This is a genomic window from Blastocatellia bacterium (genome assembly GCA_035573895.1).
Classification (GTDB): Bacteria; Acidobacteriota; Blastocatellia; order HR10; family HR10; genus DATLZR01.
Genome location: DATLZR010000044.1, coordinates 1 through 57671 on the forward strand (window position 1 = coordinate 1; position 57671 = coordinate 57671).

The 57671-nt window shown below is 60.2% G+C and carries 37 protein-coding genes (1 of these 37 running past the window's edge); 27 read left to right on the forward strand and 10 right to left on the reverse strand.

Translation table 11 applies throughout. From position 1 onward, the window contains the following. From ispE to malQ, 6 genes are all read right to left on the reverse strand, one after another. Nucleotides 1-625 (reverse strand): 4-(cytidine 5'-diphospho)-2-C-methyl-D-erythritol kinase (ispE, locus tag VNM72_04955; protein HXF04748.1); only part of this gene is annotated, 625 nt, incomplete at its 3' end. Nucleotides 626-657: 32 nt separating this feature from the next. Next, nucleotides 658-1188: a CAP domain-containing protein gene (locus VNM72_04960; protein HXF04749.1), complete on the reverse strand. Its 531-nt coding sequence runs from the start codon at nt 1186-1188 to the stop codon at nt 658-660. 18 nt (nt 1189-1206) lie between these two features. Continuing rightward, on the reverse strand, nt 1207-3315 hold the full coding sequence (locus VNM72_04965) for a tetratricopeptide repeat protein (protein ID HXF04750.1): 2109 nt from the start codon (nt 3313-3315) through the stop codon (nt 1207-1209). Then, entirely contained in the window at nt 3312-3806 is a 495-nt protein-coding gene (locus VNM72_04970; GenBank protein ID HXF04751.1) for a hypothetical protein, read from the reverse strand. The genes VNM72_04965 and VNM72_04970 overlap by 4 nt, the downstream gene beginning before the upstream one ends. After that, on the reverse strand, nt 3803-4444 hold the full coding sequence (locus VNM72_04975; GenBank protein ID HXF04752.1) for a type II secretion system protein GspG: 642 nt from the start codon (nt 4442-4444) through the stop codon (nt 3803-3805). Before VNM72_04975 ends, VNM72_04970 begins: the two co-directional genes overlap by 4 nt. 118 nt (nt 4445-4562) lie before the next feature. Further along, entirely contained in the window at nt 4563-6107 is a 1545-nt protein-coding gene (gene malQ / locus VNM72_04980; protein ID HXF04753.1) for a 4-alpha-glucanotransferase, read from the reverse strand. Between the two features lie 497 nt (nt 6108-6604). Here malQ and VNM72_04985 point away from each other — a divergent pair, with 497 nt between their 5' ends. The 11 genes from VNM72_04985 to VNM72_05035 all read left to right on the forward strand — a co-directional run bounded on the left by VNM72_04985 (nt 6605) and on the right by VNM72_05035 (nt 24248). Further along, nucleotides 6605-10444, forward strand: coding sequence for a carboxypeptidase-like regulatory domain-containing protein (locus tag VNM72_04985; protein ID HXF04754.1), 3840 nt, complete (start codon nt 6605-6607; stop codon nt 10442-10444). A gap of 377 nt (nt 10445-10821) precedes the next feature. Then, nucleotides 10822-11508: a hypothetical protein gene (locus VNM72_04990; protein HXF04755.1), complete on the forward strand. Its 687-nt coding sequence runs from the start codon at nt 10822-10824 to the stop codon at nt 11506-11508. After that, on the forward strand, nt 11508-12812 hold the full coding sequence (locus tag VNM72_04995) for a tetratricopeptide repeat protein (GenBank protein ID HXF04756.1): 1305 nt from the start codon (nt 11508-11510) through the stop codon (nt 12810-12812). Before VNM72_04990 ends, VNM72_04995 begins: the two co-directional genes overlap by 1 nt. Nucleotides 12813-12880: 68 nt before the next feature. Continuing rightward, nucleotides 12881-14329: an O-antigen ligase family protein gene (locus VNM72_05000; GenBank protein ID HXF04757.1), complete on the forward strand. Its 1449-nt coding sequence runs from the start codon at nt 12881-12883 to the stop codon at nt 14327-14329. 183 nt (nt 14330-14512) lie between these two features. Next, the gene (locus VNM72_05005) at nt 14513-15559 is read left to right on the forward strand and encodes a GNAT family N-acetyltransferase (GenBank protein HXF04758.1); all 1047 of its coding nucleotides are present in this window, start codon (nt 14513-14515) and stop codon (nt 15557-15559) included. A gap of 125 nt (nt 15560-15684) precedes the next feature. Further along, nucleotides 15685-16287 carry an acyltransferase gene (locus VNM72_05010; GenBank protein ID HXF04759.1) on the forward strand — a complete coding sequence of 201 codons (603 nt, stop codon included), beginning with the start codon at nt 15685-15687 and terminating at the stop codon, nt 16285-16287. Further along, on the forward strand, nt 16287-19010 hold the full coding sequence (locus VNM72_05015; GenBank protein HXF04760.1) for an MOP flippase family protein: 2724 nt from the start codon (nt 16287-16289) through the stop codon (nt 19008-19010). The genes VNM72_05010 and VNM72_05015 overlap by 1 nt, the downstream gene beginning before the upstream one ends. Continuing rightward, nucleotides 19007-20533: a glycosyltransferase gene (locus VNM72_05020; protein HXF04761.1), complete on the forward strand. Its 1527-nt coding sequence runs from the start codon at nt 19007-19009 to the stop codon at nt 20531-20533. The genes VNM72_05015 and VNM72_05020 overlap by 4 nt, the downstream gene beginning before the upstream one ends. Continuing rightward, nucleotides 20520-21710, forward strand: coding sequence for a glycosyltransferase family 4 protein (locus VNM72_05025; protein ID HXF04762.1), 1191 nt, complete (start codon nt 20520-20522; stop codon nt 21708-21710). Before VNM72_05020 ends, VNM72_05025 begins: the two co-directional genes overlap by 14 nt. 209 nt (nt 21711-21919) lie before the next feature. Then, entirely contained in the window at nt 21920-22912 is a 993-nt protein-coding gene (gene rsgA / locus VNM72_05030; GenBank protein HXF04763.1) for a ribosome small subunit-dependent GTPase A, read from the forward strand. Between the two features lie 142 nt (nt 22913-23054). Next, on the forward strand, nt 23055-24248 hold the full coding sequence (locus tag VNM72_05035; protein HXF04764.1) for a VWA domain-containing protein: 1194 nt from the start codon (nt 23055-23057) through the stop codon (nt 24246-24248). Between the two features lie 16 nt (nt 24249-24264). On the opposite strand, the gene VNM72_05040 is transcribed toward VNM72_05035, so the two are convergent. Beyond that, nucleotides 24265-25437 (reverse strand): hypothetical protein, encoded by a 1173-nt coding sequence (locus VNM72_05040; GenBank protein ID HXF04765.1) that lies wholly within the window; start codon nt 25435-25437, stop codon nt 24265-24267. A gap of 368 nt (nt 25438-25805) precedes the next feature. Between VNM72_05040 and VNM72_05045 the strand changes: the two genes are divergently transcribed. Then, entirely contained in the window at nt 25806-28214 is a 2409-nt protein-coding gene (locus VNM72_05045) for a sigma-54-dependent Fis family transcriptional regulator (protein ID HXF04766.1), read from the forward strand. On the opposite strand, the gene VNM72_05050 is transcribed toward VNM72_05045, so the two are convergent. The 3 genes from VNM72_05050 to VNM72_05060 all read right to left on the reverse strand — a co-directional run bounded on the left by VNM72_05050 (nt 28208) and on the right by VNM72_05060 (nt 33359). Beyond that, nucleotides 28208-28768, reverse strand: coding sequence for a CDP-alcohol phosphatidyltransferase family protein (locus tag VNM72_05050; protein HXF04767.1), 561 nt, complete (start codon nt 28766-28768; stop codon nt 28208-28210). The two genes, VNM72_05045 and VNM72_05050, sit on opposite strands and share 7 nt — an antisense overlap. Continuing rightward, complete coding sequence (locus VNM72_05055; GenBank protein ID HXF04768.1) at nt 28765-29670, reverse strand: metallophosphoesterase; 906 nt, start codon at nt 29668-29670, stop codon at nt 28765-28767. Before VNM72_05055 ends, VNM72_05050 begins: the two co-directional genes overlap by 4 nt. A gap of 281 nt (nt 29671-29951) precedes the next feature. Then, nucleotides 29952-33359, reverse strand: a complete 3408-nt coding sequence (locus VNM72_05060) for a fused MFS/spermidine synthase (protein HXF04769.1) — start codon at nt 33357-33359, stop codon at nt 29952-29954. Nucleotides 33360-33780: 421 nt separating this feature from the next. Between VNM72_05060 and VNM72_05065 the strand changes: the two genes are divergently transcribed. The 15 genes from VNM72_05065 to VNM72_05135 all read left to right on the forward strand — a co-directional run. Beyond that, nucleotides 33781-36588: a carboxypeptidase regulatory-like domain-containing protein gene (locus VNM72_05065; GenBank protein HXF04770.1), complete on the forward strand. Its 2808-nt coding sequence runs from the start codon at nt 33781-33783 to the stop codon at nt 36586-36588. 220 nt (nt 36589-36808) lie between these two features. Beyond that, entirely contained in the window at nt 36809-37810 is a 1002-nt protein-coding gene (locus VNM72_05070) for a DUF1028 domain-containing protein (protein ID HXF04771.1), read from the forward strand. Between the two features lie 220 nt (nt 37811-38030). Then, nucleotides 38031-41213, forward strand: coding sequence for a TonB-dependent receptor (locus VNM72_05075; GenBank protein HXF04772.1), 3183 nt, complete (start codon nt 38031-38033; stop codon nt 41211-41213). 107 nt (nt 41214-41320) lie between these two features. Next, the gene (locus VNM72_05080) at nt 41321-42874 is read left to right on the forward strand and encodes a M20/M25/M40 family metallo-hydrolase (GenBank protein ID HXF04773.1); all 1554 of its coding nucleotides are present in this window, start codon (nt 41321-41323) and stop codon (nt 42872-42874) included. 423 nt (nt 42875-43297) lie between these two features. After that, nucleotides 43298-46492, forward strand: a complete 3195-nt coding sequence (locus VNM72_05085; protein HXF04774.1) for a glycosyl hydrolase — start codon at nt 43298-43300, stop codon at nt 46490-46492. A gap of 476 nt (nt 46493-46968) precedes the next feature. Further along, nucleotides 46969-47850 (forward strand): NAD(+)/NADH kinase, encoded by an 882-nt coding sequence (locus VNM72_05090; protein HXF04775.1) that lies wholly within the window; start codon nt 46969-46971, stop codon nt 47848-47850. 334 nt (nt 47851-48184) lie between these two features. Continuing rightward, nucleotides 48185-50161: a glycosyltransferase family 39 protein gene (locus VNM72_05095; protein HXF04776.1), complete on the forward strand. Its 1977-nt coding sequence runs from the start codon at nt 48185-48187 to the stop codon at nt 50159-50161. 118 nt (nt 50162-50279) lie between these two features. Continuing rightward, nucleotides 50280-51566: a citrate synthase gene (locus VNM72_05100; GenBank protein ID HXF04777.1), complete on the forward strand. Its 1287-nt coding sequence runs from the start codon at nt 50280-50282 to the stop codon at nt 51564-51566. Nucleotides 51567-51856: 290 nt separating this feature from the next. Continuing rightward, nucleotides 51857-52975 carry a site-2 protease family protein gene (locus VNM72_05105; GenBank protein HXF04778.1) on the forward strand — a complete coding sequence of 373 codons (1119 nt, stop codon included), beginning with the start codon at nt 51857-51859 and terminating at the stop codon, nt 52973-52975. A gap of 20 nt (nt 52976-52995) precedes the next feature. Continuing rightward, the gene (locus VNM72_05110; GenBank protein HXF04779.1) at nt 52996-53658 is read left to right on the forward strand and encodes a thioredoxin family protein; all 663 of its coding nucleotides are present in this window, start codon (nt 52996-52998) and stop codon (nt 53656-53658) included. Nucleotides 53659-53697: 39 nt separating this feature from the next. Continuing rightward, complete coding sequence (locus VNM72_05115) at nt 53698-54114, forward strand: ferritin-like domain-containing protein (GenBank protein ID HXF04780.1); 417 nt, start codon at nt 53698-53700, stop codon at nt 54112-54114. Between the two features lie 310 nt (nt 54115-54424). Beyond that, entirely contained in the window at nt 54425-54736 is a 312-nt protein-coding gene (locus VNM72_05120; GenBank protein ID HXF04781.1) for a twin-arginine translocase TatA/TatE family subunit, read from the forward strand. Then, entirely contained in the window at nt 54726-55796 is a 1071-nt protein-coding gene (tatC, locus tag VNM72_05125) for a twin-arginine translocase subunit TatC (protein HXF04782.1), read from the forward strand. Before VNM72_05120 ends, tatC begins: the two co-directional genes overlap by 11 nt. Continuing rightward, nucleotides 55793-56818 (forward strand): zinc-dependent alcohol dehydrogenase, encoded by a 1026-nt coding sequence (locus VNM72_05130; protein ID HXF04783.1) that lies wholly within the window; start codon nt 55793-55795, stop codon nt 56816-56818. Before tatC ends, VNM72_05130 begins: the two co-directional genes overlap by 4 nt. Before the next feature lie 84 nt (nt 56819-56902). Continuing rightward, on the forward strand, nt 56903-57671 hold the 5' portion of the coding sequence (locus tag VNM72_05135) for an aminotransferase class V-fold PLP-dependent enzyme (protein ID HXF04784.1). 542 nt of this gene lie beyond the right edge of the window; only the first 769 of its 1311 coding nucleotides appear in the window; it begins with the start codon at nt 56903-56905; its stop codon lies beyond the right edge, outside the window.

A 57671-nucleotide genomic window follows, 5' to 3' on the forward strand; every position in this document is an offset into this window, starting at 1 on the left:
CAAGATCATTCCCGGCGGCACCCAGGAGCTTCGCCCCCGCCGCATCCCACTCTCTACTTGCACGAAAGACGGTCGCGCAGGAAACTGGAATGTTACTTTTCCCCGTCTTCTTTGTCAATTGGCTATAGGCCCATGCCGTTGACACTTCCACTTCCGGGACGACGACGAGCACGTGGGAAGCATCCACATCGGGGAGGGGATAGACTTCCTCTCCTCGACCCACGCCCAGAGCTGTTCCCCCGTAGAAGAAAAACGGCACATCCGACCCGATGCGCGCTCCCAGCTCCAGCAACTCGCCCTCGGTCACCGACAGCCCCCACAATCGCGTCAGAGCCAGAAACGTGACGGCGGCATTGCTGCTTCCACCTCCCAACCCCGCAGCCACGGGAATGCGCTTCTGGATCCGAATTCTCACCCCCCGGCGCGTGCCGGTGGCTTCGCGCAGAAGCACTGCCGCACGATGGACCAGATTTCGCTCATCCGTCGGAACCGAAGGATGATCGCACTCGACCGCGATGGTGGATTCCACCGGCGTGAACTCCAGCCGATCGGTCAGATCAATCGTTTGCAACACGGTGCGAATCTCTCGATAACCGTCGGGTCGAGGCCCAATCACTTCCAGCATCCAGTTGATCTTGGCGTAGGAGGGCAGGATCATCAGGGATCGAGGAAAATCTGAGTGAAGTAATACGCTCCGCGAGCCGATTGAGCGACTCCGATTCCCGTCTCCCGAAATCGGGGATCGAGGATATTCTGCCGGTGGTTCGGGCTCATCATCCAGCCGTGAATGACCACGAGCGAGGGGACGACTTCCTCATAACAGAGGGCGAGGTTCTCGGCCGCCCGCTTCCAGCGGGAAAATCCCGCACGAATGAGCCGCACTTCCAGTGACTCGCCCCGAGAGCTGATATGCGCCAGCCTATCGCGCTCGGCCATATCCCGGCTCTGTTGCTGGGCCAGGCTCCACAAAACCGGGTGCACCCGGAGCGGCGGCAGCCCGCGAATGATCCGCTCGGTATTGACATTGTCCAGCGTCCACCAGGCCACTTTCTCGCAGTAGAAGGGATCGGTCCAGCATGTGGTCGAGGACGCGCCTCCCGCGGAGCGCACGACCGCGGGCGCTCCGGACGGCGGGCTCACGGCCACAACCCCCAGGGCGATTGCCATGGCGAGCCTCACTCCCGTCATCGCCGCCGATGTGAGTCGTTACTTCCGACTCTTCTCCTCCCTCAGTTTCTGGAGTTTCTCCTCGATGCGCTTTTTCTCGCGGGACTCGCGGGCGAGCTTGTAGGCTCGCTCAAACAACTGCTCGGCTTTTTCCACCTTCCCCTTGCGGAGATAAAGATCACCGAGATGCTCATGGATGGTGGCATCGCGCGGCTGATAGATCAACGCCTGCTGCAGGTAATGCTCGGCTTCATCCAACTGCCCCAATTGAAAGTAAACCCAACCGAGACTATCGAGGTAAGCTCCGTTGGTCGGATCAATAGTGACGGCGCGGCGGATCAACTCCAGAGCCTCCTGCAATCGTTCACCGCGCTCGGCGAGATAGTAGCCGAGGTTATTGAGAGCAACGGCATTGTCGGGATCGCGATCGAGCAGCATGCGCAGAGTCGCTTCCGCTTCGGCAAAGCGATTCAACCGCTCCTGGGTGAGGCTCAGTTGGATGAGCAGCATATTGTTTCGGGGATCGCGGCGGAGGGCTTCCTGGATGGCGGCTTCGGCTTCTTTGTAGCGCTCGGCTTCGGAGAGGACCTGCGCTTTGGTGGAGAGAACTTCGATGTCCTCGGGGGAACCGGTCAGCAGACTGTCGAGCAAAGCCACCGCTTCATCGAGCCGACCCAGGCCACCGAGCGCCTGCGCCTGGAGCAGCTTGAACATCCGCTCCTGCGGATAGCGGCGCGCCGCCTGCTCCGCGTGTACGAGCATCTCGCGGTAGTTTTGCTCCTCCCGCAACGTATCAATGGCCAGCAGATCGGGCCGCGTGCTCGTGGGGCCGAGAATCTGGCGCATCCGCTCGAAGGTCTTGAACGCCTCCTCCCGACGACCGGCCTGACGATAAGCGAGTGCCAGACTCGTCAACACCTGTTCCACGGCGCGGCGAAACCGATCCGAGACCGATCCATCGGGATTGAGCAGGGCCTTGAGCATCCCCTCATAGGTGGCTACAGCATCATCCACCTGGCCCACTTCCTCATAGGTTTGCGCCAGGGTGAATTGCAGTTCGAGACTCTCGCTCGTCTCCAGCCCCCGAAGCGCAGTGCGCAACGTTTCGATCGCTTCGTTTCGCCGCCCGGCCCGACGATAGGCCTGGGCCGTCAGTCGCAACGCCTCTATATTACGGGGTTGATCGGCGAGAATCTTGCGCAGAATCTCGACCGCGTCGTCATATTTCCCGGCGAAGATGAGGGCCTCGGCGAAGTTGATGCGCAGCTCGCTATTGCTCGGATCGCGATCAAGGGCCTCACGATAGGTGCGCAGGGCTTCGGTCGTGTGCCCCTGATAGAGCAACGATTTGGCCAGCACCAGGGCATAATCCGAATCGGGACGAATCGTCAAAGCCCGCGCTGCATTCTCGGCGGCCCGACGGTAATCCCGCTTGTCAAAATAGATGAGGGCCAGACGATAGAATGCCTGATCCGCCGTCGGATCCCCGCTGGTCCATCGCTCCAGGGCTTCCTTTAACTTTTCCTCCTCTCCGAGCAGCGCGTACATCTGCGCCAGCGATTGCCAGGCTTCCAGGTCCAGCTCATCGTCCTCGACGACCTGGCGGAATTCCTCGACGGCCTTGCGCGCTTTCTCCCGATCATTGGCGCTCAGCGCCTCTTCTCGATAGATCAAGCCGAGCAGCCGATGGGCGTCGGCATTGCGAGGGTCGAGCGCGAGCGCCTGTTCCGCCTCACGTCGGGCATCGGCGGTATTGCGCAACCGATAATAGAGTTCGGCCAGCGCTACGTGAGGCTGAGGAGCCTGCGGATCCAGCTCGATCACCTTGCGGAACGTCTCCTCCGCTCGATTGAAATCGCCTTGCATGGCATAGCGCATCGCCTGCGCGTAGGTCAGCAGCGCCGTCGCACGTCGTCTGGTTTTCTCATCAAGGGGTGGTCGGCCGCCCTGATCGGTCGTCTCGGGCGGAGTCTTCTGCGTCACCGCGCGGGAGGAAATCTCCCGGTCAACCGGCATCCCCATGAGAATCAGCAGGCACGCGAAGCCCAAACGGATGCCCCTTCGAAGCGGGCTCGCGCTTGCCCGCTCACGCTCGGTCTGACGCACCACCCCGCGCATGGATTCGAGAGTATCGTGATGTCCCTTCACTCGGTCACTCCTGTTGCCGTTTGATAGGCTTCCACCAGATCAAACCACTTCGAGCGGCGAGGAAAATTGTAGAGGATCAACAACGCCCCCACTCCCCCCAGTCGCATCATATCCTCCATCATCCGGGAGAGCAAACTCATGACGAGCCCGACGATGGCCACCACTTCGCCGAGCACTGCCAGGAGGATCGTCATGGTGGAGAGATGATCAACCAGTCCGCGCACACCCCGCGTCATCACCACGCGAGCCAACCGATCACTGCCCAGCATTGCCCGCCGGAAAAGGATCAGGCCGATGCTGTAGACGAACGCGAAGCCATACGCCATGCGCCGCAGCTTCTGATACGCCAGGGCCGATTCGATGCTCACGCCTCCCATCTGACCAACAAGAAATGCGACCAGGAAGTAAACGACGACCGAAGCGAGCAGAGCGAAGACGACAACGAGCGTCATCTGGTGTCGGCGCATGATGTATTCGGTCAGCTCGGTCATGGTTCGCTCGCTCCTTTGCGCGGCTGCGCTCCCACCATCTGCCCGTTCTCGATGACGATCTCATCGCCGGTCGCCGGTTTTCCGTCAGGCCCCAGGGATTCGAGGCGATAACCGCGGGTTCGGACGGAGTAAACGTAGCTCCGGTGCCAGTAATCTTCGCGGATGACGCGGGGCAGATAGGCGGGCGTCAGATGATCAATGAGTCCGACGAAATCCGTCGCTGGAGGAAGAACGCCTCGTTCGCTGCGATAGGCCTCGATGGCACGGGCAATGGTACGAAGATCTTCGGCGGTGCGACGCGCTTTCTCCGCCTGCACGGCGGTCGTCCACAGCTCCACGTTCTCCCACTGTCGGTCCCCGATGCGCACGTCGGTGATCTCCCATCTTCCCTCCCGCCGGGTGAATTTGAAGGCCGTCAGGACGAAAGCTTCTACGATGGCGTCGCGCCCGAAAAAGGTCTCAATCCGGCGAATCTGAACGTTTTCTACGGGCAGATTGGCTCCGCCCAGCGTGGCGATAAGCCGACGCGCATGGCCCGGAGACAATTTCTCCTCGGCCAGCACACCGCAGAAAAATGCGGCGACCACCACGAGCAAATACGCAATCCGCTTCGCCTTCTCGCCCGCTCGTTTTATCACACCGCAATAGTAACAAACCGTTCAGGGGTTTGGCCAGCAGGCTGTGAGGGTGGGGTGCGGTGAGTGAGAATGTGCCGTCCTCCACCCGTCGCACCCCGCCAGCCGTGGGATCGCCGCTTCACGCCCGGTCATATCTTCCGGTGCCACTCCAGCGGCCATAGATCCAGGTAAGCTCGCCCAGCCGATCTCGCACCGCCTCCGTCAGCGCTGAGGGAAGAAACCGCCAGCGCCAGTTCCCGCTCGGACAGGCCGGGCGATTCATCCGCGCTTCACTGCCCAGGCCCAGAATATCCTGTAGAGGAATGATGGCCAGATCCGCCACCGACGCAAGAGCAGCCCGAATGAACGCCCAGTGAATCTCTCGACCGTCGGTGCCGAGGTAGCGGGCAGCGAACTCCCGCGATTGTTGCTCGGCTTCCCTCGAGCGCGTGCCCTGATCCAGGTTCCTCCACCAGCCCACGATCGTGTCGTTATCGTGTGTGCCGGTATAAACGCACAGATTCCGCTGATGATTGTGAGGCAAAAAGGGATGATGCGGATCACCGTCGAAGGCAAATTGCAGGACGGCCATTCCGGGAAAACCACAGGCTTCCCTCAACTGTTCCACTTCCGGCGTAATTATTCCGAGATTCTCGGCCACAAAGGGGAGCACGCCGAGTTCATTTCGCAACGCCTCAAACAAAGCGGCTCCCGGCCCCTTCACCCATCGCCCCCGAATGGCCGTCTCCTCACCTGCGGGAACTTCCCAGAAGGCCTCAAATCCACGAAAATGATCGAGCCGGACAATATCCACAAGCTGAAGCATCACCCGCACGCGCTCGATCCACCAGCGGTATCCGGTCTCGGCCAGGGCCTCCCACCGGTAGAGCGGATGACCCCACAACTGTCCCGTCGGGCTGAAATAATCAGGCGGGACACCGGCCACCACCACCGGCCGACCTTCTTCATCGAGCTGGAACCAGTCGCGATGAGCCCAGACATCAGCGCTATCGTAGGCGACAAATAAAGGCAAATCGCCCATCAACCGTATCCCGCGCGCGTGACAATACCGTCGGAGTTCTGCCCACTGCCGGAAAAAAAGATACTGGTAGTAGCGGTGTCGCGTGATCTCTTCTGCCGCCCGTCGCTGCCACCTGCTCACGGCTTCTGCCTGCCGGAGCGCAATTGCCCGCTCCCACCGATTCCAGGAAGCGCCACCATGCGCCTGCTTGACGGCCATAAATAGAGCAAAATCGTCGAGCCAATCGGCCTGTTGCTCGCAAAAGGCATGAAACTTGTCCTTTTCGGTCGCTGATGCCGAGGCCTGGAACCGCTCGTAGGAGCGCCGCAACAACTCGCCCTTGACCTCAATGACCCGACCATAGTCAACGGTGCCTTCCGGGAACACCGATGCCGCCTCGACCTCGGAGCGTTCAAGAGTGCCATCCTCCACCAGTCGGTCCAGGCTGATGAGCAACGGATTTCCGGCAAAAGCTGAGAGTGTTTGATAGGGCGAATCACCGTAGCCCGTCGGACCGAGAGGCAACACCTCCCAAATGCCCTGCCCGCTCGAGGCCAGAAAATCGGCAAACCGATAGGCCGACGGGCCGAGATCTCCTATGCCACACCCGCCCGGCAGCGACGTAACGTGCAGCAGAATTCCACTCGTTCGAGCAAATCTCATCCGGCGCGTTTCTCCCTTTACCAGGCGTCTGCTTTCTCGTCTGCACCAGCTCGGTAAGTCTGTCTCCAATTGCAGCCATCGTCAACATACAAGCCCCGTCGTCGAAAAGAGCCGGAGAGGGCACACATTCGCGCCGAGTTCTAAAGACATCGTCGAAATTGCCCGGGAAAGGCGCCGAATGAGGGGAAGGTCTCTCTGCCCCTGGACAAATCATCAGCGGGGGGCTTTTGATCTGCGGGCGATTCTATTCTGGAGCGATTGCCCTGAACGGTTAGCGAGATTTTGGAAAGAACGGAGGGCTTCCATTTTTTCGGATGTGATTTCCGAAAAAATGGAAAAAGGGTGGTCAAGCTATTCAGCTAACTGACTGTGTTTCTATTGCTTGAGCTTTAGACCTCTCGCGGCACATTAATTGCTACCCCTTTGGTGCCCCTGTTTGACAGAGGCGGATCAGATTTCCCCCTTCCGGGGGTATTTCACAAACTGAGGAGGTAACGATGAAGAGACATCATGGAAGGTACCTGGGAATCCTCGCAGGGCTTCTCCTGGTGAGCTGGTTCTCGGTTGTATCGGCTCAGGTACGTCCTGTGGGACAGATCGTTGGTGTCGTTCAAGACCCGACGGGAGCTGTTGTCCCCGGGGCCGAGGTGAAGCTCGAAGATGAGGCAACTGGCGATACCCAAATCAGGAAAACGGGTCCCGACGGAGGTTTTGTCTTTCTGAACCTCAACGTTGGGACCTACAAGGTGACGGTGACAATGTCGGGTTTTCGGACCGCCGTCTATTCGGGAATCAAAGTGGATGCCGCGCGTACGACCAACGTGACCGTCACGCTCCAAATCGGCGAGATCGCTGAAGCCGTCGAAGTGATTGGCGGACTTGAGGTGCTGGAGCGAACGACAACAACCATCGAGACGACCGTCCGAGGCGATATTGTCCGGCGACTGCCGTTGAACAATCGCGATACACTGGATTTCACGCTGTTGATGCCCGGAGCCCAGCAGGGCGGAACGGCCCGTCAGAGCACGTTCCTCGGCCTGCCCAAAGGGGCCATCAATATCACGATGGACGGCGTCAACATTCAGGATAATCTGCTCAAGAGCGCTTTTGGCGGTGGCATGTTCACCATCATCCGGCCGCGCTTGGATGCCGTCGAAGAGGTGACGGTTAAGACGGCAGGCGTGGGCGCGGAGGCAGCGGGAGAAGGAGCGGTCCAGATTCAGTTCGTCACCCGTCGAGGGACGAACACCTTCCGCGGGACGCTCTTCTGGGACCACCGCAATGACGCGCTCAATGCCAACACGTGGTTCAACAACGTCCTCGGACTGCGGCGGCCCAGGAACCTGCTCAATGTCTTCGGTGGCAATGTGGGCGGCCCGGTCTGGAAGGACAGGATCTTCTTCTTCTTCAACTACGAAGAGTTCAGATTGCCGGAGTCGCGTCCGCGAGAGAACCTGATCCTCACGACGGAAGCGGCCCAGGGCATCTTCCGGTATCGAGGAACCGATGGCACCGTGCGCACGGTGAATCTCCTGGAGGTGGCGAGGGCAGCCGGGTTCCCGGGCACAATTGATCCCACCATTGGAGACATGCTGCAGCAGATCAACGCGGCGCGATCGCGGGGAGCGATCAGCCCGTTCGACCTCTTCCGCGAGCGGTATCGGTTTGAAGCTCCCAGCATGCAGGTGCGACGCTTCCCCACGTTGCGCATGGACTATCACATCACGGACAAGCTGCGGTGGCATGGGGTGTGGCACTATAACTACTTCTCCTCGTTACCGGACACGTTGAATTCGATGGATCCCACATTCCCTGGCCTGGGGAAGCCGGCCGGCCAGTATTCCAATCGCTTTTCCGTGACAACGGCCCTTCAGTACACGATCACGTCGAACACGAACTATGAATTTCGCTTTGGAGTTCAGGGAGCGCCTGTGCAGTTCTTCCCCGAATCGGGACCGGAGATCTATCCGGCGGGCGTGCGCATCCTCTGGCCGCTTGGCTTGCAGAGTCTGCACGCGCGTCCGGGAGCCGCGGGAACCTCACTCGCACTTCCGTCGAGTCGAAACACCCCGGTCTACAATCTGCAGAACACCCTGGGTCTTGTGCGCGGAAAGCACTCGTGGGTTTTCGGTGGAACATTCACGCGCGTGGGCTTTATTGACAATTCCTTTGGTGGGGCAGGTATTCCCACGGTCTCCTTTGGTGTGGTGAGTGGAGATCCCGTCGCCTCGGTGATTCAGGCGGGATTGCCCAACATCAGCACGACGGATCTCGGGAATGCGCTGGCGCTCTATGCGCTGCTGACGGGCCGGATCTCCGGCGTCTCCGGGAGTCGCAACGTGGATGAGAGGACGAAGCGGTACGTTCATCTTGCTCCACTGGTGCAGCGGGCGCGGCAGGACGAATTCGGCCTCTACTTCATGGATTCCTGGCGCGTGACGCCGGCGCTGACGCTCAACTACGGCTTGCGCTGGGAGTTCCAGGGGGCAGCCGAGAACACCAATGACATCTACACGAGCCCGCGGGCGGAAGATCTCTGGGGCATCTCCGGCGTCGGCAACCTGTTCAAGCCGGGTCTCTTCCGTGGGATCGCCGATCCGCAAATCGAGCAGCGCTCGCGCAAGGTCTATAACCGCGACTTCATCAATCCGGCGCCGAGCTTTGGACTGGCCTGGAATCCGCGATTTGAGAACCCCTTCTTCCGCTTCCTGTTCGGAGACGAGCGCAAGTCGGTCTTTCGAGGAAGCTATTCCATCGCGTACACGCGCGAAGGGCTCAGCCACTTCACTCAATTCGCTGGCGGCAACCCGGGTCTGACGCAGTCCATCTCGCTGACGGCGGGCGTAGACTTTCCAATCGGCGGGCTGCTCCTGCGGGATCGGTTGCCGGCATTCAGCGAAGATCCGCCGAGCTTCAGCTTCCCCACACCGCTTTCGCGCTTCACCTTCATCGGAGGCAATTTCTTCGCCTTCGATCCCAACATCCGGACGCCGTATGTCCAGTCGTGGTCCTTCGGCTGGCAGCGCGAGCTGACGCGCGACATGGCGATTGAAATCCGCTATGTCGGCAATCGCGGGACGAAGCTCTGGCGCGGGTTCAACCTGAATGAGGTGAACATCTTCGAGAACGGGTTCCTGCAGGAGTTCCTCAATGCCCAGCGGAATCTGGCCATCAGCCGGGCCCAGGGACGCGGCAATCGCTTCGACAACCAGGGATTGCCGGGCCAGGTTCCCCTGCCGATCTTTGAGGCGGCCTTTGGCGCCCGTGGCCGTCAAGGGGCACTCCCGTTGGCCTCCGGGTTTGGAAGCGCTTCTTTCGTCGCCCTGCTGGATCAGGGTCAAGCGGGAGCCCTGGCCAATGCCCTGGCCTCTTCGGCAACATTCCTCTGCCGGGCGGTCGGAAGCGCCCTCCCGCGTTGTGCAGCTCTTGGCTTCGATGCACCGGGGGTCTTGCCGGTCAACTTCTTCCAGGCCAATCCCTATGCGGCCAACCGTGGCGTATGGCTGTTGACGAACGCCTCCTTCTCCACCTACAACGGGCTGCAGCTCATTTTCCGACGGCGCCTAGCGCAAGGGTGGCAGATGACGGCTCACTATACCTTCTCCAAGGCCCTCACGGACCTCTACGCCGATTCCGCTGTTTCGAGCATCTCCTTCAGCACGCTGCGCAATCGGCGGATGGACAAAGGGCTTTCACCCTGGGACCTCACCCACGTCTTCGTGAGCGACTTCCAGTACGAGCTGCCCTTCGGTCCCGGTCGGCGCTGGTCGTCCAGCTCGGGCGCCCTCAACCGGCTCATCGAAGGATGGTTGATCGGTGGAATCGTTCGCGTTCAGTCCGGCCGTATCTTCCGGCTCACGAGCGGGCGAGCCACGGTGAACCAGTTTGACTCCGGCGTCATCCTCAAGGGGATCACGATCAAGGAATTGCAAGAGAAGATCGGCGTTCGGAAGGTTCCCGGCGCTCGTGACATCTTCTTCGTGACTCCGGACCTGATCGGACCCGATGGCCGCTCCAATCGGGCGATCCTGGACGTGCCAACGACGCCCGGTCAGTTCGGCTCGCTCGTTTTCCTGCGTGGTCCTCGATTTGTCAAACCCGATCTCACGCTCCAGAAGCGCACGCGGGTGACCGAGCGGATCAACGTCGAATTCTGGGCCGAGTTCTTCAATGCCTTCAACTACCAGAATTTCCTGATCGGCGGCCCGAATGCGGCGGGCATCACGCATAGCATTGACTCGACGGCCTTCGGGCGCACGACCGAGTTCTTCAACGATCTGGGCAATCAGGATCCGGGTCCGCGCATGATCCAGTTCCGCATCCGGGTGAACTTCTAGGCAAGCCGAGGGAGTGCAAGGCACCCCTTGCACTCCGTCTCCGGACAAGGGGAGAGGCTTGAAGCGAGCTTCTCCCCTGCTTTGTGACGAGTTGCGGGGCTTCCACTCGCTTCTGGAACGAGTGGGCCTGGCCTGCCTGAAGAGACTACTCGTCCCCTCGTCTTCTCATTCATGATCCCTACTTCTTTGGGCTTCGGACCTTTTTTGGATGTCGCCGCCTTTCATCGAAAAAGTGCACATCGGGCCGATTCTTTTGGCCCATTCTTTCTGGCAAGCGCACAGGCCGACAGGATGCGGCTTGACTTTGGTTTGTCGTTCGTAATACTATGGCTGCCGCGTGCAAACGGCAGGGCGGCGACGACAGGAGGCGTAAGCGAATGAACCTGAGAACGGGTGTGACGCGGCTTGTTCTTATTCTTCTCCTCATCTCTCGAACTCCTCTACTGGTGGCGCAGGCTGCTTTGGGCGAAGTGATGGTCACGGGCCAGGTGATGGTCAACGATGTCGCGATCACCTCGGGCAGCACGGTGTTCAGCGGGAGTCGGGTGCGAACGCTGGCAGGTTCGCGGGCGATTGTTAATCTGCGTTCGGGAAGCGGACTGCTGGCTGTGGAAGCAGAGGGTGACTTGCGCCTGACCCGCATCGGCCAGGAGGTGGCCGTTGAGCTGACCAAAGGAGACATTATGCTCCGCCTTCAAGCGCCCTCGGTGGTGACTGTCTCAGATTTGACCGTTCGCTCCGCCGGCGGGAACGTCTACCGCGTCGCTGTGGATGGTCAGGGAATCATCGTCAACGCTCTGGACAAGCCGCTCACCATTCGGGTCCAGGGACGGGAAACCCTGTTGCCTTCGGGCCAGACCTATCTGAGCTGGGATGAGCGGGTCCAATCCGGGTCCGGGCAATCCTCTCCTCAACAACCGTCGCCTCAGCCGCAACCTCGACGTCAGCGCCGTGCCATCATCATCCCGGCCCTTATCATTGGCACCGTGGCCATTGCGCTCGGCCTGACGGTAGCGCACGGCGAGAGAACGAAAGTCGTCAGCCCGGTCGCTCCTCGCAGGTAATGCTGGCGATGTCTCCTCTTGTGGCCAGGCGAATTGTCCTGAAGCTGGATCACTCGTGGCAACGGGTGAGTTTTTTTCTCATCGGCTCCGGATTGATCGCTCTCGCGTGTCTGGCCGTATTCCGGGAATTTCACGGGCTGGCCTGGGCGGCTCTCTACAAGGATGTCGAGGGATTACAAAACGCTTTGCGTTACGTTCCCCGTGATCCGCAGGTGCACCAAGAACTGGGAACGATCTATCTGCTGGATCCGGCAGCGTTCGATCCGGCGAAAGCTCTCCATCATCTGAAGCAGGCGGTGGCTCTTTCGCCCTACGATGTTCGGGGATGGATCGGTCTGGGCCGGGCTTACGAGCAGCACGGGGACGATGCGCACGCTGATGCCGCCTATCGCCGGGCGATGGAGCTTGCACCGCATCACGTTCATCCGCACTGGATTTACGCCAATTTTCTCCTGCGCAGCGGTCAGCGCGAGCGCGCTCTGACCGAACTCCGTGCGCTCGCCGGACGGGCGGAATCGCTCGTAGGAAATATCTGTGATCTCCTGTGGAGTGCGACCGGCGGAGATGCCGGAGTTCTCGTGACCCTGGCCTCGACCCTGACGCCGCATGCCCGCGTTGTCGTCAGCCAGTTTCTCCTCACGCACGACCGCGATGCCGAAGGAATCGGTCTGTGGCGCTCGCTGCCCCGGAACGCGCTGAAGATGGAGAGCGGAGAGAGAATCGTCGCCGCCTTTATCCGTCAGCGCCGATGGGACCTCGCACACCAGGTCTGGCGGGAGATGATGAACATCACCGCTGGCGATGCTCCGGAGTCTGAGTTCGCCTTCTGGAACGGAGAGTTTCACCGTCCGGTCACCAACAGCGGTTTCGATTGGCATGTGCAATCAACCGCTGATGTGACAGCGACCATTGATACGACCAGCGGCTTTACCGACGATCGTTCCCTGCGACTGGACTTTCGCCGGCATGAGGGCGTCCGCTACGCCGGGACGCGCCATCTCGCTTTGGTGACCCCATCAACTCCTTACGTCCTGCGCTTCGTCTACAAGACCGAGGGCATGTTGAGAAAAAACGGTCTGGCCGTGGAAGTGGCGGATGCCGACGATCCCGCGCGCTGGCGGGTGCGAACCGAACCGCTGCAGGAGACCGGTCAATGGATCGAGAAACGAATATCGTTCGTCACGCCGCCCGAGGCGCGCGCTGTCGTCGTGACCATCGTGCGTGAACCGATCAGTCGCCTCTATGACTACATCGCCGGACGCATCTGGTTTGACTCTTTCGCCCTTGAATCAGAAAGTCGCTAACCAACGAGATGGAGATGATCAGAGAGGTCCCGGCCGGCACCAGGAGCATCTCCGGCAACGGAGAGCGCATGACTCGGATCCTGGACCGCGTGATCGTTATCGGCCTGCTGGGAGCGATCGTCGTAGCTCCCTGGCTTTTTGGCTCGGTCGAATTTTACGCCCGCCATCTGCTGACGGTCTGGTTGCTCGTTCTGCTCTTGCTCTGGAATGTGAAGGCGATGCGCGAGCGGCAGTGGATTCTTCAGCTCACACCGATTCACGGCGTGCTTGTGGCATTCGTCCTGGTGGCCGTGATGCAATCGCTCCCGCTGGGTCCTCTTTTGTCACGTCCGTCATTCCCTTCGATTCCGGACACCCGGTCGCTGGCGGAAGCGACCTCGCTCTCGCTCGATCCGGCGACGACGCGACGCACGGCCGTCACGCTGGCGACGCTCGTCGGTTATTTTTTCCTAGCCACCCACTTTCTGGCCACGCGGCGACGGTTGCTGGCTACGGTGATCGTCCTCATCCTGCTGGGATTCTCCATCGCTCTCGTGGGGGTGATCCACAAACTGACGTCCAACGGGAAGCTCCTCTGGTTCCGGGATGTGGAGGCCATTGAGATCGCCTTCGGACCGTTCGTCAATCGCAATCACTTCGCCGGATTCATCGAGATGATTCTGCCCTTGCCGCTGGCTTTGATTGTGGCTCAGGGGGTCGCCCGGGATAAGTGGATTCTCTACGGCTTTCTCACCGTTGCCCTGGGAACGGCGCTTGTGCTGTCGGCCTCACGGGGAGCACTCGTCGTGCTGGCAGCTCAATTGGTGGCCCTGCCGGTGCTCTCCCGCTGGATGTCGCAACAGCACGGGCAAAGGGCGGAAGATGCATCCTGCTCCGTCGCACCGAGGGGCCGCCGATTCCCCCGTCCGACAGTACGGGCAGCCGCAGGCGTTGTGATCCTCGTCGCCGGTATCTCGCTCGGCGTCGTTTGGATCGGAGCGGAACCCGTCATCAGCCGGTTCTCGTCGGCCAATCCTGACATGCGTTCTCAAAAGGACGAGGCCATGACCGCCGCAACGGACACGGGCGAATCTCTCAGTCGCCCGACCATCTGGCGGACAACGATGCGCATGATCCGCGATCACCCCTTTCTGGGGGTTGGACTCGGAGCCTATCCGGTCGCCTACACGCGCTATGATGAAGCGACGGGGTTTTATCGAGTCGAACAGGCCCATAACGATTATCTCCAAATCATCGCCGAGGCGGGAGTGATCGGCCTTCTCTTACTCATCGCCTTTATGATCGCCGTCGGTCGAGCGGCGGGGGCGGCGCTCGCTTCCCCGATGGTCGTGGAACGGTCGCTGGCGCTCGGTGCCGCGCTCGGCTGCTGGGGGATTGCCGTTCACAGTCTGTTCGACTTCAATCTTCAGGTGCCGGCCAATGCCCTCCTTTTTCTCCTGCTGGTTGCCATTTTGACGATCCTGGGAAGCGAGAAGTCGCCGGGGGTACTGACGCGATCGGAGAGCCGCTCGATCTGAGCAATCCGGGGAAATTTCGAGGCAGTTTGGACAGCGAGAAGCTGGCGCTCGGTTCGCCTCGAAGTTTCGCTCACTCGCCCAAGGCCACGCCCTCGGAGTCCGCAACACGGGAGCGCGAGTCCGTGAGGTGATCGGGAAGATGCAGGCCCTTCGGAGCGTCGGCACGAAGGTGCGCCTTTGCAGATGACTCAATCCCGTATGACGGTGCTTGATCCTGCCCCGCCCGAGTTGTGGGATCGCGTCTGCAATACCTGCAGCTACGCGACCTTCTTTCATACGCGCACCTGGGCGGAGCTTCTGGTCAAGGCGTTTCCCGAGTGCAAACCGGCCACCCGCGCTTACATCTTCGACAACGGGACCGTGGCCGTGCTGCCGCTTATCGAGCGGCAGGCGGGCCTCAAAGGATTCTTCCGCTCGTATGAATCGGTCGCTCCCGGCGTCTATGGCGGACTCATCGCTGATGGAGATCTCTCGCCCGCGCAGGTCGAGAGCGTCTACCGGAGTTTGCGTGATGGTCGCACGGCGCAGGTGACCGTCATCGGTAATCCCTATGCCCCCTGGACGCTGCCCGAGGCGTTTCGCACGTCGCTATTGTTCACTCAATCTCTCCGGCTCGATGGTGAATTCAAGGATGTCTGGCAGAATTTCTCCCGAGGCAATCGGAGCAACATCAGGAAAGCCCTCCGCAGCAATCTCGCCATTGACATTGCCCAGCGCGAGGAGGATTACTGGGAGTACTACAACGCCTATCAAGAGACGCTTCGTCGGTGGGGGCCTCGTGCTACCAGCCGCTATCCGGCGGAGTTGTTCCTCGCTCTGCGCACCTGCGATCCGGCCCAGGCGCGACTCTGGCTCGTGCGCAAATCGGGCGTGATTATCGGGGGGATCGTGGTCTTCTATCACCAGCGCCACGCCGTCTACTGGCACGGCGCCTTCATCGCCGCCTTCTTTGAATACCGCCCGAGCAATCTCGTTCACGCCGAAGCCATTCGTGATGCCTGCGCCCGGGGCTTCCAGTGGTACGATTTCAATCCGAGCGGCGGTCATGCCGGCGTCGTCCGTTTCAAACAATCGTTTCACCCACAGGTTCTCTATTTTCATGCCGTGACGATTCCCGGCAGCCGCTGGTATCACCTCTACGCGCGCTGGCGCAACCGGTTGCTCGGGACGTGGTCGAGAGCGAAGGCAACTTCGGGTCAGGATGATCCTTCCGCGCCCGATGCGCCATGAAAATCTCACCGCGGATGAACACGCCTGGGCCACAGATCATTTGCACGACCGCACAGCTTCCGGGTCTGCCCCCGAGGGAGCGCGGACGTCCTCATTGTGCGACTCCATTTTTTCTGAGGGATTCTATGACCGTCAGAGGTGTCGTCCTTTTTTGCCGCCGCTTGCTGGCTGAAGCTCGCCGGCTCTATTACGAGGAAATTGTCCTCGATCGCCTTCGGTCGAGCAGCCGCCAGGTGACCATTGATCGCAGCGCGCGAATCATCCGCCCGGACCGACTGACGCTTGGTGAGGGCGTTCTCATCCACGCCCACTCTTTGCTCTACTGTTCGGGCAGCGCGCCGGACGAACGCAGCCACGGACGGATCGTTCTGGGAAATCGTGTGGAACTTGGCTGGGGCTGCATTCTTCACGGAGGCGGGGCACAGATCATCATCCGGGATGATGCCATCATCGGAGCCGGCGCCGTGCTCGTGTCGGAGATGTACAGCTATGCCGATCCCACGCGCCCGGCGCGACAGCAACCCAAGATCATGGGCGATATTGTCATCGAAGAAAACGCCACCATCGGCGCCAACGCCGTCGTGCTTCCCGGAGTGACCGTTGGCCGCAGCGCCATCGTCGGAGCGGGCGCCGTCGTCACCACCGATGTGCCGCCGTTCTCCGTCGCCGTGGGGGTTCCCGCTCGCGTCGTGAAACAACGGCATGCGGACGAACACCTACGTCCGTGATGGCCCTCTCCCTTCGCCGAGATATGTCGCTCGCGGTCCGAACAACGACGGGGATTCTCTGGTCGGGAGGCGCTCAGTTTCTCCGTCAGATCCTGCAGATCGGGATCACGGCCGTTCTGGCGCGATTGCTCGCGCCCGCCGATTTCGGGCTCATCGGCATGGTCGTCGTTGTGACGGGATTTTTGAGCCTCTTCGGGGAGCTGGGACTGGGGCCGGCCCTCATCCAGAAGAAGGACCTGAGCGACGATCATCTCTGGACCGCCGTGACAGTCAGTCTCCTGAGCGGGTCGGCCCTCATGTTGCTGACGATGGCTGCCTCTCCGTTGATCGCCGGATTCTACCATGAGGCTCGCGTGGGTTCCGTCGCCCTGGCGCTGGCCTTCACGTTCCCCCTCACCGGTTTGGGCGTCGTCCCGCTCAATCTCTTACAGCGACGGATGGATTTCCGGAGTCTGGCGCTCATCGAGATCCTCTCGGTTGGCATCGCCGGAGGCGTTGCCGTCACACTGGCCCTTCAGGGAAAGGGGGTCTGGAGTCTGGTCGGACAGACTCTCACGGCGGTATTCACCAGCAGCGTGCTCGGCTGGCTCGTCGTGCGGCAGCGACCGACTCTCTCATTTCATCGCGCAGCCTTTGATGACCTCTTTCATTTCAGCGCACCGCTTGTCGGTTCCAATCTGCTCACCTATTGTGCCCGCAACGTTGACAATCTCCTCATCGGGCGATTCCTCGGCGCGACGGCTCTGGGATATTACGGGCTGGCCTATCGGCTCATGCTCTATCCGGTGCAAAACGTCTCGTGGGTTTTGAGTCGCGTTCTCTTCCCGGCTTTTTCTCACCTCCAGCAGGAGAGGGAGCGCGTCCGCCAGGGATACCTCCGCGCCCTCCGATTCATTTCACTGGTGACGTTTCCACTGATGGCCGGGATGGCCCTGGTCGCGCCGGAACTCGTGCGCGTTCTCTACGGCCCGCAGTGGGATCGCACGGTCGGACTTGTGCGCATTCTCAGCCTCGTGGGGGCGCTCCAGTCCATCGGGACGACCATCGGGCCGATCTGCCTGTCACAGGGTCGCTCGGATGTTCTTTTTCGCTGGAATCTGCTCTCGGTGCCGATTGTCTGCCTGGCCCTCGCCCTCGGTCTTCGCTGGGAGATCGAAGGCGTGGCCCTGGCCTATGCCTCGGCGAGTCTGGCCCTCTGGTACACATCGCATGCCATGACCAATCGCCTGATCAATCTCCCCATGTCCGAGTTCTTCCGCGCCCTCGCTCCAGCCGCTCTGGCCACAACGATCATGGCCGGAGTTGTTGGAGTGATGAAACAGGTCCTCGTGGTGCCGAGCCAGGTGACTGAAGCGAAAGCTCTGGCACTGTGCGTCGGGGTCGGAGCGATCGTCTACGGCCTCGTGCTCTTACTCGCCGGACCGCAGATTCTCCGCGACGCCATCGCCCTGGCACGACAGCTCGGCCGAGAGCAACGCTCTCTCTCCTCAGCCGAACCGCTTCCCTCGCCACACTCGTGCCGGGATGCCACCACTCCGATTGTCGCTCAGATCAAGCCCGAGTATCTGCCGTTGTCGGAAACCTTCATCTACGAATTCTTGCGCGAGCTGAAGGCGTTCACCCCCGTCGTTCTGGCCGAGGATGTGAAGAATCTCGATCAGTTCCCCATTCCCCATCTCGTTGGTGTGCGCACGCGCGAGCTGTCGCTGTGGGAAAGGACGTCGGACAAAGTAATGGGGACGCTTCTCGGCGTGAGATCGGTGCGGGCCTACAGGTACTATGAAGCGATGCGCTCCCTGCAGCCGACCGTGATCCACGCCCATTTTGGGCCGACGGGGGTGATGGCGATACCGATTGCCCGCACGCTCGGCCGTCCCCTGGTGACGAGTTTTTACGGCTACGATCTCTCGGCCCTCATGCGCCAGCCCGAATGGCAACGGGCCTATCAGGAACTCTTCCGGTGCGGCGATCGCTTTTTGGTCGAAGGACCGTTCATGCGACGGCGGCTCATCGGTTGGGGCTGCCCGGAAGAAAAAGTCCGAATTCAACGCATCGCCATTGACCTGGAGCTGTTTCCCTTTCGCCCGCGCCGGTGGAACCGGGAAGCGGTCATCCTGCTTCAGGTCGGACGGCTCGTCGAAAAGAAAGGATACGACGATGCGCTGGCGGCGTTTGCCGAAGTCCACCGCCGCTATCCCCGCACGGAATTTCACATCATCGGGGATGGCCCGGACCGCGAGAAACTCCGGAGGCGCATTCACCAACTGGGCCTGGGCGAGGCCGTGAAGCTCCTCGGTTCGATGAGCCGCCGGGACTACATCGCTCATGCCGAGCGATGTCACATTCTCATCCAGCCGAGCGTGACGGCGGATAACGGCGATGATGAGGGCGGTGCTCCCACCGTCCTTCTGGAGATGCAGGCCTCGGGAATGCCGATTGTGGCCACGCGGCACGCCGATATTCCCCACGTCGTCGTCGAGGGAGAAAGTGCACTGCTTGTGCCGGAACGCAACCCGACGGCGCTCGCGGAGGCGATCCTGACGTTGCTGGATGCCCCGGAGCGATGGGAGCAAATGGCCGAGGCGGGCCGGGAATTCGTCGCTCGCTATCACGACATACGGATCGAGGCGAGAAATCTGGAGAGGATTTACGCTGAACTGTGCGTGCCGGAAAGCGCGGCAATGTCTGCCCGCCGCACCAGTTCATCATGGCGCGATCTATGAGCGTGACGGGACGGGTGCTGTTCATCGCGCTGGCCTTCCCGCCGCACCCCGGCAGCGGAACGCTCCGATCCGCCAAGTTCGTCAAATACCTCGGCGCGTTCGGCTGGCAGCCAGTTGTGATCACGCTCGACTGGGAGAGAGTGCTTGAGCCGAGCGGGCTCGACGCATCCTTGCTCGAAGATGTTCCCGCTCACGTTCCCGTCTATCGGCTCGACCCGTTTCATCCCGTCCTTCACCTGAAGCAGATGATACGGCCGCCCTCGCCACCTCCGGCGGACCGACCGATCGTCACGGAGTCGGAAGTCCCTCTGGAGGAGCAGGCCCATTCGTGGTTGTATCGAGGATTGCGGAGCGTTTACCACGGATTGCTCGCTCCCGTCGGAGATGAACACTTTTACTGGGCCTGGCGAGCCGTGCCTGATAGCATCGAGATTGCTCTGCGTCATCGAGTGGACGCGATCTTCGTGAGCGTGAGTCCCTGGACATCGGGATTTCTCGGCCTCATGCTCAAGACGATTCTTGGCCTGCCCCTCGTTGTGGACTTTCGCGATTACTGGACGCTTTGGCCAATCAAGGCGCGACGACCCGTGCGCGACCGGCTGGATGCGCTGGCCGAACGTCTCCTCCTCCGGACGGCGGATCGGATCATCTGCGTTCACCAGGCGATGGCTGAGGATTTCGCCGGGTTGCACCCCCGGGCTTCTGCCAAATGCGTCGTCATCCCCAACGGTTACGATCCGGAGGATTTCCCCCACCTCGGGCCGATGACGCTCACCGGCCAACTGTCTCTGATGACGATGACCGATGCCCGCCACGATGAAGGAGGCGAGCGGGAGCGACCTTTTCCCTCCCCTTCTCCGACACGCGGGATGGCTCACGAGCCGCCCATGATGTCTTTGACTTCGGCGGGTTCGCCTCTGCCCTCTTCCTGGCCGCCCCGCACGTCGCTCGTTCACACGGGCATGGTCTGGGGCGATGCCGCCGGAGCCTTTCTCCGCGCTCTCGCTCAGCTCAAGCCGGAGGGCATCGAAGCGAGGCTGCACGTTCGTTTCGTCGGGGGATTGCCCCCCTCAAACATCCGCTTCCTTCGAGACCATCAGCTTGACTCACTGGTGACCGTGGAACCTCGAACGACACATCGCACGGCTCTCCAACGGATGAAGGCAGCAGATGTGCTGCTGCTTTTACTCACCAGCCACGAGGGCGGGCGCAAATGGTATCCGGGAAAGCTCTTCGAGTACCTGGTTGCAGGAAAACCGGTGCTCGCTATCGCTCCGCCGGGCATCGCCACGCAGCTCATCGAAGAGGCGGGGGTGGGAACGAGCGTTGACCACACAGATACCCGGCAACTGGTCGAGATGATTCGCTGGATCGCTCACCACCCCGACGAGTTTCGAGAAAGGTTTTACCACCCGCAGCCGTCGGTCATCGCTCGTTACGACCGGCGGCGGTTGACCGAACGGCTGGCCGAGACGCTCACGGAGGTGCGCTTCGGAATCGAACGATCCGATGTCTCGCGATGACCTGAGGAGACCACTGCGGGTTGTGCATCTCTCGCCGACGCTCTTTGGCGAGGAGTTCATCACCGGGGGCGGCGAACGGTTCGTCACCGAGCTGGCCCGCGCGATGTCCCGTCTTGTTCCCACGCGGCTCGTGAGCTTTTCCGAGAGCGCCGGAGAAAGAAGCCGTCTTCACGACTGTCCCGGCTCCGGTCCCGCGACGGGCTGGAGAGCGACGGCGGGGCTCGACGTTCAACTCTTCAAACCTCTCGCCTTCGTTCGTGGCCAGAAGACCAATCCATTGAGCTTCCGCTTCCTCCGCGCACTGGCCGATGCCGACGTCATCCATTGTCATCAGTTTCACGTCCTGGCCACGACGCTGGCACTCGCCTACGGTCGGCTGCGAGGCAAGCGCCTCTTTGTGACCGATCTCGGCGGCGGCGGATGGGACCTCTCCTACCACTTCGATCTGGGCCGATGGGTTGACGGATTCCTCCACATCTCCGAATTTTCCGCGCAGCAGGCGGACGCACGCTACCGACGGAAGAGTCACGTCATCTACGCGGGCGTCGCCGTTGAAAAGTTCCGCCCGACCGGTCACCCCAAGCGTCCAGTCGTTCTGTTTGTCGGACGACTGCTTCCCCACAAAGGGATCAACTATCTCATCGAGGCGATGGATCCCCAAACGGAACTGCGGATCATCGGTCGTCCCTGGGAACCTCACCTGGCAGCAACACGGTCGGAAGAATACCTCGCGCTTCTTCGTCGCCTGGCAACAGGAAAGAATGTGCGTTTCATCTTCGATGCCGATGACGATCAGTTGGTCGAGGAATACTCAACGGCCCTGGTGACGGTCTTACCGTCAGTCTATACCGATGTTTTCGGCCAAACGCGGCCAGCACCTGAGTTGCTCGGACTCACGCTCCTGGAATCACTGGCCTGTGGCACGCCGGTGATCGCCACTCGCGTGGGGGGAATGCCGGAGGTCGTCGAGGAGGGCGTGACGGGATTTCTCGTCCCCCCCAACAATGTTCGGGCGCTCGCCGAACGCATCGCGTGGATCAAGAATCATCCCGGCGAAGCTCAACGCATGGGTGAGCGCGGTCGCCGGCATGTCGAAGAAAAGTTCACCTGGGATCAGGTCGCCCGCCGCGCTCTCGAAATCTATCAGCACGCCCTGGCGGCAACGGGGTCACGGTGAAGCCATACGGGTTTTATAGCCTCTCCCGCTCATCGCGTCAGGAAACCTCATCTCACGGGCTGGAAGGGAGGCGAATCCTGCTCCCATACCATTCAGGACGGAGGACGCGGCCTGGGGACTGAAGGCCCTCATGTGTCCCTGCTTGACGGGCTCGGAAGTCGCTTGATAGGCTTTGGCCGTCAGGAGTCGGGCAATGTGAAGCGCGTTTTATGCGAGAAGGCGACCTGAGCGGAAGAGTGTTGAAGGCGATCCGTGGTCACTATTGGGTTGAGACTGACCGGGGGACCTTTCATTGTTATGCCCGCGAGAGCGTGATCAAGAATCTGAAGTCCTCACCCCCCATCGTCGTGGGCGATATCGTCACGCTGCAGGTGACGGATGAGCCGAAGAAAGAGGGCGTGATCGTTGATCTGCAGCCCCGTCGGACGAAGCTCTCGCGGAAAGTATTCACCGGGGCCCGCGAGGTAGAACAGATTGTGGCCGCCAATATTGACCATCTCGTGATCGTCACCTCGGTGGCTCAACCTCCGCTTAAACCGGGGTTGATTGACCGCTATCTCGTCGCAGCAGCCAAAGGCGATCTGGCTCCCATCATCTGCATCAACAAAATTGATCTTCTGCCTCCCCCGGAGGCGAGAACCGGCGACCGGGAATCGCTTCTCACTCAGACTGAGGACCAGGCGCTTCTCGAACAGGTCCTGGAGGTCAAAACCCTCTACGAGCAGTTGGGCTATCCCGTCGTTCTCACCAGCGCCAGGACGGGCGAAGGGATTGACACGCTCAGAGAGCTTCTCCGTGACTCGACGGCCATTTTCGCCGGTCATTCGGGGGTGGGGAAGTCCTCGGTGCTCAAGGCTCTCAATCCCGGCATGAAGGTGAAAGTATCCGAGGTCAATCCCCGGACAGGTCGAGGCCGTCACACCACGACGGCGGCTCAACTCGTTCCCCTGCCCGGTGGCGGATACGTCGTTGACACGCCCGGCATCCGCCAGCTCAGTTTGTGGGATGTCACTCCCGCCGATGTGCGCCGCGCCTTCGTCGAGATCGCCCGGTGGAGTCATCAGTGCCGATTCAACGATTGCTCGCACACGGTCGAGCCCGAATGTGCCGTCCGCGAGGCCGTCGCCTCCGGCCGCATCCACCCGCGTCGGTACGAAACGTTCCTCTCGCTGCAACAAGAAATCACAACCGAGGAGGAGTGAGTCCGCGCGGCGATGTGAGGGATTCGCGAGGGGACATCTCCCCTCGCTTCGTGGAATCGCCTTTTTCATCGCATCGCTTTTTCTTACTCTGGCTTGCTGAGGGGTAGGGGACGGTGATAGCATTGCTTTCACGGAGGAACCCATGAATCGAGTGACAACCAGCGTTCTGACCGTTATCCTCCTGCTCGGCTTTGTGGCGGCCACGGCCATGCCGGGATTTCGGGCCTCCGGTGATTCTCAAGCGGGACGGCGTCCGCCCCGGCGGGAGCGACCGGTTCCGCCGCCGAGTGAGGAGAAAACGCCGCCCGCCGCAGAGAAGAAGGAAGCGGAAAAAGAAGTTGCGGCTCCACAATCGGGCCAGGAACAAAAGCCCCCTCGAAAGGAGGACATCCGCATCGAAGGCGAGCCCATTACGCTCACCTCGGAGCTGGTGACCGTTCCGGTCGTCGTCTTCGATAAGAGGAACGGGCGCGTCTACACGGGATTGAAGAAGGACAACTTCACCGTCCTCGAAGATAACGTGAAGCAAAACATCGTGACCTTTGACGGGGAAGAATCACCGATCACGCTCGTCCTGCTGCTGGAATACAGTCGGCAAATCGAATGGTTCCGCGAAGAGGTCATCAATCCCGCCGGGCTCTTTGTGACCCGTTTCGTCAAACCCGGTGACTACATTGCCATTGTCGCCTTCGACATCCGCCCGGCTGTTCTCACCGATTTCACCGATAACGGGGGACGGTTGCGCGAAGCCGTTTATCTGCTCATCCGCAACCTGCCGGCCTTCAGCGAGAGCAATCTCTTCGATGCGCTGAATTTCGTCCTGCGCGGGGGGACGCTCGATGGCGTCGAGTACACGGGATTACAGGAGATCGAAGGGCGCACGGCGGTTTTGCTCGTCGCCATCGGCATTGACACCTTCAGCAAGATTAACTTCGACGACGCGCGGCGGATCGTAGAGAATGCTGGCGTCCCGATCTATGCCATCGGCATCGGCGAACTGGCTTATCTGTTGCTGGAAAGCCGGCTGCCGCCGGAAGCGCGACTGACGTTTCTTCAGGCGCAGAATACGTTGAAAACGTTCGCCGAGGTCTCCGGCGGCCGCTTCTACAGCGTGCGATTTCAAGGGGCGTTGCCGTCAGTGCTCGAATCCATCTCCGTCATGCTGCGCACGCAATACACGCTCGGCTACGTCCCCACCAACACCCGGCGCGAGGGCAAACGGCGAAAGATCCAGGTCCTCGTGGATGTTGACGGCGACGGCAAACCGGATAACGAGCGACTGGAAGTTCAGCATCGCCGGAGCTACGTCGAACCCAAGCCCGAGAAAAAGAAGTAAGCCCATCCCCGACCGGTCACCGAGGGGGAGTCGGCCTCCTCTCCGATGACCTCAGGGGAATATAGTCCACCACGCCGAGTTCATAGTAACTGCGATAGTCGCCGGCATCGTGATGGCGGAGGAAGTTCTCCATGTATTGCAGCAAAGTCGTGATGTAATAACCGGGAAGAGCCTCCGGGTGTTGATAACCAAAGCCCACGAAGCTACGGATGATAAGACTGCGATGATCGCGCGGCAACGTTCGCACATTCTCGGCAAAAGCGGCGAGCGCGTCCTGCTGGAGCAGATAGTATTCGACGTTGGAGGTGTAGAAGACCGAGACGACCTCCCCGATCTGCCGAAGGTAATCGCCGATGGCCCGCAAGGCTTTCGGACCAGCGAAATCGCCGGTCACCGGAATGATGAGATCTCGTTCCTGGAGTTGCTTGAGGAATTGAAAACTCTCCTCCGAGGCGAGAAAGTTCCGCTGGCGTCCGCTCAAATCGGTCTCCAGAAGCAACTCGCGGAGCGTGGGGAACGTCCGCCAGGACCGACGAGAGTAGGTCTCGTAGCGGATGTCAAGACCGGCCGCGTAAAAACTCCCGAAGATATACTCGATGCGTTCGCGATCGGTGGGGGTCAGGGGGAATTCGACGCGCTTTTCCAGATACTCGAAGACCCGTTTGAGCGTGGCCTGAAAAAGAGCGGGACTCGGTCGCGCCCGGTCAATCGCCGCCACGAGATCGTTGACCGACGCCGTCTCCCACTGCCTGAGCGATCCTTCCAGAGGCCGGCTGCAGAGCAACGAGAGAAACTCCGCGCGATTCCGCGCCAGGACGAAGAGAGCCTTGTAGAGCAGATGTTGCAGCCGATTGTCCCGACGAATGTCGAGAATGAGCGCCCGGGTCGGTCGGATGGCGGCAATATAGGTGAAGTTCTGTTCCGGCCCGACGCCGATGTAAACGCCGCCGCGCACCTGAAGCTCATCGAGCTTGTTCAACACCTTCTGATAGCCGGTCTCGTTGGAGACGAGATTATCGCTGGGGAAATATCCGCCCTCTTCCGAGAGGGCATCACTCAGTTCAGCAAACGTCGGTCGCTGCTGAACGATCACCCGGGGGGCACACGCCCCCGCGCCGATGCCGAGCAAAATTCCAACGACCAGCAGCGCCGCTGTGATGCGTCCGTGAGCGCGAGAAGCCTTTCTCATCGTGCTGCCATCCCCTTCCCTATACATGGCGCGAGTGTAGCCCGAACTCCGTAACGGAATCAAGCGGCACGAAGGCTGCGCGTAGCAGCCGCATGAACGAGTCCCGGAGAAGCGACCTGTCCCAAGCGAGCCATTGGACGCGTCGCTTTTTCTCGCCCTTCTCTCCCCGCCAGGTTGGGCTCATCCTCGGGGCCTGGGCCCACCGTCGTCAGGCGGCTTTCAGGGGAAAGCCCCACGGGATGGTGTGCTGTCGTGATATGCTATACTTGTGAAGTCATGACAATCGGCTTGACACCGATGGTGTTTCTGATCGAAGAGGCGAGAGAACGCCGGCTCGAAAGCCTGCGCTACAAGGGGGGACTAATCCTATGATGACGGCTCAGGAAGCCGAGAGAGTTACGCTGGAACGACGGCTTCGGATGTATCAAGCCCGTGACGCTATCATCAATCGGTTGAATCCCGAAGCCCACCAGCTCATTGATCTGGACGTCTTTTTGCGAGCGGCGGCCTCCGAACTGGGGAAGCTCATGGAGGTGGATCGTTGTAACTTCCTCGTCCGCTCGCCTTCGGGTGAGTTGCGGATCGAGTACGAGTATCGCGCCGACGACTCCATTCCCTCGATGCTGGGATTGAAGGTCCCCACCGACATTCAGGCACTCAATGGCAAACTGGACCTTCGTCGTTCCATCGCCATCAACGATACGGCGGCGCTGACGCTGGATCCTCTCCTGGCCAAGATCGTGGAGATGACGGCCACGCGCTCGCTACTGATCGTCCCGGTGGTGCTCAAGTCGGAGGTGCTCGGCCTCATCGGACTCCAGTACTGCAAGAAGCCGCATTCCTGGTTGCCCGAGGAGATCAGCTTCATCGAATCCATTGCCCGGCAGGTCGCCATCGGCTATGCCTACACCAAGCTCTATTCGGAGAAGGAGAAAGAGGCCAACATCAATCGCGTCCTGCTGGAGATCGCCAACGACATCAACACGAGCGGAGATTTCCTCGATGTCACCGGCTCGGTCATTGACAAAGCGGTGGCGCTCATCGGGGCCGACGTCGGTTGTTTGGCCGTCCTCGATGCCAGCGGCAAGCATCTTCATTTTGATCTCGTGCGGGGACCGGGGCGGGACAGGTTGCGGGTCGAGCCGCTCGATGTGGAAGATCACCCGATGGTGCGAGCGGCGTTCGAGGCGAGAAAACCATTGCCGCTGGCGTCTTCCGATGGCGGCGATCTGGCCGACTTCTTCCTCAATGTGCTGTTCTCCGGAGCCACGTCGGCCCTCATTGTCCCCATCATCATTCGGGACCGAGCGTTTGGATTGCTCAACCTCATCTGGCTCAGCCGCCCGCGACAGTTCACCCGCTATGAAGTCGAACTGGTCGCCGGGATCGCCAATCAGATCGCCATCACGCTGGAGAAGGATCAACTGAGCGCTGAGGTCGTTCAACTCCGTCAGCAGCTTCGCGGCACGCGAGCGCCGGAGCCGATCATCGGGGTGAGCGAGAAGATCAAGAAATGCATCGAGATGGCCATGCACGTCGCCGACAGCCCGACGACCGTTCTGCTTCAGGGCGAATCGGGAACGGGAAAGGAGCTGATCGCCGACCTCATCCACTACAACAGCCCGCGCGCCAACAAACCGTATATCAAGATCAACTGTGGCGCTCTGCCCGAGACACTGCTGGAAACGGAACTCTTCGGACACGAACGCGGAGCCTTCACCGATGCTCGCAGCCGACGCATCGGCAAGTTCGAGGAAGCCAATGGGGGAACGCTCTTCCTCGACGAGGTGGGGGAGATGAGTCTGAGCGCTCAAGTCAAACTCCTGCGCGTGCTGCAGGACGGAGAGTTCACCCGCATCGGAGGCAATCAGGTCATCAAGACCGATGTGCGCATCATTGCCGCCACCAACGTCGAACTGATGAAGGCCGTCGAGGCCGGGCGATTTCGCCTCGATCTCTTCTACCGGTTGAATGTCTATCCCATTCGGATTCCGCCGCTGCGGGAGCGGCCCGAGGATATTCGTCCGCTCGTCATTCACTTCATCAAGCGCTATCAAAAGAAGTCGGGCAAGCGCATTACGGGAATTACGGAGAAGGCCCTGGAACTGCTGGAGAGATACACCTGGCCGGGGAACGTGCGCGAACTGGAGAACGCAATCGAACGAGCGGTGATCCTGGCCTCGGGACGGATGATCACGGTGAACGACCTGCCGGAGACCATTCGCGGCAACCAGCAGGAATCGAGCCTCGCGGCCGCCGGCCTCGATGTCGGCGCTCCGGTGGAAGAGATGGAACGGCGCGTTCTTCTGGAGTCGCTCATGCCATCGCCGGGAGAGCGACGGGAGTATGTCTACCCTCTGGCGATGCACTTCCTCGACCTCTACCGGAAGAAGCTGGGCAAGTCGGTCACGGGACTGAGCGAGCGCGCCTGGGAAGCGTTGCGGCGATATGACTGGCCGGGAGGTCTCCGCGAGCTGGAAGCCGTCATCGAACAGGCGGTCGCCACCACGACGGGAAATCTCATCACCGTCAGCGATCTCCCTCAGGCCCTCCGTCCGCTGTCGGCCGATGCCCCTCAGACAACGCTCGAGCTGGAAATCGGGCTGCCAATGAGCGAGGTCGAACGCCGGATCATTCTCCAGACGCTTGATTTCACCGGCGGCGATAAGACCAAGGCCGCCCGCTTGCTCAAGATCGGTCGGAAGACGCTCTATCGAAAACTGGAGAAGTACGGCGTCCTCCGGGAAGGATCATCCTCCCCGCGGTCGTCTCAGTGACGCGCGCTCTCCACCAGCCGCGCGGCGTGAGCGATGTAGTGAATGCCGGAGAACAGCGTGACGGCAAACGTTACTCCGTAGAGCCATCGAAGCTGGTCGAGGAAAAGGCCCCAGGTATTGGCCGCGAGAACAACTGTCACGGTGAGAAATTGAATGCACGTGCTGACCTTTCCCGGCAGGCTCGGTCTGAACTCGCGAAAGTTCGTCGTCAGGAAAATGGCCGCTGCTCCCAGCACGATGAAGAGATCGCGGCTGATGACGATCACCGTCAGCCACAGGGGGATCGGGCGATAGGTGTGCCCCGGCAGCGTGAGAATGACAAAAGCTGTCACCAGCATCACCTTATCGGCCACCGGATCGAGGATGCGCCCGAGCGATGTGCTCTGGTGCAAATAGCGGGCCGTCAGACCATCGAGCAAATCGGTGATCGCCGCGATGACGAAAACAACGATGGCCGTGGAGAGCTTCTCTTCAACCGTCAGCAGGGCGAAAACGGGAATCAAAACGAGGCGGATCAGCGTGAGAATATTGGCGACGGTCATCACCTCGGTCATTCCCGCCTCAACTCGATGAGCGTGATCTCCGGACGGCAGCGATAGCGGAAGGGGACGATCACCGTCCCCAGGCCGCGATTGACATAGATCTGAGTGCGGGCCTGTTGCCCGTATCCTCGGAGATAGGGCCAGAATCGCCGTGCTCGTCTCCGCCACGAGGGGATGTTGATCTGACCGCCATGCGTGTGGCCGGCCAGAACAAGCGCCACTCCGGCGGCAGCAGCCTGCCAGATGATGTTGGGATTGTGCGACAGCAGAATGATCGGCCGGGTCGAGATCGCTCCCTGGAGAGCCCGCTGGAGATCGTCTTCGCCCAGCGTCGCATCGTCCACCCCGGCCAGCGTGAGCGCATCGCTCTTTTTCCGGAGTTCCGTGTGAGCATTTCGCAAAAGCTCGATCCCTCGCCGCCGAAAAGCCCGCTCCAGCGCTGCCGCATCCGTCCAGAAATCATGATTGCCGAGGACGGCATAAACCCCATCGGGGGCACGCAACTCCCCGAGCACTTCGGCGCATCCCCCAATGTACCATCGTGAGTGGCTGACGTAATCGCCCGTGAGGACAATCAGGTCGGGCTCCAATCGGTTGGTTAAAGCGACGGCCCGAGCAATGTACTCGGCTTCGACGAAGGCGCTATAGTGAATGTCCGAAAGGTGAACAAGCGTGTAGCCGTCAAATTCCGTCGGAAGATCGGTTACGCTGATCCGCTGATAGGTCACCTCAATATTGCGCGTTTCGTTCAGCAGCGTCCGCGCCAGCTCCATCGCGCTGGCCGTGATCCCCAAAACGGTTCGCGTTCGTTTCCGTGAAAGGGTTCCTTCCGAAGAAAAAAGAGACCACCGCCGCAGCTCTCTTGCGAGACGACTCTCGCCGTCTTCCCGATGGCCATGTATCCCTCGTGGCATTCTCTTTCCTCCATCCACCGAGCGAGCCGGGCCAGGCGAGCCCGTATTATGAACTCGGACGCGCCTCTCCGGCAAGAGGCCGGGGGAGTTTCAGGTGCACGTCGCAATTGTCGAACTCAATCCCAGAGGCCAGCCGGACCATTTCTTCGGATGCTCGTGTCCTTTCCTCCGTCTCCACGCGCCTGGCTCCTCTTTGCTGGCCCTTCCGGGACTGACCACGGCTTGACCGTCTTCCGGTGATCCTGCGGTGAAGTCGTGACCCCTCGGGCAAACCGCTGCCCTCACGGTCGGGAGAGTGTCTTCAGGATTTGCTGGGCGAGCGGGTTATCCGGCTCCAGGGAGAGCGCCCGCTCCGCCCATCGTCGCGCCCGATTCTTCTCTCCTTTTCGCAGATACGCTTCGGCCAGTCCGATATAGGCCGGCAGATGTCCCGGATCCACCTCCACCGCTTGTGTGAACTTCTCGATGGCTTGGTCGAACCAACCGTTGTCCATGCAGAACAGTCCGTAGTTGTAAGAGGTCATCGCCTCGGTCGGACGGAGTTGCAGGGCCTGGTCGAAAACGGCCTTCGCCTGACTGACGTGACCCATTTGCGCGTAGGCAATGGCCAGCAGGTTGAGCGCTTTGATATTGTGCTGATCGGCAGCGAGGCTCTGTCTGGCGAGCTGCACGGCGTCAGCAGCAGCTCCCTGGTGATATTTGATGGTCGCCAGATAGAACAAAGCCTCGCTGTGACGTGGGTTCATGTTCAGAAGCATCTGAGCGATGGCAGTGAGTGATTCCCAATCGGCAGCTCCTTCATAGCAGGCAGCGAGTTGTTCCACCGCTCGAAGAGGAACTGACCGAGGAGAAGTTTCGACCAGGGGACGGAGCACACGAATACATTCCGAATAGGCCCGCTCATCGAAGTAGAGTGCCGCCAGCGCGAGTCGGGCTGCGAGATTGTCCTCGTTTTGCTGGAGAAGATCGCGGAAGAGGCGTTTGACCTCCGCCCGCTCATCGCCGGAACGGGCCGTGCGGCGAAGACCGTCCAGGGCTTCGGCGGCCCGGGGATTCCGCTCGAGAGCTTTCCGATACTGCTCGAATGCCAGCCAGGGACTTTCAGCGAACTCGTACATCTGCCCCCTGTTCTGAAAATTCACCCAGGTTGCCTGAGCATGAACCTCCCGCACGACCGGCGGGAGGGGAACGACCCTGGGAAAACCAACAAGCTCCCGGTAGTTCGACTCGCCGGTCCGGGCATGCATGTAGCGCGGGCTGGAAAATTCCAGCACCGGATGGTCGTCGCTGTTGGGCGGCACTCCCGCGGTGAAACGGTTCACGTCGTCCCCCTCCATCACGTAGAGGCTCAGGAGGCTGTCCAGATCAAAGATGGCGATCTTCTTCAGATCGTCGCTCACTTCTTTTCGCCTGAAGGCGCGCTCGAGTCGTTCTCGATGCAGCTCGAAAGAGCGATCCTTCGGGCCGAGCAAAAGCAGATCATTCTCATTGAGCGCCCACAGGCTCGCGCCCGGAAAGACTTCCTGGAAAGCCCTCAACACGCTTTTGAGATCGCGTCCGGACATGTTATAGCTGTGAAGCCACTGGCAGAAGATTCCCCGATCCGTCAGTCGAGCGTATACCAGTTGAAAGAACTCGCGGGTGAAAAGCCCGCTCACGCCGGCCATCCAGGGATTGGACGGTTCGGAGATGATCACATCGTACGTTTCCGCGGTCAGCAGGAGATGATTCCGACCGTCAGTGATGATGAGCCGCACGCGCGGATCCTCAAGAGCGCGTTCGTTGACATGGTGGAAAAAGCGCGACGCTTCGACGACCTCCGGCGACAGCTCGACGACGTCCACCCGACCGATGGGGTGCTTGAGCGCCGCATTCAGCGTCACGCCGCTGCCGAGTCCGATGATGCACACCCGGCCAGGCGCCTCGGCCACAAGCAGAGGCAGATGAGCCAAAAGTTTTTGCGTCGTCATATCGCCACCGCTATCGCTGGCGTCTACCTTTCCTTCGATGGCGAGCGTCATCTCGTCGCCCTGTCGGCGGACGGAAACCGTCGCACTGACGCCCTCTTTGTAATAGACCAGGTCACCACGTGTGAGCAGCAGATCCAGATTCGCACTCTCAGCATAGAGGGCATATTTGTAGGCTCCCGCCGAAAGAAGCTCCGGATCCCATCGTGGGGAGAATCCGTAGCCCAACAGAGCGATGGCAAGAAGGAGCCCGCTCCCGATCCAGTCCCACCGCCGACGCGTGCGACTGATGAGCAGCGCCAACAAGCCGATGAGAAGATTCAATCCAACACCGGCGTGGAAGGTTCGCTCGGTGCCGACCAACGGGATGAACAGGAATCCGGCCAGCAGCGATCCCGCGATGGCTCCGACGGTGTTGGCGGCGTACCCGTTCCCCAGCTCTTCGCCGAGTCTCCTTTTCTCTCGGACGTAGAGTTTCGTGGCGATCGGAAAGATCATCCCCATCAGAAGCGTAGGAACGAGCAGAAGGCCAAAGAGAAGCCCAAAGTGAACCGCCTGAAGCCGAACAAAATCCTCGGCATATCGGCGGACCACTCCGGCCAGGACAAGCGGGAGGCGATTGAGGACAGGCAGAAGGGCCAGAGTGGTCAATCCGATGAGCATCTCCAGGGCCGAGAGCCGACAGCACAGAAGAGACCAGCCATCTTCTCGCCCACCCCAGCGATCCACTCTCTTGGCTGCAAGAAAACTCCCCAGGGCCAGGCCGACGATAAAGGTCGTGAGCATCAGGCTGAAAGCATAGACCGTCGGTCCGACAACGAGACTCAAAGTCCGCGTCCAGGCCACTTCATAGAGGAGGGCAACGCACCCGGAGAGGAAGAAGATGAGTAGCACTACCCTCAGCCGCCAAGAGGCTGAACCCGGCGGCGTGATCCCTGAAGTGGTGACGATCGGCAAAACGTCATTCGTTCTGTCCTTCCCCGGCACCGAAGACGCCGCCTTTTCGCTCTCCCGTCGGGCGGGCCGCCCCTCCCGGTCAAAGGAAAGGACTTCGTCGTCGAGAGGATGGTTCGTCAGAGGCAGACTCTGGGCGATGCCCAAAACCACGAGGCCCAGAACACCATTGGTCGCGCTCGCCATCCACAGCGTCAGGCGAGGTCCTAACCAGGGCAATAAGACGAAGCCGGCACTGAAGCTTCCAAGCGCTGCGCCCACAGTGTTCAGCGCATAGAGTCGGCCCACTTCCAACCCCACCCGGTCGAACCGATCCCGGCAGAAAAATCGGCTCAACACAGGCAGGGTTCCTCCCATGCAGGTGGTGGGGAGGATCAACAGGAGAAAGCCCACAGCGACCCGCGCCAGATCGAGCATGTAACCGGAACCCGACGCATGCCGGTAGATGAAAGCGAACAGCGGTTCACACCCGGAGATCATCCGAGGGAGAAAGACGGCATACAGTCCAATGACAATCTCCAGCAAACCATAGAGCCGGAGAAGGGATCTCCCACTGCGCATCCGATCGGCCAGCCGCCCCAGCAAGAAACCGCCGAGCGCCAATCCGGCCATGAAAGCAGCCACCACGGTGCTCACGGAGAAGACCGTGCGACCGGTGATCAAGGTGAAGGCTCGCACCCACAGGACTTCATAGACGAGGGCGCATAGGCCCGAAAGCAAAAAGCAAACCGTCAGAATCCACCGGATATGGACTGACCAACGTACCACGGCGCCACCCTTGAATTGGCTCGCACTGAAGCTTAAATAAGCGCTCCCGACGCCGTCAACCGCATTGGTCTGGGACGAACCGACAGCCGGTCGCACACGGAGCCTGGCCGGCAATGGGATGCATCTCAAAACGACATCTGAAAGGTTGCGTGGGGAGGGCGCGTCCAGAGGTCCGATGGTGTGCCGAGCGTAACCCGGGTTCCGTCAGGGGCGGCAGGGAGAGATGCCTGAGCGGAAAATGATGAGCGAATGGCGCTTCCGTTCAACCCCGCTCTCATACGGACACGGACGGATTCGTCGGAAAATTCACGGACCCACAACCGGGGCTTGGAATTCCCGCTTGACAAGCCGCCCGGTTTGTCTAAAATACCCGGCATCCCGATCAAAAACTAAGGAGGTGAGGTATATGTGGAGGCGTTGTGTGGTGGTACTTCTCGCGGTGATGATTGTTGCACCCCCGGCGTTTCTGTGGGCGCAAGAAATCACCGGCTACATCAATGGGCATGTCGTAGATGAAAAGGGTGATCCTGTAGCGGGGGTCAAGATTACGCTCACGAGTGCGGTCATTATGGGTGAACGCACGACTCAGACCAACGAACTCGGTTCCTATGTCTTCGCGGCGCTCCCCCCAGGATTGTACACGCTGAAGTTCGAAGCGAGCGGCTTCAAGACGGTCATTCGAACCGATGTGGAAGTTAAGGTTGGATTCACGGCGACGATCAACGTGACGCTAGAAGTCGCGGCGCTTCAGGAAGCGGTGACGGTCGTAGGGGAGACCCCTGTGCTGGATGTGACGACCACGCAGGTCGGGATCAACTATACCGAGCGGTTGTTGAAAGAACTGCCGACGGCCCGCGACATCTGGGTGACATTGGCGATGACGCCCGGCATCACCATGACCCGACATGATGTGGGTGGGGCGACGGCGGGAACTCAAACCGGCTACAGGAACTACGGAGCTTCGGGCCAGAACTGGCCCAACATTGATGGCGTCATCACGGCGGAAGGTTCGGCAGCGGCGGGATTCTATTACGACTTCGGCGCGTTCACCGAGATGCAAATCGTGGCCGGGTCCAAGAGCGCCGAGGTTCCCGTCCCGGGTACCTTCATCAACACGATCATCAAAACGGGAACCAACGAGTTCCACGGCGAACTCTACGTGGATTACGAGACCGAGCGGTTCAACTGGGATAACCTGAATGATCAGTTGCGGGCGTTGGGCTTTGTCCGTCCTCAGAAGATCAAGCTCTACAACGACTGGAATGCCAACGCCGGGGGACGCATCATCCGGGATAAGCTGTGGTGGTTCGCCTCCTGGCGCGATCAACGCAATCACGCGGGGGCCCTGGGTTTTGTCTCTCCCAAGGGTGAAACGGACCTCTTCCCGACGCGACTGCAAAACCAGACCATCAAGCTGACCTATCAGCTCACGCCGAACAATACCATTCATTGGTTCGCCCAGGGAGGACGCAAGATTCAGCCCTACCGGAACTGGCTGGCCAACATTCCGGATCGCTTCACTGCACCCGATGCCGTGGCCAATCAGGATTCCTGGTCCTGGGCCGGCAAGGTGCAGTGGGTGGCGACGCTCTCGCCCAAGATCCTGCTGGATGTCAATGTCGGCCACATGGGATATGACTGGCCCCAACGGCCTTACAGCCATCGGCCACGACAGCTCGATCTGAACAATTCGGCCTTTCAGATCGGTCCACCGGAAACGGCGTTTTTCCTCAACGAGCAACGACGCTGGCAATGGCAGGGGAGTCTCTCCTGGCGCGTGGATAACTTCCTCGGCGGCAGTCACAACCTCAAGTTCGGTGCCTGGCGATTGCTGGAATTCCGACGGCGCATCGAGTTCGGCGTGTGGGAGGGCAATGCGCAGGACACCGTCTACGTGTTCCGGGGCTGCACCGGCGTTGCCCCGAACCTCTCCTGCGCTACGGCCACTCCCGTGGAAATTCGCCAGTACAACTATCCCTGGTTCTTCCATCAGGGATTGCACACGACGGCGTTGTTCGCTCAGGACGGCTGGGAGCTGGGGCGTCATGTCCGGTTGAATCTCGGCGTGCGTCTGGATCGCTATCGGAACTTCTGGAGGGATCAGAAACAGCCCGCCGGACGCTTCCAGCAAGAGTTCGTCATTCCCAAGAATGATGACGTCACCCACTTTACCAACGTCGCTCCGCGATTGAGCTTCACCTGGGATCTGTTCGGTGACACGAAGACCGTGCTGCGGTTGAGCTACGGACGCTACTACTTCAATCCCAGCACCGATCTCGTTGATCTGGTCAATCCTTCAACCCGGACGTTCAAACGCTACTCCTGGAACGATAAAAATGGAGATCGAGATTGGTCGCCGGACGAGCTGACGCTGATTGCCGTCGTGGGAGGTCAGAATCGCACGCTGGATCCCGACATCAAAAACTCCTACACGGATGAGTTCACCGCCGGTTTGGAGCGGGAGCTATTCCGCGACTTCTCTCTGCGCTTCAACTTCATCCGCAAATTTGAGAAAAGGCGCTGGAACAGCTTCCCCCTGAATGCTCCTTTCTCGGCCTATAACATTCCGGTGACGGTGACGGATCCGGGGCGCGACGGTCAAACCGGCACGGCGGATGATCGCAAGCTCACCCTCTATGATATTGATGACCACACTCGGCTGACCAATCCTCGGTTCCTGGTCTCGAACGATCCGGGATTTCTCAACAACTATGTGGCTTATGAGATCGAAGCCTTCAAACGGATGTCCCGTCGGTGGATGATCGTGACCGGCTACACCATCGAGAAGCTCAACGAAGGCACCAATGCGACTAATCCCAATGCGCTTCTGAACAGCACGCGCTCGACCTGGGAGTGGCTCTTCAAGCTGCAGGGCATTTACGAGCTACCGCGGGGCTTCCAGATCAGCAGCATCTTCAAGCACCAGCGGGGTGATCCCTATCGGCGGACGCTCAGCGTCACGTTGCCCAATTTGCGAACGGTCACCGTTTTTGCCGAAGGGTTCGACACCGGTCTGCGGCTGCCCAACGTCAATCTCTGGGATCTGCGGTTCACCAAGCGATTCCGCATCGCCGAGCGTCATCGGGTAGAGGCATCGCTGGACATCTTCAACACCCTCAACGCCAATACGACACTGACGCTGGTGACGACGACGGGTTCGCGCTTCGGTCAACCGCTTTCGATTTTGCCGCCGCGAGTCGCCCGGCTGGCGTTCCGCTATTCGTTCTAGGCCGGGCGATAACCGTGTCGCCGGGCGTCGGCGGCCTGACCGCCGCCAGGACCGCCGACGCCCCCAGATGAAGATGATCTCGATGAGAGAATCGGCCATGTGCCATGGCACACCACGAGGGATGAGAATGGACCTCCCCGTCCGCGAATGAAAAGCGCCCACGGATGTTCCTATCCGTGGAAATGTTTCATCCGCTGGCAGGGATTTTGAGGAGGGAAAAGTGCGACGGAGGAAGAATCGGCTCGTCCACGCTGAAACGTTCCTTGCGCTGCTGCTTTTATTCGTTCCATCCCTTCAGTTGGCGGAGAAAGACCCGGACGATCTCCTCTCCACATTTTCCATCGTCGCCTATGATCCCGACAACAAAGAGTGGGGCGTGGCCGTGCAGTCGAAGTTCTTTAACGCTGCAGCCATCGTTCCCTGGGCGAAGGCCGGCGTCGGCGCCATTGCCACGCAAGCGTTCGCCAACTACTCCTACGGCCCGGAAGGACTCAAGCTGCTCGAGCAGGGGCTCAGTGCTTCCGAAGTCGTCAAGAGATTGACCGAGGCCGATCCCGAACGCGACCGGAGGCAACTGGCCGTCATTGACGCGCGGGGCACGGTGGAAACCTTCACCGGATCGAAGTGCACGCCCTGGGCGGGAGCCATCAAGGGGAAGTATTACAGCGCCCAGGGAAATATCCTCGTCGGCCAGCAGGTCGTTCAGGCGATGGGAAAAGCCTTCGAGGAAACCAGAGGTGATCTGGCTGACCGCCTCGTCGCTGCACTGGCGGCAGGGCAAGCCGCTGGAGGCGATGCGCGCGGAAAGCAATCGGCTGGCCTGCTGGTCGTACGAGCCGGAGCCGGGTTCGCGGGAACGGATCGCTACATTGATCTGCGCGTGGACGATCATCCGGAACCGATCGAAGAACTGCAACGCCTGCTCCGCCGCTACCGGTTGACGCTGAAACTTTATCGCGCATTCTCCCTGGAACAGGAGGGAAAGATCACCGAAGCCATCCGCCTCGTTCGAGAGGTCGTGGAAAAAGATCCTCAGGACGGCGATGTGCACTATCGTCTGGCGGCGTTGCTGGCCAGGACGGGAGACAAACCGGCGGCTCTCGCGGAACTGGAGAAGGCGCTCACGCTCAACCGCCCCCTGGCGCTCCTTGTCACGCATAACCCGGCATTTGACAGTCTCAGAAATGAGCCCGCCTATCAAAAGTTGATGGCGGGAAGGTAGCCGGTTCGACGACCCTGATTTCAGTCGCGCACATACGGGTGACTCTCACGGCGCACTTTCGGCCCAAGGAAATGGCTCTTCCTTTGCCGTTTCCGGAGGATGCTCTGCAACGAGAAAGGGTCTGCTCCCTGCCTGGCAGGGAAAGGACTGAGTCAGTCGCCCGTCGGCCGGCCCCAGACATCGTTTTCAAAACACTCATCCCAGACAGGAGGTGAAAGCGATGACACGCCAGGTGAGGTCTCTGATCTGCTGTGGTCTTCTGCTGGGGCTGTGGATGCTCGCGTCGCCGTCTCCGGCAACAGGGCAAACAGCCACAGGTACGATTACGGGAACGATTCGAGATGAAACCGGGGCGGTGGTTCCGGGAGCCACCATCACCGTGACGAATGTCAGGACCGGCTCGACGCGCGTGGGCGTGGCCGATGAAGCGGGTCGGTACGAAATTCCGCTGCTTCCGCCGGGAGAATATCACGTCGCCGCCGAAATGCAGGGGTTCAAGAAAGAAGTGCGCGTGGGCATTCTGCTTCAGGTCCAGCAAATCCTCACGGTGGATTTAACTCTGCGCGTCGGGCAGATCACCGAAGAAGTCATGGTCACCGGCGAAGTTTCGCTCGTCGAGAGTAAAAGCTCGTCCGTGGGCAGCGTCATTGATGAGAAGCGGGTGGCTGAGCTGCCTTTGAATGGTCGCGAGGTGCTCCAATTGAATCTCCTGGTTCCCGGCGTCGTTCCGGCCATTCGCGGGTCTCAACTGGGGACGCAGGGCGGAGCCATTTACGCCCACGGAATGCGCGAGCACTCGAATTCCTTTTATCTCGACGGCATAGACCAGACCGATCGGGCCATCGGGCAGTTCTCCGTCAGCCCGATCATTGATACGGTCCGCGAATTTCGCCTCCAATCGGCGCGCTATTCAGCCGAGTTCGGACGGGCGGCCGGCGCTCAGATGAACGTGGTAAGTAAGTCGGGAACGAACACATTTCATGGGTCGGTCTTCTGGTTCTTGCGCAACGATGTGGTGGCCGCGCGAAATTTCTTCCAACCCAAGGATCTTCCCAAGCCCCCGTTCAAGCGGAATCAATTTGGTTTCACCCTGGGCGGACCGGTGGTGAAAAATCACAACTTCTTCTTCGTCGGATTTGAGGGGACGCGGCTGCGCAATGTGACCACGCGCGTGGGGCGCGTGCCGACGCCGGAGATGGTGCGGGGCGATTTCTCGGCGTTGCTCCCGGGCACCGTCATCAAAGATCCGCTCACGGGCCAACCGTTTCCGGGAAACATCATCCCGCGGGAGCGGATGAGTCGGATCGGTCAACGGGTGGCGTCGGTTTACCCGGCGCCGAATCAGAGGGATCCGATTCGGAATTACCTCTCGTCGCCGCCCAATCGGGATGATGTAGATCGCTTCTTCGTGCGCATTGACCACGAGTTTTCCGAAAAGGATAAGCTGTTCGCCCGCTACGCCATTGATGACTTCGACAAGTTTTTCGGCATCAACTTGTTTGGCGGCCCGTCCATCCTCCCCGGCTTCGGGCGACTGGATCAGTCTCGATTTCAGAGTCTCGGAGGGGGATTCATTCACGTCTTCAGCAGCACTGTCATCAATGAAGTCCGCATCGGCTATACCCGCTGGACGCTCAACTATCGCCCCGAAGAACAACGGAGCATGGTCAAGGAGCTGGGCATCCCCGGCCTCACGGACCTGCCGCGTAATACCGGCTGGCCGCTCTTTTCCATCAGCGGCTTTGCCGCCATCGGGGATGCAACGAACCTCCCGCAAGGGGGACCGGGCGTCACCTATCAGTTCTCCGAAGCGCTTCACATCCTCCGGGGGAAACACACGCTCAAGCTGGGGGCGGATTTGTGGAAATATCGCTTCGGCAATTTCTTCCTGGATGCTTCGGCTCGTGGATCATTCACCTTCACCGGCCAGTTCACCGGCCATCCGATTGCCGATCTTCTCCTGGGAATTCCCGTGCAGAGCTTCCGGGGCGTGGGCGCGTCGGATTTCACCAATTTCCAACAGTCGTACGACTTTTACGTCCAGGATGACTGGAAGGTGACGCCGAGATTGACGCTCAACCTGGGATTGCGATACGAGTACAACACGCCCTACATCGAGAAGAAGGATCGCTTCACCAACTTCTATATCAATCCTCCCCGGCTGGTCCTGGCGGGTCGGGACGGCGTCTCCCGTTCCACCTATGATGACGATCCCAACAATCTGGGTCCGCGCTTTGGCTTCGCCTATGACGTGATGGGGGATGGCAAGATGGCTCTTCGCGGAGGCTATGGGATTTACTACGACCGCACGATCTTGAATACGATTCTGGGTCTGCGCCTCAACCCGCCCCACTACGAATTCAATCTCTTCCTCAGCGATCCGACGGTTCCGCGATTGACGCTGGAGAATCCCTTCCCGGCCGGAGCGGGCATCCCGCTTCTTCCCTCCCCGTCTTTCTTCGCCAAAGATTTTCGCGACGGATATGTGCAGCAGTGGAGCTTGAACATCCAGCGGCAGATGATCGGAGATTTGCTCGTGGAGATCGGTTACGTGGGATCGAAAGGGACGCACCTGTATCGGCAGCGCCAACTGAATCAGCCGAAACCGGCTCCGGGTCCGGTTCAACCGCGTCGGCCCTTCCCGCAGTTTGGCAGCATCAACGGCATTGAATCGAGCGGGCACTCCACCTACCACTCGTTCCAGCTCAAAGCCGACAAACGATTCTCGAAGAATTACGGGTTCCTTCTGGCCTACACGTTTGCTAAGTCCATTGACTCGAACTCGGCGTATGCCGGTAACGCCCACACGACAAACAACGCTCAAGACGGTAACAACCTTCGCGCAGAGAAGGGACTCTCGTCCTTCGACATGAGACATCGGTTCTCGCTGAGCTACATCATCCAGTTGCCGTTTGGGCAGGGTCAGGCGTATTTGAGTAACGTCACCGGCTTTGTCGGTCAGCTCGTTTCCGGCTGGGAGATCACCGGCATCACGACCCTGCAATCGGGCACGCCGTCGGATCCGCAACTGACCATTGACCGCAGCAACACCGGCATCTTCCGCGACCGTCCGAATCGGGTGGGCGATCCCAAGCTGGATAAAGCCACGCCCGATCAGTTCTGGAACCCGGCGGCCTTTGTGCTGCAACCCCAGTTCAGCTTCGGCAATGCGGGGCGAAATGTCCTGCCCGGACCGAACTGGATCAACTTCGATCTTTCGATTCTCAAGAACACTCAGATTCACGAGAAAATCAACCTTCAGTTTCGTACCGAGTTCTTCAATCTCTTCAACCATCCGAACTTCTTCAATCCCGAGCGGTTCGTGGATACGGCCCTCTTTGGCAAGGTGACTGCCGCGGCCGATCCCCGGCTGATTCAGTTCGGGTTGAAGCTGATCTTTTGAGGAGAACGAAGTAGCGCGGATTTTCTAGTCTGCGAAAATCACGGGGCGAAAAAATCGCCGGCTGGAAAGCCCGCGCTACAGGCAATTATTTTCAAGGGAGGACGACGATGAATCTCACACGCAAACAGTTTATCGAATTCAGCGGCAAAGCGGTGCTGGGCGCCGGCGTCATGCCCAGCTTCTTCCATTTTCTCGAAGCCCCGCGCGGCTTCATCGAGGACATCCTGGAATCGCCTCGCATCAAGAAGATTCACAAATACATCGAGGACCATAAGGCCGAACACATCGCCAAAGTGCAGCGCGATCTGCGTCAGCCGTCGGTCAGCAGTTGGAACATGGGCATCACCGAGATGGCCGAGCTGATGAAAGAGTCGTTCAAGGAGATCGGCTGCAAGGAAGCCGAACTGGTCAAAACCGATGGCAATCCGGGCGTCTGGGCCTGGTACGATGCCGGAGCCCGGAAGACCATCTCCCGCTACATGATGTACGATACGCAACCGTTCAACGAGAAGGAGTGGTCGTCGCCGCCCCTCGCGGCCAATATCGTGAAGATGGATCCGTTTGGCGATGTCATCATCGCGCGCGGCGCGATCAATTCCAAAGGGCCCAATCGGCTCTTCCTCAATGCCTGCGAGGCGATCATCGCCTGTGAAGGAAAGCTCCCGGTCAACATCATGTTCACCTGCGATGGCGAGGAAGAACAGGGAAGCCCTCATTTCCATCAGGTGCTCGCTCCCTACATTGACCGGCTGAAGACGTGCAATGCGCACCTCGGCGCCGGTCCCTCGCAGAATCGAGATGGGTTCGTCAACATGTCGCTCGGCAATAAAGGAATCGCCTACGTGGAGCTGGAATGTCACGGGGCGCGATGGGGGCGAGGGCCGCAGCGGATGCCGATTCACTCCAGTCGCAAAGCGATTCTCGACAGTCCCGTCTGGCGGCTCATCAAAGCGCTCTCCAGCATGGTGGACGAAACGGGCAATCGCATCCTCATTGACGGATACTATGATGCCATTGTGCCGCCGACCGAGGAGGAGGAGATGCTCGTCAATACGCTGATTGCGCGATTCGGCGACCGGGCGCTTGCTTCCGAGCGGGAGAACGTCAAAGTCTGGATGAACAACTGGACGGCCGCCGAAGCCATTCGCCATCTCGTCTTCGACACGACGCTCAACATCAACGGCATCTGGGCGGGCTACACCGGTCCCGGTTCGGCGACGATTCTGCCGGAGAAAGCGGCGGTGAAAATTGATAGTCGGCTCGTCCCCAACCAGGTCATTGACGAGCAGATCAAGCTCATTCGCCAGCACCTGGACAAACACGGCTTCAGCGACATCAAGATGACCAAGCTCGGCGGCGGCGATGAATGGTCGCGCACGAGCGTTCGCGCGCCGGTCGTCCAAGCCGTGCTGGCCGTCTACAAATATTACGGCATCGAACCGGCCATCTGGCCGCGCTCGGCGGGCTCCAGCCCCGAAGCGCAATACACCCGACCGCCGCTCAATCTCCCGGCCTGTTCGGGCGGTCTCGGTCACGGCAGCCGTGCCCACGCCATTGACGAGTATCTGGTCATCGAGGGGAACGATCGCGTCGCCGGTCTGGTGAAAGCCGAGCAGTCCATCGTAGACATTTTATTCGTCTACGCTAATTGGCCGGAGTAAACGCTCTGACGGATCATTCGGGAGCCCTCGAGGGTCACCAGGGGCTCCGGTTCGGAACCGCGAAAAGTGTAACCACGGATGCGCCCGGAGGAGTCTCGTCATCTGTGCGAATCCGCGCCCATCCGGGGCGATTATCGAAGGAGATGTCTGAGACGCGGCACGAATCGGTGTCCTCTCCGACCCTTTCCCCGACAATTGCCATGCCTGCCGGTCAGGAACGAGGAAGACCCGGAGTGCACGTCTCTTGCATGCCCAAACCGGCAGGCTCGACGCGTGCGCTCCCGGGGGTATTTTCAGGGAAATCACTCATGAACTGGACATTGGCCACGAACTGAGGAAAATCTGGGAGCGCCCGTGGGAGCGGCTCAACGAGCGCTCCGGAGGCGTGCGCTCCCAGGGATTTTCACGGGAGGAAAACTCGATATGAAAACACGGAAAACGACACGGATATTGACGCTCGTCAGCATGCTTCTTTTGCTGGCCGGGGTGATCTGGTGCGCACGGGCGACGGCGGAGAACCAGGCCGTCACCTATGATCCCGCCCTGTATCGGGCGATGCAATGGCGGCTGATCGGCCCGTTTCGCGGCGGGCGCGTCACAGCCGTCGCCGGCGTCGCCAGCCAGCCCCTCACGTTTTATTTCGGCGCCACCGGAGGTGGCGTGTGGAGGACCGACGATGGCGGTCTCTCCTGGCGCAATATCTCCGACGGCTATTTCAAGACCGGCTCCATTGGAGCCATCGCCGTGGCGGACTCCGATCCCAATGTGATTTACGTGGGCACCGGCGAGAGCTGTCCGCGCGGCAATGTCTCGCACGGAGATGGCGTGTACAAGTCAACCGATGGCGGTCGAACCTGGACCAATGTGGGATTGCGTGACACGCGCCATATCGCTCGCATTCGCATTCATCCGCAAAATCCCGATCTCGTCTATGTCGCCGCGCTCGGCCACATCTTCGGCCCCAACAGCGAACGCGGGATCTTTCGCTCCAAAGATGGCGGCAAGACGTGGGAGAAAGTGCTTTTTGTTGACGACAAGACCGGAGCGATTGACCTCAGCATGGATCCCACCAATCCGCGCATCCTCTATGCCGCCTTCTGGCAAGCTTTGCGTCAACCCTGGACGTTCATCAGCGGCGGCCCCGGCAGCGGGCTCTACAAGACGACCGACGGCGGCGATACATGGACGAAGCTGACGACGGGACTCCCGCAGGGGATCAAGGGGCGAATCGGCGTGGCCGTCTCGCCGGCCAATCCGGATCGCGTATGGGCGCTCATCGAAGCGGAAGACGGAGGCGTCTATCGCTCCGATGATGGAGGTCGCCGCTGGCGCTTGATGAATAAGGAGCGCAAGCTCCGTCAACGCGCCTGGTACTACACCCACATCTACGCCGATCCGAAGGACGCCGATACCGTCTACGTCCTCAATACCGCCTTCTACAAATCCATTGATGGAGGGCGCACGTTCGACATCACCATTCGGGTGCCGCACGGCGACAATCACGACCTCTGGATCAATCCCAATAATCCGCAGATCATGATCAACAGCAACGACGGCGGCGCCAACGTCACCTTCAACGGAGGACAGACCTGGTCGCCGCAGACCAATCAGCCGACGGCGCAATTCTATCGCGTCACGACCGACAACCGCTTCCCTTACTATGTCTATGGGGCGCAGCAGGACAATACCACCGTCGCCATCGCCAGCCGGACCACCGGCCAGGGGATTGATCGCCCCGATTGGTATCCCGTCGGTGGCGGCGAGAGCGGTCACATCGCTCCCGATCCCCGCGACCCCAACATCGTCTATGCGGGCAGCTATGGCGGCCTCATCACCCGATACGATCATCGCACACGGCAGCAGCGCAATATAACGGCCTGGCCACAAACGATGGTCGGCGAAGCGGCCAAAGACATGAAGTATCGCTTCCAGTGGAACGCGCCGATCCTCATTTCACCCCATGACCCGAAGGTCATCTATCACGCCGCCCAGGTGCTCCTGAAGTCAACCGACGAGGGGCAATCCTGGCAAGAAATCAGCCCCGATCTCACCCGCAACGACAAAAGCAAGCAGGACTATTCCGGCGGGCCGATCACCCGCGACAACACGGGCGTTGAAGTTTACGGCACGATCTTCGCCCTGGCGGAATCACCGCGTCAGGCTGGCATCATCTGGGCCGGAACCGACGACGGCCTCGTCTGGGTGACGCGCAACGGCGGAAAGAATTGGGAGAACGTAACGCCCAAAGAGTTGCCCGAATGGGGAACCGTCAATTCCATTGATGCATCGCCCCATGATCCGGCCACGGCCTATATCGCCGTTCATCGCTATCGGCTCGACGACTATCGTCCCTACATCTTCAAGACGAACGATTACGGGAAGACCTGGACCAAAATCACCTCTGGCATCCCGGAAAACGATTTCGTCCGAGTCGTGCGCGAGGATCCGGCGCGACGGGGCCTGCTCTATGCGGGAACGGAGACGGGCGTTTACGTCTCGTTCAACGATGGCCAGACGTGGCAGTCCCTGCAACTGAATTTACCGGTCGTCCCGATTCACGATCTGGCCATTAAGGACAACGACCTCATCGCGGCCACGCATGGGCGCTCGTTCTGGATTCTCGACGATCTGACGCCGCTGCATCAACTGAGCGAGGCGGTGGCCAAAGCCGATGTTTATCTCTTCAAGCCTCGCGATGCCTATCGTATGGATGGGGGAAGCGCATCGCTGCCGAACATGGGTCAGAATCCCCCCAATGGCGTGGTCATCTACTACTACTTCAAGGAGAAGCCGCGCGGCGAGGTGAAACTGGAGGTGCTCGACAGCCGCGGCACGGTCATCCGGACGTTCTCCAGTCAAGCTCCCGCCGAAGCCGGTCCGCCGGGCGTTCCCCCGGAATTCGCCGAGTTCTTCGGCGCCGGGCCTCAACAGATGCGCCTGCCCGCCGAGGCCGGGATGAACCGCTTCGTCTGGAACATGCGGTATCCCGATCCCAGACGCGTTCCTGGCGCTGTCCTCTGGGGAAATGTTCAGGGGCCCAAGGCCGTCCCCGGCATCTATCAGGTTCGCCTCACCGCTGAAGGGAAAACCCTGACCCAGTCATTTGAGATCAAGAAGAACCCCCTGTTGACGACAACCGCCGAGGATTTCCAGAAACAGTTCGACCTGCTCATTCGCATCCGCGATGCCTTCAGCCAGACGAGTGATGCCATCCTTCGGATCCGGGAGGTGAAGAAACAACTGGAGGGGCTCACCGAACGGGTGAAGGCACTGCCCAACAGTCAACGCCTGAGCGATGCCGCCAGGACGCTCGTCCAGAAGCTCACGGCTATCGAAGAAGAGCTGATTCAAACGCGAAACGAAAGCCCACAGGACCCGCTCAACTTCCCACCCAAGCTCAACAACCAACTGGCCACCTTGTACGGAGCCGTGGCCAGCGCTGATGCTCGACCGACCGATGGAGCGGTGAAGCGGTTCGAGGAGCTGACGTCGCAACTGAATCGGCATCTCTCTCAGCTTCAGCAGGTGCTCACCCGGGATCTGGCCGACTTCAACAGGCTCATCCGCGATCAGGCCATTGCGCCCATCATCGTGCCTGAGCCGAAGCCCCTGCAATAACGGTGACCGCTGACAATGTGGAGGAAGCCTTCAGCCGGGCTTCCTCCACGGCCTCCCACACGGACGTGGGTGACGTGTGAGGAGCAGGTGCTCGTGTCGCCGGGAACCATTCCCAGAAGCAATGAAAAATCCTGATCCGCCGGCGGAGGAAACGGTCGAGCAGTTGGTCGCTCGGCTGGGCACCCTTCACCCGGCGGGAGAGATTGGCGCGTCTCGTGTTCTTTCACGAAGAGGTCAGGGGGGTGCCGCGGCGGCGGGGAGAAGATGTCCGAGACGCATCCCGGCGCCCCCGATGAGAACCGGCGAGATGGCTCGACGGCTCTTCAAAAGGCACGCACTCGCCGTTATACTTGACCGGAAAATGACGCATGTGAGTGCAGGTTTCTGAAGATTCAGTACCGTGGCAAGGGACAACAAACAACGGATTTCTCGCCCCGCGTCGCAGAGGACGCGACGTCAGCACTCGTGAGCCTCTGATGATTCAGATGCGCCGATTGGACATTCACCGCGTTGGTCTCCTGGTGAAACCCAAGATCACCGGGGCCGATCCGGTCATCGAGAAACTCTCGCAGATACTCGAGGCGCACGGCGCCGAGCTGTGGGCCGAAGAGATCGTCGAGAAGATGTCGCCTCATTGTCGGGCGCAGTTTGTGTCCCGCGAGGAGCTGGCGTCCTCGGTGGATCTGCTCATTGTGCTGGGCGGCGATGGAACCATGCTGGCGGCCTCGCGCCTGGTGGGAGAGCGGCGCATCCCCGTGCTCGGCGTTAATTTTGGCGGTCTGGGGTATCTCACCGAGTTCACTCTCGATGAGTTGTTCCCCATGGTGGAGGCCCTCTTCACCGGCGAGGTGGCCATTGACTCGCGCATGCGACTCGATGCCGGCGTCTCCCGTGAGGGACGGGCGGTCGCCCAGTATTGCGTTCTCAACGATGCCGTGGTGAACAAAAGCGCCCTCGCCCGCATGATCGAAATCGAATGCTTCGTTGATGCTCACTATGTGACGACGTTCCGGGCCGATGGCATCATCGTGTCTACCCCGACGGGATCAACCGCCTACTCGCTCTCCGCCGGAGGACCCATCGTTCACCCGGCGGTGAGCGCCATCATCGTCACGCCGATCTGTCCTCACATGCTCACGAATCGTCCTCTCGTCATCAGCGATGAGTCGGAGGTGATGCTGCGCCTCCGCACGGCCCGCGAAGAAGTCACCCTCACGCTCGATGGTCAGGTGGGTTTCGCCCTCCAGGCCGGAGATGAAGTCCGGGCGCGAAAAAGCGCTCGGATGTTCGATCTCATCTGCCCGATGAACAAGAACTACTTCCAGGTCCTGCGAGACAAGCTCCACTGGGGCCGCTGACGACCGATTCCCTCCCCGCAGGAACGACCTATTTGACCTTCCGAACGGCGCTCTGTATTATTCTCGCTTTTCGTGCGATGATGTGCGGAGACGCATTTTGTCTGCCGGTGGTGTGACAGGCTGTGAATCGGCCAGCGCGTCGCCGCAGTGGCGAGTTCCGGTCGGAGGTTTGACGGTTCGGGAACTGTTCGAAGGATGCACATTCCGAGTCGCCTTTTTGCCCGTGGTCCTTTGAGATCTCACCTCAGTGCTTCGCCCGTCGGCATGCCACGCACTGGCAGATCGGACGGCATCGTCGAGCTGAGAGTGGAAGAGGGCATGGGGAGGAAGAAGCATGTCGCGGAGACGGATGCAGGTTGTCGGAGTGATTCTACTGACGCTGATCGCTCTGGGATTTCGCGTTCACCGGCTGGGAGCCGTTGGATTGAGCGAGGATGAGGCCCGGAAAGTTCAAGCCGCACGAGCGTATCTGAAAGGGACGTTCATCGTCAACACCGAACATCCCATGCTGATGAAATCCTTCATTGCCGGATCGCTCGTCGCATCGAAGTGGTGGAACGAGAGGATCGCGCACGGCAGACCAGGTCTTCTCATTCCCGAGGAAGCAGCGGTGCGGTTTCCCAACGCTCTGTTTGGAGCGCTCACGACGATCCCTTTGTTTCTCTTCGCCTGCGAGATGTTCACGCCGCTGGTGGGATGGACGACGGCGATTCTCTGGGCGACGGGCCTCAATGCCATCGCCATCAACCGCATTGCGAAGGAAGACACGCTGCTGGTCTTCTTTCTCTGGCTGGGCTATTTCTTCTTCACAAAAGCCAAGCATGAAGGACCCGTCGAGACCCCTCGACGCATGCGGCTCTACATGCTCAGCGGCGCGAGCTTCGGTCTCATGATGGCCTCGAAATATTTCCCTCACTACATGGGGCTCATCTTCCTCTACAATTACCTGCGGCCGCATGATCGGCAGACGAATTATCCGCTCGGTCGGCAGGCGATGATTCGGTTCTTCCTCGCCCTTTTCCTGGCCTTCGCTTTGGCCAATCCGATCGTCTTTCATCCGGCCACCGTGCATTCGATTGGCGTCTATTTGACGGAGACGCGGGTGCCCCATCACGGCTACGAAATGATGGGCCAGCTTTACTACAACAACGCCTGGATTTTCACCCAGCGCACGCCCTTCTACTTTTATTTCCTCTTCCTGTTGGTGAAGGTGCCGCCCGTGCTCATCCTGGCCTTTTTGGTCGGGCTGATCATTATCACCCGGGGCTCGCACCTGAGCGCGAGAGTTCAGGCGAGTGCCCTCGCCGCGATGGCGATCTCCCCGCTCATGCTGCTCAAGCCGGGTTCGCCCGATCTGAAACCGGTGATCGTTTACATCCTCGTTCTTTTTTCCCTCTCGCTCCTCGTGGGACTGCTTTTTGTCATGGGGAACCGACGGGACGAAGGTCCTTTCTTTCTCCGCTTCATGCTGGCGTTCTGGATTGTTCCCTTCACGCTGTTCGGAGGAAAGTGGCTCCGCTATACGTTGAGCGTCATGCCGCTGGTGTACCTGACGGCGGCTGTTGGTATCTCCGTTCTGATCATCCGTTTGAGAGAGCGCCTCGGACCGGGCTGGGTCCGGTCGAGCGTCACGGCAGGGGTGATGGCTCTTTTCCTCCTCGTACCGACGGTGACGGCCCTGGCTCACCACCCCTACTATCTCCTCTATGTCAACACATTCGGCGGTGGGGAGAGTCGGCGGGCATTTTATTTCCCTCACGATGAGATCTACGACGCGGGATTGCGCGAAGCCCTCCAGTTCATCGCCGAGCGGGCTCCCCGGCATAGCATCGTCGCTCAAGATGCTCCGAGCGTCATAGCCGTTTATGCCGAGAAGTTCCGGCGACCGGACCTGGTGAGCGTGGAACTCTCCAGCCGCGAATTCGATCTCGCCCGATGGACGCGTCATCCCGACGGCCATGCACGAGAGGAAGCGGTCTATATCATCGTCCAGCGAGGCCGGCGCTATTTCGAGAACGAAGCCTGGCTCCAGTGGCTCGATCGGAATTGTCGCCCGTTGACGGAGATTGTGGTTGACGGTGTCACGACGACCAGAGTGTATGAGCTTCATCAGTCCTGCTCTGTGCTCACGGCCGGAGCGACCACCAGCCCCCTCGATCCACGGGAGATCTCCGTCGGCATCGTGCCCGCCCCGGACTCCGCCGCAGGGGAAAGCAACGGATCGAGAGGTCAGGTTCTCCCGGTGGGTTCCCTTTTCGCTCCGGAGGTGAGAAGGAGGGCGAGAATCAGCCCGACCGGTCGGTCGGTGTGACGACGAGGCGTCAGGGGGCGATCTTCATCCAAGAGCTTTTGCTCCCTATGGTCTCGGTCTCGCGAACTTGATAAAATGAGGCAATGGATGGAAAAGCACTCATCATAAGGAGCGGGATATGGCACACGAAACACTGACCGTCATTGATAACCGCACGGGAAAAAGCTATGACATTCCCATCGAGAACGGCACGATTCGAGCGATTGATCTGCGACAGATTAAAGTCTCCCCGGACGACTTCGGGTTGATGAGCTACGATCCAGGATTCCTCAACACGGCGTCATGTAAGAGTCGAATCACCTTCATTGATGGAGAGCGCGGCATCTTGCGCTATCGCGGATACCCCATCGAACAACTGGCCGAGAAGAGCACCTATCTGGAGACGGCCTACCTGATCATTCACGGAGAGCTTCCCACCAAGAGCCAGCTCGATGAATGGACCTGGCAGATCACCCATCACACGATCCTGCACGAAAACATCAAGAAGCTCATGGACGCCTTTCACCACGATGCGCACCCGATGGGGATGTTCGTGAGCACGGTGGCGGCGCTTTCGACTTTCTATCCCGAGGCGAAAAACATCTTCGATCCGGAGATCCGGCGCAAGCAGATGTACCGGTTAATTGCCAAAGTGCCGACGATTGCCGCTTTCGCCTATCGCCACAGCCGGGGGATGCCTTACGCCTATCCGGACAATGATCTCTCCTACACGGGAAATTTCCTCAACATGATGTACAAAGCGACGGAGGTGAAATACCAGCCGAATCCGGTGCTCGAACGGGCGCTCGACATCCTCTTCATTCTGCACGCCGATCACGAGCAGAACTGTTCGACCAATGCCATGCGAAGTGTGGGCAGCTCGCACGTGGATCCCTATTCGGCGATGGCGGCGGCCGCGGCGGCCCTCTACGGGCCGCTTCATGGGGGAGCCAACGAGGCCGTCCTCCGCATGTTGCGCGAGATCGGCTCGAAGGAACGCATCCCGGACTACATCAAGCGGGTGAAGGCCGGAGAGGTTCGACTCATGGGATTCGGCCACCGCGTCTACAAGAACTACGACCCGCGCGCTCGCATCATCAAGGAGACGGCCTACAAGGTCTTCGAGGTGACGGGCAAAAATCCCCTCATTGATATCGCTCTCGAACTCGAACGCATCGCCCTCGAAGATGATTATTTTATCAGCCGGAAGCTCTATCCCAATGTGGATTTCTATTCCGGCATCATCTACGAGGCGATGGGATTTCCGGTGGAGATGTTCCCCGTGCTCTTTGCCATCCCGCGGACGTCCGGGTGGCTGGCTCAGTGGGAGGAAATGATCCTGGACAGCGAGCAGAAGATCGCTCGACCGCGCCAGATTTATCTCGGCTCGCCCGAGCGGAATTACGTCCCGATTACCGAACGGTGAGCGCGCGACCTCGGGATCACGGCATCTGGCGAGCGATGGTCGGACCGTTGAACGACAATCAGAGGAGGCAGCACTGCCCGGGCCGGGGAAGGGGCTTCCCTTTTTCGCTCGGACATTCGCATCCGCCAGTAACTGCGGGCGTGACAGCCGGAGCTGCAAAAGTTATCCGCAGCGTGCGGGCTGTCGTCTAAGGCAATGAAAAATCCCGCGGCGAATGAACGCGGATCAGTCAGAGCGCTCGCCTTAGTGGGATCTCTAGCGTGGCGATTTTTCGCCGGAGGAAATTGTTCGTGTTCCAGCAATCGGTGAAATTCGGACGCATTCTCGGCATTCCGGTGGGAGTGCACTATTCGTGGTTCATCGTCTTCGTTCTGGTCACCATGTCGCTGGTCGCCCAGTTCTCCGTCGCCCATCCCCACTGGAGTCCCGGAGAGCAATACGGTGTGGGACTGGCTACGAGCCTTCTCTTTTTCGTCTCGGTGATTCTCCATGAGCTGGGCCATAGCGTAGTCGCCCTGCGCAAGGGCATTCCCGTGCGTTCGATCACGCTCTTTGTCTTCGGAGGAGTGGCCCAGATCGAACGGGAGCCGAGCCGTCCCCGAGATGAATTTCACATCGCCGTGGCAGGTCCTGCGGTGAGTCTGCTCCTGGCGGGATTCTTCTATGGGCTCTCGCTGCAAGTGAGAGCGGCGAGCGAACCGCTGGGCGCGCTGACGGGATGGCTCGGGCAGATCAACTTCATTCTCGCCGCCTTCAATCTCATTCCGGGATTTCCGCTGGATGGCGGTCGTATCTTTCGCGCGGTGATGTGGAAATATACCGGCAGCTTTGATCGCGGGACGCGCATCGCTTCCACGACAGGTCAGGGGATCGCCTATCTCTTCATCCTCGGCGGCGTGTGGATGGCCTTCAGCGAAAACTTCGTGAGCGGCCTGTGGCTGGGATTCATCGGCTGGTTCCTGCTCAACGCGGCTCAAGCCACCGTGAGCCAGCTCGATCTCCGGCGGGTGCTGGCGGGCCTCCGCGCTGGCGATGTGATGACCCGCGACTGCCTGGTCATGCCCAGCGATGTCAGTGTCGCCGAGCTGGTCGAGGAGCAACTGCTGCGCACCGGACGACGGTGTGCTCTGGTGACCGAAGATGACCGCCTCGTGGGCCTGGTGACCGTCCATCAGATTCGTCAGGTTCCCCGCGACCGATGGCCTCACACCCAACTCCGCTCCATCGCCATCCCCGCCGCCGAACTTCATGCTGTGCCGCCCGAGATGGAACTGGCCGATGTGCTCGCCCTCATGGATGACTACCGGATCAATCAAGTTCCCGTCATCATCAACGGGCGCATCATCGGCCTGCTCAGCCGGGAAGAGATGATGCATATTCTCCGAACGCGACTCGAACTCGGAGTGTGAAAGGAAGGAGGAATGCGACCATGCTCCTGGATGATCGAATCCGTGGAGAGATTCAGAAACGACTGTCGGGCCTCAGCCGCCCGGTCACTCTCATCTATTTCACCCAAGAACTCGAATGTCCCACCTGCCGGGAAACCGGCCAGCTTCTCCGGGAAACGGCCGAACTGTCGGACAAGATTCGGCTCGAAGTCTATAACTTCCAGCTTGACCGGGACAAAGCCGAAGCGTTTCAGATTGATAAGATCCCTGCCACCGTGGTCATGGGGGAGAAAGATTACGGCATTCGCTTCTATGGCATTCCCTCCGGCTACGAGTTCGCGACGTTTCTCGATACGATGCTGGCCGTCTCACGGGGGGACTCCGAACTCGCTCCGGAAACGCGCGAGAAGATTCGGGCGGTGACCAAACCGCTTCACCTTCAAGTTTTCGTCACGCCCACCTGTCCGTATTGTCCGGCGGCGGTGCGGCTGGCTCATCGAATGGCCATGGAGAGCGATCTCATTCGTGCCGATATGATCGAAGCGACCGAGTTCCCTCACCTCGTCACCAAGTATCAGGTTCGCGGCGTGCCGCTGACGGTCGTCAACGAGACCGTTTTCATCGAGGGGGCCCGACCGGAACCTCAGTTCGTTGACGCCGTGCTCTCGGCTCTCGACGGCTCGACTTCAGAGGAAAGCCGATGATCTCATACCACGACGGTACCAGTCCCTCAAGGAGGCTCTATGGATAAGGACAAGATGGTGAAAGCGCTGAATCAAGCCCTCGCTCAAGAATATGCCTGCTACATCCGCTACAAAACGCATGCGTCGGTGATCACCGGCCCTTATGCCCCCGGCGTGAGCGCCCGGCTCGATGAAATCGCCGAGGACGAAGAGCAACACGCCCAGCATCTGCGGGATCGCATCGTCGCCCTCGGCGGGACGCCCACCATGGCGCCCGAGGCGTCCGATCTCATCCCGGCCACCAAGCTCAAGGATATTCTCTCGGTCAACATCAAGGAGGAGCGAAAGGCCATTGCCATGTATCAGAAGCTGCTCAACGCGATTCCCCGCGAGCAGCGCATCCTCTATGAGACCATCGAGCATATCCTGGAAGAGGAGATGGAGCATCTGGAGGAGCTGGAGCGGTTGCAGGAGTAGCGCCCTCGCGCCAGGCCCTGGCCGAGCGTGCGCGAACAAGCGATGAGGGACCTCGCGAAGAGGCGAGAGTTGAGTTCTCGCCAGCGTCACCGGAGAGAGGGGACGGATGCGACGGTCGCGGGGGAGGACGATGTGTCCCGATGCTCCCGCGCCGCGCTGTGATCGGCTTCCGGTTGCGGGCTGAGGCGGGCCGGGATCATCAGCGATTCCCATCTGCCCCTCTTCCCGGCCATCGCTTGACTTTCCCGTCGGTCCCGGCTCATAGTATAGGCGTGCGCGCAAGGATCAGAAGGCGGATGTAGGAGACGTCATGTTCGGCGGATTGTCGGGAACGGAACTGCTCTTCATCCTTATCATTGCCCTGATCATCTTCGGGCCGCGTAAGCTGCCCGAACTCGGCCGCACAATCGGTCAGAGCCTGGCGCAGTTCCGCAAAGCATCAGAGGATTTCAAACGCTCCTGGGAGGAAGAAGTCTTCATCGAAGAGAAGCGGATGGTAACCTCGCCCACATGGATGGAGCCGGCGTCCTCCCCGCCTTCTCCGACAGCGTCCCTCGCCGCGCCTGAGCAGCCAACGCTCCCTGCACATTCCCCGGACGAGAGCAACGTCAGTGAGTCTTAGGGCCGACGACGTCGAGATCAAGCTCGCCGAGGAGGAAGAACTCGCCGGGACCGAGATGTCCCTGCTGGAGCATCTGGAGGAACTCCGGCAGCGGTTGATTCGGTCGGTTGTGGCTGTTCTCGTTCTCCTGATGGTGTGCTGGTTCGCCCGCGAGGAAATTTTTCGCTTCCTCGAGAAGCCGGTGCGTCAGGCCCTGATGCGGGCGGAAGCTGCCGGAGTGCGCACGGCGCTGGAACCGCATCGCTTCAATTTGCGTGAAGGTGAACGGTTTCAATATTCGCTGCCGGAAGAAGTTCGTGTGGGCGACCGCCTCATCCCGGCGGGAACGCCCGTTCCCGCCCGGGTCGAACGACGCGATGGGACCCTGGCGATTGTGCTCGCCGTTCCCTGGCTGACGGCCAGCGGCCTTGTCCCTGAAGGGACGCGACTCCCTGACCCGACCACCGCGAACGAGTCGGGCGAGAAGCTCATCGTTACCACCGTCCAGGAGGCGTTCAGCCTCTACATTCGCGTCTCCTTCTACGCGGCGCTGTTCCTCGCCATGCCATTTATTCTCTATCAGCTCTGGGCGTTTGTCTCGCCCGGCCTGTATCGTCACGAACGAAAATACGTGGCTCCCTTCATCATCATGGGCTCGTTCTTTTTCGTTCTGGGAGGAGCCTTCGGCTATTACATTGCCTTCCCTCGAGCCGCCGAGTGGTTGCTGGAGCTGGGGAGCGGATTCCGCCCGCTGCTCAAAGCGAGCGAGTATTTCGATCTCATCCTCATCATCATGCTCGGGCTGGGCGCTGTCTTTCAGATTCCCACGATCACCTTCTTTCTCGCCCGAATCGGCGTCGTCACGCCGGCCATGTTGTGGAAGCCCTGGCGGTACGCCATGCTGGGAATTTTCGTCCTGGCGGCGATCATCTCGCCCACCGGCGATATCCCCAATCTGCTGGTGTTTGCCCTGCCCATGATGGTGCTCTACTTCCTCTCGATTGGAATCGCCTGGTTCTTTGGTCGGCCCCGGACCGAAAGAGAGCAGAAAGCCAAGCGCCGTTCGGAGAAGGAGCCGTGAAAGCCGCCGTCCTGCATCGCTTCAACGAACCGTTGCGGGTCGAAGAGGTCGCGCTTCCCTCGCTCGACGCCGACGATGTCCTGCTCCGGGTGGAAGCCTGCGGCGTCTGCCATTCGGACGTGCACATTGCTCAAGGAGATTGGCCACCCCTGACAGGCATAACGAAACTTCCTCTCATCCTGGGGCATGAAGTCGTCGGTCGCGTTGTTCAACGAGGCGAAGCCGTCACCGATCTTCAAGAGGGAGATCGCGTGGGCGTCGCCTGGCTTCACTGGAGTTGCGGCCAGTGTCCGATCTGTCGCGAGGGGCGCGAAAATCTCTGTCCGGCCCAGAAAATCACCGGCGTGACGGTGGATGGCGGTTATGCCGAATTCATTCGGGCCAAGGCCAGTCACGTTGTGAAAGTACCCGAGGCGCTCACCCCGACCGAGGCCGCTCCGCTTTTCTGTGCCGGCGTCACGGTCTATCGAGCACTCACACGAGCGGACGTGAGATCCGGTCAACGGGTCGCTTTGTTCGGCATCGGCGGTCTCGGTCACCTGGCCGTTCAGATGGCCAAAGGGTTCGGCGCCGAAGTCATCGCTGTGGATATTGCCGAGGAGAAACTGGAGCTGGCCCGCTCTCTGGGGGCTGATCAGACGCTTCATGCGACACGGGACGCCGTGGTCTCGGAGTTGCGGGCAACAGGGGGCGTGCACGTGGCGGTTGTCACTTCGGCGGCCAGGGCCGCCTACGATACAGCCTTCGCCTCCTTGCGACCGGGTGGCACGCTCGTTGTCGTCGGTCTGCCGGCGGAACCGCTGACATTCCCCGCGATCCTGATGGCGGCAACGGAAGCGCGAATTATCGCGTCGGCTGTCGGCACGCGTGAGGATTTACGACAAACGCTGGCACTCGCCGCGACGGGGCGACTCCGCTGTCAGGTGGAAACCCATCCGCTGGACCGCATCAACGACATCTTTGATCGCCTGCGTCAGGCCCAAATCCCCGGTCGAGCCGTGCTTTGCTTGTGCGAAAAGTAGCGCAGCCTCGCCAGGCGGCGAAAAACGCAGGCCGGAAAGCCCGCGCTACGGTGGGTACTTTTGCGTTTTGGAGGATTCATCGCGATGGAGGCGCTCTTTTCACCGACCCTGATCGAAGCGGTGAGAGACAAATTCTGGTACGTGACGGAAGACAGTCAGGCCACCCCGCGGATCTTCTTCGACAGTGCGGCGGGCAGCCTCGTTCTCCGAGAAGCTCAGGCCGCCATCGAACGCTATTCCCGGATGAGTTCATACGGAGGCGGGCTCTTTCCCGACTCTCTCGTTGTGGATGAACTGGCCGAGCGAGCGCGGGCGGCGGTGGCCGATCTCATCAATGCTCCCTCGCCCCCCTGCATCTTCACCGGCGAGTCGGCGACGGCGGTGCTGCGTCGGCTGGCCGAAGCCCTATTGCCGTCGTTACCTGACGGAAGTCGGCTCATCCTCTCGGCGGCCGATCATAATGCCAATATTGACGCCTGGCGACGAACAGCAGATGAGCTGAAGGCGAAAGACTTCGATCTTCAGATGGTTCGGTTCGTGCCTGAGACGGGAACCATTGATCTCGGCCATCTCGAATCGCTGCTGAGCGATCGAGTTCGACTGGTCGCCGTCTCTCATGCCTCGAATGTACTGGGCGCGGAAAATCCCCTTCGGGACGTGCGCGCCCTGCTCGACAGAAAATCTCCAGAAGCGGTCCTCGTCGTGGACGGCGTTCACTTCATCGCCCACGGTCCGGTTGACGTGCAGGCGATGCGCGCGGATGCCTACGTTTTCTCCAGCTACAAGATTTTCGCGCAGCGGGGCCTGAGTTTCGCGTATCTGAGCAACCGGCTGGCCCGACTACCCCATTACA

Bases quoted from the DNA above. Each gene is read 5' to 3' on its own strand.
- malQ (HXF04753.1), bottom strand. From the start codon at position 6,107: ATGAGATTTGCTCGAACGAGTGGAATTCTGCTGCACGTTACGTCGCTG.
- VNM72_04995 (HXF04756.1), top strand. From the start codon at position 11,508: ATGCTGGCGATGTCTCCTCTTGTGGCCAGGCGAATTGTCCTGAAGCTG.
- VNM72_05040 (HXF04765.1), bottom strand. From the start codon at position 25,437: ATGAGAAAGGCTTCTCGCGCTCACGGACGCATCACAGCGGCGCTGCTG.
- rsgA (HXF04763.1), top strand. From the start codon at position 21,920: ATGCGAGAAGGCGACCTGAGCGGAAGAGTGTTGAAGGCGATCCGTGGT.
- VNM72_04970 (HXF04751.1), bottom strand. From the start codon at position 3,806: ATGACCGAGCTGACCGAATACATCATGCGCCGACACCAGATGACGCTC.
- VNM72_04990 (HXF04755.1), top strand. From the start codon at position 10,822: ATGAACCTGAGAACGGGTGTGACGCGGCTTGTTCTTATTCTTCTCCTC.
- VNM72_05050 (HXF04767.1), bottom strand. From the start codon at position 28,768: ATGACCGAGGTGATGACCGTCGCCAATATTCTCACGCTGATCCGCCTC.
- VNM72_05110 (HXF04779.1), top strand. From the start codon at position 52,996: ATGCTCCTGGATGATCGAATCCGTGGAGAGATTCAGAAACGACTGTCG.
- VNM72_05025 (HXF04762.1), top strand. From the start codon at position 20,520: ATGTCTCGCGATGACCTGAGGAGACCACTGCGGGTTGTGCATCTCTCG.
- VNM72_05035 (HXF04764.1), top strand. From the start codon at position 23,055: ATGAATCGAGTGACAACCAGCGTTCTGACCGTTATCCTCCTGCTCGGC.
- VNM72_05015 (HXF04760.1), top strand. From the start codon at position 16,287: ATGGCCCTCTCCCTTCGCCGAGATATGTCGCTCGCGGTCCGAACAACG.
- VNM72_05080 (HXF04773.1), top strand. From the start codon at position 41,321: ATGAATCTCACACGCAAACAGTTTATCGAATTCAGCGGCAAAGCGGTG.
- VNM72_05075 (HXF04772.1), top strand. From the start codon at position 38,031: ATGACACGCCAGGTGAGGTCTCTGATCTGCTGTGGTCTTCTGCTGGGG.
- VNM72_05095 (HXF04776.1), top strand. From the start codon at position 48,185: ATGTCGCGGAGACGGATGCAGGTTGTCGGAGTGATTCTACTGACGCTG.
- VNM72_05055 (HXF04768.1), bottom strand. From the start codon at position 29,670: ATGCCACGAGGGATACATGGCCATCGGGAAGACGGCGAGAGTCGTCTC.
- VNM72_05120 (HXF04781.1), top strand. From the start codon at position 54,425: ATGTTCGGCGGATTGTCGGGAACGGAACTGCTCTTCATCCTTATCATT.
- VNM72_05085 (HXF04774.1), top strand. From the start codon at position 43,298: ATGAAAACACGGAAAACGACACGGATATTGACGCTCGTCAGCATGCTT.
- VNM72_05100 (HXF04777.1), top strand. From the start codon at position 50,280: ATGGCACACGAAACACTGACCGTCATTGATAACCGCACGGGAAAAAGC.
- VNM72_04985 (HXF04754.1), top strand. From the start codon at position 6,605: ATGAAGAGACATCATGGAAGGTACCTGGGAATCCTCGCAGGGCTTCTC.
- VNM72_05090 (HXF04775.1), top strand. From the start codon at position 46,969: ATGATTCAGATGCGCCGATTGGACATTCACCGCGTTGGTCTCCTGGTG.
- VNM72_05000 (HXF04757.1), top strand. From the start codon at position 12,881: ATGACTCGGATCCTGGACCGCGTGATCGTTATCGGCCTGCTGGGAGCG.
- VNM72_04960 (HXF04749.1), bottom strand. From the start codon at position 1,188: ATGACGGGAGTGAGGCTCGCCATGGCAATCGCCCTGGGGGTTGTGGCC.
- VNM72_05005 (HXF04758.1), top strand. From the start codon at position 14,513: ATGACTCAATCCCGTATGACGGTGCTTGATCCTGCCCCGCCCGAGTTG.
- VNM72_05115 (HXF04780.1), top strand. From the start codon at position 53,698: ATGGATAAGGACAAGATGGTGAAAGCGCTGAATCAAGCCCTCGCTCAA.
- VNM72_05045 (HXF04766.1), top strand. From the start codon at position 25,806: ATGATGACGGCTCAGGAAGCCGAGAGAGTTACGCTGGAACGACGGCTT.
- VNM72_05010 (HXF04759.1), top strand. From the start codon at position 15,685: ATGACCGTCAGAGGTGTCGTCCTTTTTTGCCGCCGCTTGCTGGCTGAA.
- VNM72_05020 (HXF04761.1), top strand. From the start codon at position 19,007: ATGAGCGTGACGGGACGGGTGCTGTTCATCGCGCTGGCCTTCCCGCCG.